Origin of the sequence: Mesorhizobium sp. B2-3-11, from assembly GCF_006442215.1 — a bacterium.
Taxonomy (GTDB): domain Bacteria; phylum Pseudomonadota; class Alphaproteobacteria; order Rhizobiales; family Rhizobiaceae; genus Mesorhizobium; species Mesorhizobium salmacidum.
On sequence record NZ_VFVS01000027.1, the window covers coordinates 1 to 57,671 of the forward strand.

General features: G+C 61.4%; 42 protein-coding genes and 1 pseudogene (1 of these 43 running past the window's edge). 19 read left to right on the forward strand and 24 right to left on the reverse strand.

All coding sequences use genetic code 11. The features are described 5' to 3' along the window. The 3 genes from FJ960_RS27020 to FJ960_RS27030 form a co-directional block, all read left to right on the forward strand. The coding region (locus tag FJ960_RS27020; RefSeq protein WP_140718130.1) for a VCBS domain-containing protein at positions 1-3,057 on the forward strand (3,057 nt) is incomplete at its 5' end. A gap of 63 nt (positions 3,058-3,120) precedes the next feature. Then, a complete protein-coding gene (locus FJ960_RS27025; RefSeq protein ID WP_140718132.1) occupies positions 3,121-4,815 on the forward strand; it encodes a type I secretion system permease/ATPase in 1,695 nt (564 codons plus the stop codon). 22 nt (positions 4,816-4,837) lie between these two features. Further along, positions 4,838-6,175, forward strand: coding sequence for an HlyD family type I secretion periplasmic adaptor subunit (locus FJ960_RS27030; protein ID WP_140510429.1), 1,338 nt, complete (start codon positions 4,838-4,840; stop codon positions 6,173-6,175). Positions 6,176-6,325: 150 nt separating this feature from the next. Here the strand turns inward: FJ960_RS27030 and FJ960_RS27035 are convergent, their stop codons facing one another. From FJ960_RS27035 to oiaX, 4 genes are all read right to left on the reverse strand, one after another. Continuing rightward, positions 6,326-6,793, reverse strand: a complete 468-nt coding sequence (locus tag FJ960_RS27035; RefSeq protein ID WP_140510427.1) for a metallophosphoesterase family protein — start codon at positions 6,791-6,793, stop codon at positions 6,326-6,328. 10 nt (positions 6,794-6,803) lie between these two features. Continuing rightward, on the reverse strand, positions 6,804-7,712 hold the full coding sequence (locus FJ960_RS27040; RefSeq protein WP_140718134.1) for an MBL fold metallo-hydrolase: 909 nt from the start codon (positions 7,710-7,712) through the stop codon (positions 6,804-6,806). Positions 7,713-9,125: 1,413 nt separating this feature from the next. Next, a complete protein-coding gene (locus FJ960_RS27045; protein WP_140718136.1) occupies positions 9,126-10,460 on the reverse strand; it encodes a four-carbon acid sugar kinase family protein in 1,335 nt (444 codons plus the stop codon). A 5-nt stretch (positions 10,461-10,465) separates the two neighbouring features. Next, positions 10,466-11,716, reverse strand: a complete 1,251-nt coding sequence (oiaX, locus tag FJ960_RS27050) for a 3-oxo-isoapionate-4-phosphate decarboxylase OiaX (protein WP_140718138.1) — start codon at positions 11,714-11,716, stop codon at positions 10,466-10,468. Between the two features lie 184 nt (positions 11,717-11,900). Here oiaX and FJ960_RS27055 point away from each other — a divergent pair, with 184 nt between their 5' ends. Continuing rightward, positions 11,901-12,614 (forward strand): transcriptional regulator NanR, encoded by a 714-nt coding sequence (locus FJ960_RS27055; RefSeq protein WP_140718140.1) that lies wholly within the window; start codon positions 11,901-11,903, stop codon positions 12,612-12,614. 4 nt (positions 12,615-12,618) lie between these two features. Here the strand turns inward: FJ960_RS27055 and FJ960_RS27060 are convergent, their stop codons facing one another. From FJ960_RS27060 to FJ960_RS27105, 10 genes are all read right to left on the reverse strand, one after another. Continuing rightward, positions 12,619-14,457 (reverse strand): hypothetical protein, encoded by a 1,839-nt coding sequence (locus FJ960_RS27060; protein ID WP_140718142.1) that lies wholly within the window; start codon positions 14,455-14,457, stop codon positions 12,619-12,621. Next, positions 14,454-15,488 carry a Gfo/Idh/MocA family oxidoreductase gene (locus tag FJ960_RS27065; protein ID WP_140718143.1) on the reverse strand — a complete coding sequence of 345 codons (1,035 nt, stop codon included), beginning with the start codon at positions 15,486-15,488 and terminating at the stop codon, positions 14,454-14,456. The genes FJ960_RS27060 and FJ960_RS27065 overlap by 4 nt, the downstream gene beginning before the upstream one ends. Positions 15,489-15,490: 2 nt before the next feature. After that, on the reverse strand, positions 15,491-16,555 hold the full coding sequence (locus tag FJ960_RS27070) for an ABC transporter permease (RefSeq protein WP_140718145.1): 1,065 nt from the start codon (positions 16,553-16,555) through the stop codon (positions 15,491-15,493). Then, entirely contained in the window at positions 16,555-18,093 is a 1,539-nt protein-coding gene (locus FJ960_RS27075; RefSeq protein WP_140718147.1) for a sugar ABC transporter ATP-binding protein, read from the reverse strand. Before FJ960_RS27075 ends, FJ960_RS27070 begins: the two co-directional genes overlap by 1 nt. Beyond that, entirely contained in the window at positions 18,090-18,752 is a 663-nt protein-coding gene (locus FJ960_RS27080) for a DUF2291 family protein (protein WP_140718149.1), read from the reverse strand. The genes FJ960_RS27075 and FJ960_RS27080 overlap by 4 nt, the downstream gene beginning before the upstream one ends. Positions 18,753-18,894: 142 nt before the next feature. Further along, on the reverse strand, positions 18,895-19,836 hold the full coding sequence (locus FJ960_RS27085; protein ID WP_140718151.1) for a D-ribose ABC transporter substrate-binding protein: 942 nt from the start codon (positions 19,834-19,836) through the stop codon (positions 18,895-18,897). 260 nt (positions 19,837-20,096) lie between these two features. Next, on the reverse strand, positions 20,097-20,924 hold the full coding sequence (locus FJ960_RS27090; protein ID WP_140718153.1) for a phosphogluconate dehydrogenase C-terminal domain-containing protein: 828 nt from the start codon (positions 20,922-20,924) through the stop codon (positions 20,097-20,099). A 104-nt stretch (positions 20,925-21,028) separates the two neighbouring features. Further along, positions 21,029-22,063 carry an ABC transporter permease gene (locus FJ960_RS27095; protein WP_140718155.1) on the reverse strand — a complete coding sequence of 345 codons (1,035 nt, stop codon included), beginning with the start codon at positions 22,061-22,063 and terminating at the stop codon, positions 21,029-21,031. Continuing rightward, positions 22,060-24,534, reverse strand: a complete 2,475-nt coding sequence (locus tag FJ960_RS27100) for an ATP-binding cassette domain-containing protein (RefSeq protein ID WP_140718157.1) — start codon at positions 24,532-24,534, stop codon at positions 22,060-22,062. Before FJ960_RS27100 ends, FJ960_RS27095 begins: the two co-directional genes overlap by 4 nt. 73 nt (positions 24,535-24,607) lie before the next feature. Then, the gene (locus tag FJ960_RS27105) at positions 24,608-25,630 is read right to left on the reverse strand and encodes an ABC transporter substrate-binding protein (RefSeq protein WP_140718159.1); all 1,023 of its coding nucleotides are present in this window, start codon (positions 25,628-25,630) and stop codon (positions 24,608-24,610) included. A gap of 472 nt (positions 25,631-26,102) precedes the next feature. On the opposite strand from FJ960_RS27105, the gene FJ960_RS27110 reads away from it, so the two are divergent. From FJ960_RS27110 to FJ960_RS27135, 6 genes are all read left to right on the forward strand, one after another. Beyond that, positions 26,103-27,029 carry a helix-turn-helix domain-containing protein gene (locus FJ960_RS27110; protein WP_140718161.1) on the forward strand — a complete coding sequence of 309 codons (927 nt, stop codon included), beginning with the start codon at positions 26,103-26,105 and terminating at the stop codon, positions 27,027-27,029. Between the two features lie 183 nt (positions 27,030-27,212). Continuing rightward, a complete protein-coding gene (locus tag FJ960_RS27115) occupies positions 27,213-28,724 on the forward strand; it encodes an alpha-N-arabinofuranosidase (RefSeq protein ID WP_140718163.1) in 1,512 nt (503 codons plus the stop codon). A 48-nt stretch (positions 28,725-28,772) separates the two neighbouring features. Further along, positions 28,773-29,864: a sn-glycerol-3-phosphate ABC transporter ATP-binding protein UgpC gene (ugpC, locus tag FJ960_RS27120; protein WP_140718165.1), complete on the forward strand. Its 1,092-nt coding sequence runs from the start codon at positions 28,773-28,775 to the stop codon at positions 29,862-29,864. A 13-nt stretch (positions 29,865-29,877) separates the two neighbouring features. Further along, positions 29,878-30,801: a sugar ABC transporter permease gene (locus FJ960_RS27125; protein ID WP_246672980.1), complete on the forward strand. Its 924-nt coding sequence runs from the start codon at positions 29,878-29,880 to the stop codon at positions 30,799-30,801. After that, the gene (locus tag FJ960_RS27130; RefSeq protein ID WP_140510395.1) at positions 30,798-31,646 is read left to right on the forward strand and encodes a carbohydrate ABC transporter permease; all 849 of its coding nucleotides are present in this window, start codon (positions 30,798-30,800) and stop codon (positions 31,644-31,646) included. Before FJ960_RS27125 ends, FJ960_RS27130 begins: the two co-directional genes overlap by 4 nt. A gap of 101 nt (positions 31,647-31,747) precedes the next feature. Next, on the forward strand, positions 31,748-33,067 hold the full coding sequence (locus FJ960_RS27135; RefSeq protein WP_140510394.1) for an extracellular solute-binding protein: 1,320 nt from the start codon (positions 31,748-31,750) through the stop codon (positions 33,065-33,067). A 188-nt stretch (positions 33,068-33,255) separates the two neighbouring features. On the opposite strand, the gene FJ960_RS27140 is transcribed toward FJ960_RS27135, so the two are convergent. From FJ960_RS27140 to FJ960_RS27155, 4 genes are all read right to left on the reverse strand, one after another. Continuing rightward, positions 33,256-34,068 carry an SDR family oxidoreductase gene (locus FJ960_RS27140; RefSeq protein WP_140718169.1) on the reverse strand — a complete coding sequence of 271 codons (813 nt, stop codon included), beginning with the start codon at positions 34,066-34,068 and terminating at the stop codon, positions 33,256-33,258. A gap of 95 nt (positions 34,069-34,163) precedes the next feature. Further along, a complete protein-coding gene (locus tag FJ960_RS27145) occupies positions 34,164-34,667 on the reverse strand; it encodes an SRPBCC domain-containing protein (RefSeq protein ID WP_140718171.1) in 504 nt (167 codons plus the stop codon). Positions 34,668-34,670: 3 nt separating this feature from the next. Beyond that, positions 34,671-35,270: an NADPH-dependent F420 reductase gene (locus FJ960_RS27150; RefSeq protein WP_140510388.1), complete on the reverse strand. Its 600-nt coding sequence runs from the start codon at positions 35,268-35,270 to the stop codon at positions 34,671-34,673. A 203-nt stretch (positions 35,271-35,473) separates the two neighbouring features. Next, the gene (locus FJ960_RS27155) at positions 35,474-36,208 is read right to left on the reverse strand and encodes an SDR family oxidoreductase (RefSeq protein WP_140510386.1); all 735 of its coding nucleotides are present in this window, start codon (positions 36,206-36,208) and stop codon (positions 35,474-35,476) included. Positions 36,209-36,477: 269 nt separating this feature from the next. Here FJ960_RS27155 and FJ960_RS27160 point away from each other — a divergent pair, with 269 nt between their 5' ends. Beyond that, a complete protein-coding gene (locus FJ960_RS27160; protein ID WP_140718173.1) occupies positions 36,478-37,374 on the forward strand; it encodes a LysR family transcriptional regulator in 897 nt (298 codons plus the stop codon). A 397-nt stretch (positions 37,375-37,771) separates the two neighbouring features. Here the strand turns inward: FJ960_RS27160 and FJ960_RS27165 are convergent, their stop codons facing one another. The 5 genes from FJ960_RS27165 to FJ960_RS27185 form a co-directional block, all read right to left on the reverse strand. Beyond that, the gene (locus tag FJ960_RS27165; protein ID WP_246672978.1) at positions 37,772-38,512 is read right to left on the reverse strand and encodes a hypothetical protein; all 741 of its coding nucleotides are present in this window, start codon (positions 38,510-38,512) and stop codon (positions 37,772-37,774) included. Between the two features lie 412 nt (positions 38,513-38,924). Next, positions 38,925-39,695, reverse strand: a complete 771-nt coding sequence (locus FJ960_RS27170) for a class I SAM-dependent methyltransferase (protein WP_140718175.1) — start codon at positions 39,693-39,695, stop codon at positions 38,925-38,927. 123 nt (positions 39,696-39,818) lie between these two features. Beyond that, a complete protein-coding gene (locus FJ960_RS27175; protein ID WP_246672979.1) occupies positions 39,819-40,607 on the reverse strand; it encodes a TylF/MycF family methyltransferase in 789 nt (262 codons plus the stop codon). Positions 40,608-40,679: 72 nt separating this feature from the next. Further along, positions 40,680-42,116 carry a hypothetical protein gene (locus FJ960_RS27180; RefSeq protein WP_140718177.1) on the reverse strand — a complete coding sequence of 479 codons (1,437 nt, stop codon included), beginning with the start codon at positions 42,114-42,116 and terminating at the stop codon, positions 40,680-40,682. Between the two features lie 196 nt (positions 42,117-42,312). Then, the gene (locus FJ960_RS27185; RefSeq protein WP_140718179.1) at positions 42,313-45,117 is read right to left on the reverse strand and encodes a glycosyltransferase family 25 protein; all 2,805 of its coding nucleotides are present in this window, start codon (positions 45,115-45,117) and stop codon (positions 42,313-42,315) included. A 1,110-nt stretch (positions 45,118-46,227) separates the two neighbouring features. Between FJ960_RS27185 and FJ960_RS27190 the strand changes: the two genes are divergently transcribed. Then, a complete protein-coding gene (locus FJ960_RS27190) occupies positions 46,228-46,569 on the forward strand; it encodes a hypothetical protein (protein ID WP_140718181.1) in 342 nt (113 codons plus the stop codon). 91 nt (positions 46,570-46,660) lie between these two features. Next, a pseudogene (locus FJ960_RS27195) lies at positions 46,661-47,158 on the forward strand (DUF4347 domain-containing protein); the annotation flags it as partial. A 341-nt stretch (positions 47,159-47,499) separates the two neighbouring features. Here FJ960_RS27195 and FJ960_RS27200 read toward each other — a convergent pair. Continuing rightward, positions 47,500-49,869: a DUF4573 domain-containing protein gene (locus FJ960_RS27200; protein ID WP_181174338.1), complete on the reverse strand. Its 2,370-nt coding sequence runs from the start codon at positions 49,867-49,869 to the stop codon at positions 47,500-47,502. 214 nt (positions 49,870-50,083) lie between these two features. Between FJ960_RS27200 and FJ960_RS29635 the strand changes: the two genes are divergently transcribed. The 6 genes from FJ960_RS29635 to FJ960_RS27225 form a co-directional block, all read left to right on the forward strand. Continuing rightward, positions 50,084-50,260 (forward strand): hypothetical protein, encoded by a 177-nt coding sequence (locus FJ960_RS29635; protein WP_181166789.1) that lies wholly within the window; start codon positions 50,084-50,086, stop codon positions 50,258-50,260. Positions 50,261-50,475: 215 nt separating this feature from the next. Then, positions 50,476-52,761: a peptidase domain-containing ABC transporter gene (locus FJ960_RS27205; RefSeq protein ID WP_140718183.1), complete on the forward strand. Its 2,286-nt coding sequence runs from the start codon at positions 50,476-50,478 to the stop codon at positions 52,759-52,761. Positions 52,762-52,925: 164 nt separating this feature from the next. After that, a complete protein-coding gene (locus tag FJ960_RS27210) occupies positions 52,926-54,332 on the forward strand; it encodes an HlyD family type I secretion periplasmic adaptor subunit (RefSeq protein WP_140718185.1) in 1,407 nt (468 codons plus the stop codon). Positions 54,333-54,380: 48 nt separating this feature from the next. After that, positions 54,381-56,114: a tetratricopeptide repeat protein gene (locus FJ960_RS27215; protein ID WP_140718186.1), complete on the forward strand. Its 1,734-nt coding sequence runs from the start codon at positions 54,381-54,383 to the stop codon at positions 56,112-56,114. Positions 56,115-56,127: 13 nt separating this feature from the next. Then, entirely contained in the window at positions 56,128-56,349 is a 222-nt protein-coding gene (locus tag FJ960_RS27220) for a DUF768 domain-containing protein (protein WP_027146702.1), read from the forward strand. 356 nt (positions 56,350-56,705) lie between these two features. Next, positions 56,706-57,671: the 5' portion of a type I secretion system permease/ATPase gene (locus tag FJ960_RS27225; protein ID WP_140718187.1), read on the forward strand. 804 nt of this gene lie beyond the right edge of the window; the window shows 966 of its 1,770 coding nt (coding positions 1-966); its start codon is at positions 56,706-56,708; its stop codon lies beyond the right edge, outside the window.

Consider the following 57,671-nt stretch of genomic DNA (forward strand, 5'->3'; position numbering starts at 1 on the left):
AGCTTCACGGTGCAGGTCGACGACCACAATGGCGGTGTCGTCACCCAGGTGGTGTCGATCGACATCGTCGGCACCAATGACGCACCGATTGGTGTAAACGACACCAGCGCCAGCCTCGGTGCTGTCGCGGCCACCGAGAAGGGCGGCACCCTCAACGGCTCCGGCGGCAACAACGGCACCGGCAACGTGCTCACCAACGACAGCGATATCGACAGCGCCGGCCTGACGGTCAGCGGCATCCGCACCGGTGGCGTCGAAGGCGCCGGCACCGCGGGTTCCGTCGGCGCCGGCCTGGTCGGCGCGCACGGCACGCTGACGCTCAACAGCGACGGCAGCTATACTTATGTCGTCAACGAGAACGACGCGACGGTGCAGGCGCTCAATACGGGCGGCTCGACCACGGACACCTTCAACTACACCGTCAGCGACGGCAGCCTGACCGACACCGCCGTGCTTACCGTCACCATCAACGGCGCCAATGACGCAGCGGCGCTCTCCTCCGCCTCGGTCAACCGGACCGAGGGCAATACGACGGCGGCGATCAGCACCAGCGGTTCGCTGACAATCTCGGACGTCGACAGCCCCGCAACTTTCGTGGCCCAGGGCGGCACCGCTGGGGCCTATGGCACCTTCGCCATTAACGCGGCCGGCGCCTGGACTTATGCGGCGTCCTCGGCACATGACGAGTTCGTCGCCGGTCAGCATTACGATGAAGACTTTGACGTTGTCAGCGCGGACGGCACTCACACTTCGGTGCACTTAGACATCCTCGGGACCAATGACGCGCCAGCACTGGATCTGAACAGTGGAACCTCAGGGACTTCCACAAGTATCAACTACACAGCCGGATCGGTCGCTACGGCGCTCGCGCCTTCGGCGACTGTGACGGATATCGACTCCACCGATTTCAATGGTGGATCCTTAAGGATTGCGGTCACGGCAAACGGCACGTCCGCCGACCAACTGACGATCCAGAACCAAGGTGCCGGCGCCGGGCAGATCGGCGTCAGCGGAAGCAATGTCACCTATGGTGGTACGACCATCGGCACTTTCGCCGGGGGCACGAACGGGACCCCTCTGGTCGTCACCTTCAACGCCAATGCCACGCAAGCGGCCACGGCCGCCCTTGTCGGCCACATCCTCTATTCGAACGCCACCAGCGCCACCATCGCCAAGACGGTGACCTACACTCTGGTCGACGGAGACGGCACGGCCAACAATGGTACGGACACAGCCACAACCACTGCGACGATTAATGTGACTGGCGGCGACACCACAGCGCCTACCGTCGTCATCTCGCACGACAACAACGGTGCCAAGCAGACGATCACCTTCACCTTCAGTGAGGCGGTCTCGGGCTTCGACATCAATGACATCGCGCTGGTAGGGGCAACTGCGACAGCCGGGACCTTCATACATGTCGGCATCGACGGCACCGGGCACGACATCTACACCTTGGATGTTACGAAGCCAGTCGGCGGTGGCGCGCATACCGTCCAAGTCCTGTCCAGTGGCACCGGTATCTCATTCTGGACTGACATAGCCGGAAACCCTGGGGTCGGCACTCCAGCTTTCAGTCTGCCCGCCGGCACGTCCGGCGAGCCCATCAACCTTGCCCTCACCGACCCCTCGCATGAGGGCGCGCTCATCACCGTCACGGTGAAGGACGTGCCTTCGGGCTGGACCATCGATGGCGCAACCCATAATGCCGACGGAAGCTGGACGACGCAGACCAACGACCTGCATGGGCTGACCGTCACCACGCCGGTGAACTTTACCGGCGCCGCCGTTCTCGATGTCCAGATGACCTGGATCAATGCCGACGGCACCTTGGGCACAGCGTCGATAGCCGACAATGTCGAGGCCTATGCACCGGGTTCGCCGATCTTTGCCTGGTCCGGCGACGACGTGCTGACCGGCTCGCACGGCAACGATCTCTTCGTCTTCTCGCAACCGATTGGCGCCGACACGGTGCACAATTTCGATACCGCGGCCGACCAGATCGACCTCATCGGCTATAACGGATTGGCGGACTTTGCCGACCTCCAGACGCATATCGCCGACGATGCCAACGGCAATGCGGTGATCGCACTCGGCGACGGACAGTCGATCACGCTGGACGGCGTGCATTCGGGCGCACTCACAGCCAGCAATTTCGTGTTCGACCAGACGCCAGTGGTCAACAATTCAGGCACCATGACGATCGGCGACGGCGCGTTGCTGCCGCTCAGCGGCATTCTCAACAACAGCGGCCTCATCTCGCTCGACTCGACCGGCAGCGATACGCTGCTGCAGGTCATCCAGCACGGCGTGACCTTGCAGGGGGGCGGGCAGATCCTGCTGTCCGACAGCGCCGCCAACATGATTTCCGGCACAGGGCCGGACGTCACTCTGGTCAACGTCGATAACACGATCTCGGGCGCCGGCCAGCTGGGCGGCGGCATGCTCAGCATCGACAACCAGGGCACCATTATCGCCACCGGCTCGCACGCGCTGGTCATCGATACCGGTGGCAGCGTCGTCGCCAACTCCGGAACGCTCGAGGCAACGGGTTCAGGCGGCTTGACGGTCTCCGGCGGCCTGGCGAATTCAGGCATGCTCTGGGCCAATGGCGGCGACATCGTGATCCACGGCCAGGTTACCGGCGACGGCGATGCCACCATCGGCAATTTGTCGAAGCTGGAATTCGGTAGCGCCTCGTCGACGGACGTCACCTTCGGACACGACGCTGCCGGCACGCTGCAACTCGACGATTCCTTCGACTACAGCGGACGGATCGGGGGCATCACCAATGATGACAGGCTGGACCTCGGCGATATCCTGTTCGGTGCGGGAACGACGGCCGTCTATCAGGCAAGCCAGGATGGCAGCGGCGGAACGCTGACCGTTTCGGACGGCACCCACGGCGCCGCGCTGCATCTGGTCGGCAATTATGATGCGAACGCCTTCAAGCTTGCCGATGACGGCCAGGGTCATACCGTCGTTTCGTACAATCCGGCGGAATTCACGCTGACCGGCATCGGCAATGGAGCGATTTCAAGCGACTTCGTGGTGTGAGCGAAAAGGGCCGCCGGCTACGGCGGCTCCCTGACCTGACGAGTATCGAGTGGGGTTCTGGAAGTGGATAGCAAGTCTCGAATTGTGAAGGATGCGCTTCGGGCATGCCGCCGCTATTTCCTGGTTGCGGCGGCATTCAGCCTCGCGATCAACCTGCTCTACCTCGCTTCCCCCCTCTACATGCTGCAGATCTACGACCGGGTTGTCACCAGCGGCAGCGAAACCACGCTGGTGATGCTGACCCTGGTGTTGCTGGCAGCCTTCCTTTCGCTGGCGGGTCTCGACCTTGTCCGCGCCTGGATCCTGACGCGTGCCAGCGCCCGGCTCGACCGGCTGCTTTCGGCAAAGATCCTGGCCGCGTCAGTCGAAAACCCATCGCCCGGCTCCTCGCCGAGCCAGCCGATCCGCGACTTCGATACGTTCAGGCAGGTCATCACCGGCAGCGGCATCCACGCTTTGTTCGATCTGCCATGGTCGCCCATCTACATCGGCATCATCTTCCTGCTGCATCCGTGGCTCGGCTTCTTCGCGCTGGGCTGCTCGTTGCTTCTGATCGGCATGGCCGTTCTCAACGAGTATCTCGTGCGCTCGCCGCTGAAGCAGGCCAACGAGCTGGCGACGAACAACTATAACTTCACCGAGATGAGCCTCAGGAACTCCGAAGTCGTTCGCGCCATGGGGATGATCGACGGTCTCATCCGCCGCTGGGGGCGCGACCGCAACCTCGCGCTGCGGCGCCAGGCGGAGGCAAGCGACCGTGCCGCCTTGATGTCGGGCCTCATCCGGTTCCTGCGGCTCACCATGCAATCGCTGATCCTCGGCCTCGGCGCCTATCTGGTCATCGAACGGCAGATTACCGGCGGCACCATGTTCGCGGCGAGCCTCCTGCTGGGCAGGGGGTTGCAGCCTGTCGAGCAGATCGTCGGCCTCTGGCGCAGCCTGATCCTGGCGCGGGCAGCGTTGGCAAGGGTCGAGAGGCTGGTCGACGGGGGTGCGCGCAACGAAAGAGCGTTCAACCTGCCGAAGCCCAGCGGCATGATTTCCGTCGAGCAGGTAAGCTTTGCAATTCAAAGCCAGCAGAAAGTGCTTCTGCGCGACGTGTCGTTTCGGTTGGAAGCAGGCGAGGCGCTCGGAATCGTTGGCCCCTCCGGCGCCGGCAAGTCGACCCTGGCGCGCCACCTTGCCGGCGTCATGCAACCCAGTCGCGGCACAGTCAGGCTGGATGGCGCCGACCTGTCGCAATGGGGGCACGACGCATTAGGTGATCACATCGGCTACCTGCCGCAAGATATCGAACTCTTCTCCGATACCGTCGCCGCCAACATTGGGCGCTTCAAGACCAATGTTGACCAGGAGGTGATCGAGGCCGCGCGGCTCGCCGGCGTACACGAGATGATTATCCGACTGCCGCAGGGCTACGAGACGCAGATCGGGGAGGGCGGCGCCGTGCTGTCGGGAGGATATCGGCAACGGATTGCTCTTGCCCGGGCGGTGTTTGGAACGCCGAAACTGATCATTCTCGACGAGCCGAGCTCCAATCTAGACGCCGATGGTGACCGCGCGCTGAGCGACTGCGCGATTGAGCTGAAACGCCGCGGCAGCACGGTGATCATCGTCTCGCACCGGCCCTCGACCTTGGCGAATGTCGACAAGATCCTGCTGTTGCGCGATGGCGCCGTCGAGGCGTTCGGCATGAGAAACGAGATCGTGGCGCTGCTCAACCAGCGCGCGGCTCCAATGGCAGTGGCGACCCAATGAGCTGTGGTGGTCGGAGAGATCGATGAGCGACAGTGCCCTCACTTACCATAGCCTGCCCGGCGAGGCCGGCATCCTGGCTCCGGATTCCATCCGGGTGCCGGCCTATATCGGCCTGCTGATCATAATGGCCTTTTTCGGCATTTTCGGCGGCTGGGCGGCCTTTGCCCCTCTGAACGGTGCCGTGCTCGCCGATGCCATTGTCAAGGTGGAAGGCAATCGCAAGAGCGTCCAGCACTTCGACGGCGGTACGGTGAAGGAGATCCGCGTTAAGGATGGCGACGTCGTCAGGAAGGGCGACATAATGCTGAAGCTGGACGACACCAGGATCCGGTCCGAGTTCAATCTCTATGCCCAGCAATATGCACTGTTGCGCGCCACCGATGCCAGGATCCGCGCCGAACTGGACGGCAGCGAGGCGGTTGCCTTTCCCAAGGACATCCTCAAGGAGCACCAGGACTACCTCAAGGACGCAATGGCAAACCAGATCGCCGACCTGGAAAGCCAACGCGCCTCGATGGCCGGCGCAAGGCAGATCCTCGAGCGGCGCATTGCCGAGCTCGAGGAGCAGATACGGGGCAAGCAGTCTCGGGTCGAATCCTACCGGGCCCAGCTCAAATCGACGATCGGCGAGAAGGCCAGCCTGTCGAAGCTGCTCAAGGCCGGTTTGACGACCCGCCCACGCATCCTGGAACTGGAAAGGTCGGCCTCGGATTTGCAGGGCTTGATCGACGATAATCTCGGCGCCATCGGCGGCAGCCAACAGAGCAAAGCCGAACTCGAGAGCCAGATCGCACAATTGACCAATGAGCGCCGGACCAAGCTGTCGGCCATGCTGATCGATACGCAATCGAACCTGTCCGACCTCATACCCAAGATGTTCGCCGCCCAGGCTGCCATGGACCGGGCCGAAGTGCGTGCGCCCTATGATGGCCAGGTGATGGATCTCAGCGTTTTCTCGATCGGTGCGATCGTGGCGCCGGGCCAGACCATCCTTGACATCGTGCCGACCGAGAATTCACTGATCGTCCAGGCACAGGTTCGCGTCGAGGATATATCGAACCTGCGTCCCGACATGGCCGCCGAAGTTCGTTTCACATCATACAAGCAGCGTTCGATCCCCATAATTCATGGACGCGTCGCCCGCATTTCGGCGGATCGCATTACCGACACCAAGACCGGCTTCCCCTATTATCTCGCGGACGTAGCGGTCGATCCGGTGGAATTGGCCGCAGCCCCACAGATCGCGCTTTATCCGGGCATGCCGGCGTCAGTCATGATCGTTACCGAGCAACGCACGGCGCTCGACTACATTCTAGGGCCGCTGGTTGTGTCGTTCCACTCAGCGTTTCGCCAGAAATGACGGATCAGTCCATCACCGCACGCGGCGAGAACTCCCGTTAACAAATCGCGAAGAATGCGTGTCTCCGCGTTGCGGCGCGCCTGCCATCTTGTGAAAAATCGAGGAGACACTCGGATATAGGTGCGGGCGTGATGTGCGCGGTGAATTGGTTCAGCCGCTTGCCAAGCTCAATATCGAAGGCTCTATGCTGTCTCGAGTGATGTCGACCGCCGCAAGGGTGACAGGCAGCTTAAACCGTCGTGGGCCAGCGCTGCCCGGATTCAAATAAAGCACGCCATCCACTGTCTCCATCCTCGGCACATGCGAGTGACCGGACACGATCAAGTCGATGCCTTGGGCAACCGGGTCGACCTGCAGCGTCTTGAGATCATGAAGCACGTAGATTGCTCGCCCGGCGAGGCGTACGAGCTCGGTTTCCGCGTATGGGAGCGCCCAGCCACCGGTGTCTACGTTTCCTCTGATCGCGGTAACCGGCGCGATACAGCGAAGCGCCGTGATGATCTCAGGGCGACCGATGTCTCCTCCATGAATGATGTGGTCGACTCCGGCCAGGCAACGCGCCGCCTCCGGCCTCAGCAAGCCGTGCGTGTCCGAGATGACGCCAATTCTGAATGTCATGGCCCTGCCACTAGACGGTGAGGGTGGTTAAATCCGTTGCGATAAGGCTGTTCGCAAACGCCTGAACGGCTTCCGCGAGAATTTCTTCGTCGCAATAGCGGCCGGAGATGTGCGTAAGAACGAGCTGCTTTACATCGCTTGTCGCTGCCAGCGATGCTGCCTCCGCGGCTGTCAGATGTCCGTAGTCGCGCGCCATCGCTGCATCTCGTTGCAGGAATGTGGCTTCGATGACAAGCAGGTCGGCGCCGCTCACCTTGTCGGCCAATCCATCAGTGGTTTCGGTGTCGCCTACTATGACCAGCTTCTTGCCAGCCCCGGGTGGCCCGAGGACTGCTTCGGGAGCAATCGTTCGGCCGTCGGGGAGAGAAATTGAGCGGCCTTCGGCCAAATCCTTCCGGATCGGACCGTCTGGCACGCCGAGAGCTACCAAGCGGTCCGAACGGAGGTGAGGACGCGCCGGCGTCTCGAAGACGAAGCCATAGCTGTCGGTGTCGCGATGGCGAACTTGAAAGCAATCGACGGTGAACTCATCCACCTCGAACACGCGTCCGGGGGCAAGCGGCGCGAGTTGCAGCGGGATCGGCGCGCGTCCCTCGCCCCAAAGGCCAGCGAGCATGCGGGCGACGACGTCAAGAGTGTCTGCGCTACCATGAATGGTCACATGGTTCTTGCTCTGCCGGAGCCGAAGCGTCGAGAACAAGCCTGGAATCCCGAGCACGTGGTCGAAATGCGCGTGCGTGAGGAGCAGGCGATCAAGTCGCCTGAATCCGGCGCCGCTGCGCAGAAGCTGACGCTGGGTGCCTTCCCCGCAATCGACCAGCACCCGTTGACTGCCGGCTTCAACGAGCAGCGCCGGGTGATTGCGCTCGGCCGAGGGCACGCTGGCCGAGGTCCCGAGGAAGATAAGCCTGAAGGTCATGCGAGCAGTCTACCTCGCGGGCAACGAGACCTCAAAGCGGGCGAAGGAGCGGTCCTAGATAGACTTTGCGTAACTTGTTGGCGAACTTGCTGGCCGAGAGCGCCGGTGGAAGGCTCCAGCCTTACTTGCTACCTATGCCTCGCAGGCTGCCTCGCTTTAAAGGATATGTGTGAATTCGGCACCGAGGGTCGCGTATCGCGCCGGATCATGGGTAGTGAGATCCGAGCCGTCTATTCCGATATGATCAAAGGTGGTGACGCGAAAACGGTCCTCGAAGAGGAGACAGTCATGGCATCAGCCAAAAAGGCCTCTACCAAGCCTGAACGAACTCGTGGCGACACAAAGCTTCGACCTCAAGGATGACGGTACTTTTCAAGACGGGAGCGAGCATGCCGCCGGGTGCCGAGAGGTTGAAATCGTCCGATTGGTCCCGATAGTCGGTGAAACCTCAAAATATTTTTGCGACGATTTTCCCTTTAAAATCAAAAGATTAACTTTTTGACGGCCCATGTTTCGGACTTTTGAGCGGAAAACAAGAAAAAAACCAGCTAGATCAATAGCCTAGCTGGGCTGGAAACAATCGAGTGGGAGTGAGGGATACGGCAATAGCAGAGATTCAGCTGCCCTCTTCCGGACCGTTCTGACACGTCGTTGCTTCGGAAGTAAATCCCGTTCAGCCCGACAGAGGGTTTTGGCGTACAACGGCGTGCAAATAGGCTTGTCTAACAGGCCCTAACCAAGGGCTGTGGTTTGCTGCGTTCGAGGTCGGCGGCAGTTTTTGCGGCTTAAGCTGCATCTCTAGTCCTACATCCCGCACAATCGCCCAAACCGGAAATGCTTCAGCTCGGCCGCATAAGTGGACCCGTCGAATTTGTTGGCTCTGGTATCCGGGAGACGCAGAAGATGCCGACCCCTCGACAGATCGCGCGAAGCCGTTTTGTCGAGCAGGTTTGTCTCGCCAAAGGTAATCGCTGGTTAGATTCACTTCCTCTCATCTAACCAGCGACAGGCTGGACAGTAGGCGCTCAAGAACGGTTTCTCCTGACGACCAATACCCGGATCGAGAGGTTTTCCTGGTGCGATCGCGGAGGCTGCGGTTTGGCGTGCGCAAAAGCGGGTCCGCAATGCGCCTCAATCAGTTGTAGAGCCCGCCGTAGCCAGTCCCCGAAAGCGGTCATTTTGAGCAGTCAGGCGGGGTGGCTCGCTTGCGCAGCATGTCTGCCATTCCTGGCGAAGCGCAGCCTTTTTCGAAAGCGGTCGTCGCTCAACCAATGCTTATTCTGAAGGCCTGTTCCGGGGGGCTCTGCCGGTCGACTTTCGAGCTGACATGTGCTCGCTTGGTGCTCAGGCGCAAACCCTAATCGACTGTGCATGTCTCCCCAGGTTTCGCAATGTCCCAGCGCAACGTCATGGTCAATTCTGAAGGCCGTCACGGATGGACGAGAAATAGCGATCGGTTCCTACCTGCCCGCCCTTCAACGCGACCTCCAGTCCGTCGATCGCATCGATGCTGGAATGGGCTACGCAAAGCGGGGAACCGGGCGAGGCGGGCAGGGGCATCCTGACGGTCAGCGCGTCTACACCCATTTGTCCCAGCGCATGGCTTGATGTGTCACCGCCTGCGATGATCACGCGCCGCAAGCTCTGCTCCTCCGTCAATTGGCGCAGCAGCGCACCAAGGCCGCGGCCAAGCTTGTGGCGGGCACCATCCTCCCGGTCGATTTCGGCGCCCCTGTCGGCGGTGGGGCCAAGTGCCGTATAGAGGATGACGCTGCGCCCGGCTTGCAGACTGGCGCGGCCCTTTGCCGCCGCACGCGCAATCGCCTGCACCGACCCCTCCGAAACCAATTCGACAGGGTCGACCTCAATGCCGTCGAAACCGTCGGACAGGGCATGCCGGATCTGTCGTTCGGTGGTCGGCGAGCAACTGCCCGACACGACGGCCACCCGGTCGACGGCACCCGGCGGCGCAAAGCGTGGCCCAGCGTTGGCGATGCCCCTCGACGCCCACTCGGTCAACAGCGCATATTCGATTCCGGACGAGCCGACGACGATGGAACCGCCCGGTTTGCGAACCCGCCATATTTCCTTGCCAGCAAGGGCTTGGGTCTCCCGGTTGTCGACGTCGATAAGAACGATGGCGGCACCGTTCTCCACGAGGCGATCGAATGCCTGCGATCGCGATGTGGACTGCAGCGTCGCCAGGTCAAGCAATCCCAAGGAGAGTCCGGTCTGTCGCGACATATGAATCAGCAGGTCGGACTCATTCATCGGCGTCGTCGGATGGCGGCTCATCACCGGATGACGGTCGATGCGGAAATACTGGTCGCGATAGGCCGCGAACAAGTGGCCAAAGGCAGTGTAGCGTCTGAGCTGCGGTGCGCCGACCAGCATAGGCACGCTGTCCTGTGCGAAGACCGAGCGGCCGATCTCGATTGCCCGGCCGATGCTGCCGATTACCGGACTTGAATCGAAGGTCGAGCAGACCTTGTAATGGCAGATATCGGCTCTCAGCGCCTTCAGCCAGGCGAACGCGTCACGCAAATGCGTGTCCATCCACTGCGGGGTCTCGCTGCGGCTGGTGCCAGCGAGGCCAACCGCACGACAGTGCGAAAACCGTGCAAGCTGCTCGGCGTCCGGCTGGCGCATGAACAACACGGTCGGAACGCCACCAAGCTCGAGTGCTTCCATCACATCGGTCGAGCCGGTGAGGTCGTCGCCATAGTAGCTGAGCAGCAGGTCTTGCATGGGTGTCAGGCCGCCCTGCCATCGCCGAATTTTTCAATCGACCGCGCTAGTTCGGCATGGCTGCGGGCATGATCGGCCAACGGAATGCCGTCCACAGCCGCCTGCCAGGCCTGACGCACGGCGCGCACGCCGGCGCCTGGTCCGTCCGGATGGCTGACGATGCCGCCGCCGCAGAGATAAAGGAGATCGACCGTTCGCCCGGTGCGTTCATAGGTCTCGGGTGCCTGTCCACCCCATTGGCCGGAACCGGCCACCGGCAGCGCGCAGTCGTCAGGCGAGAAGATCGGCGTCGTCACTGCCTTGAAGGAGCGGACGAAGGATGCATCTGGTTCCCAGTATTTCGAGGCAATGCCATTAATCTGGAACTGGTCGACGCCGAGCAGCCGCCAGAACTGCTGCCAGACTCTGAAATCCATGCCGAGGCCGGGATGGCGGGTGAGGATGTCCCAGCCATTGCGGTGGGCGTGCAGCACCAGGCCGGAGCGCTTCCTCAAGAACGCCATGCCGCCGAAGCCGATTGAGTTGATGTTGACCACGGCACAATTGCCGCCGGCCTTGATCACCAGATCGTGGTTGCGCATCATCTCGTCGGGATCGGCATGCGAGATGCCGAAGGCATACATCACCTTCTTGCCGGTCTTCTGTTCATGGTCGAGGACGAGCGGCATGATCGCCTTTATCCGCTCCGCCAGCGGCGAATAGGCAGGGCTCATCAGCTTCTCGTCGTCCTTGATGAAATCGACGCCGGCCTCGATCAGTTCGCCCATCATCGCGGCCGTCTCACGCGGCCGGAGGCCCAGCGCCGGCTTGACGATGGTGCCGATGATCGGACGGTCCTCGACGCCGGTCAGCCTGCGGCTGCCAGCGAGGCCGAATTGTGGTCCGGGATGGGCGCCCCGGTATTGTTCCGGCAGCTTCATATCGATGACGCGAATGCCGGTGAGCCCCTTGATCGAATATGTGCCGCCGATGGCAATGGTCATCAGTGCCGCAAGGTCGGTGCCGATGGCATCGAACGGAAAGGCGATGTCGACATCAGCGCGCCTGAACGGTCCGTTGCCGGATCCCGGGAGAGACGGCTGCGCGGCATCAGGCAGGTGGCGGATTGCCAGCACGCGCGCCGCCACGCGAGCCTTCAGTTCCTCCGTCTCGCCCGGCAGCGCGACGAAGGTGCCGGTCGACTGGTCGCTGGCGATCTTGGCCGCCAGGGACTCGATGCTGCCGGCCGTCTCGATGCGGTAGGTCAAAGTGATCATGGACGTCGGCCGGTCGAAAAGGGTTCGAAAAAAGTTTCGTCGCGCAGGAAATCTGGTATAATGAGTACATAAGTATTGCAAGCACTATCCCAATTGGCGGCTACAGTCCGGTCAGCGGACGGGCATTCCAGGAATCGCAACGGCAATGCTAGATAGGGCTGGGTCAAGGGAGTGATTCGCGACGATGAACCGTTCGGAGCCGATCGTCCGGCGCAAACTTTCCGACGAAGTCTTTGCAAGACTGAAGCGGCTGATCACCAGCGGCGAACTGCAGCCCGGCGATGACATGCCGTCCGAGCGCGAGTTGATGGAGCGCTTTGAGGTCGGCCGACCGGCGATCCGTGAAGCCATGCAGGCGCTGAACAATATGGGGCTCGTCGCCATCTCGCATGGCGAGCGCGCCAAGGTGCTGCAACTGACCGCCAAGTCGATCATCAAGCAGGTCGACGGCGCGGCCAAGATCATCCTGTCTTCGTCCAGGGACACGCTGGAGCACCTGAAGACCGCGCGCATCTTTTTCGAACGCGGCATGGTCAGGGAAGCCGCGGAAAAGGCCACATCGGAGGATGTGCAACTGCTGAAGGCAACCGTGGCCGAGCAGCGCGCCGCGCGCGGCGATTCGGAGGCCTTCATCTCCGCCGACATGAAGTTTCATACCCAGATCGCGTCCATTTCAGGCAATCCGATCTATATCGCCGTCAGCGAAGCCACGCTGGGCTGGCTGAAGGAATACCACACTGAAATGCTTATCTGGACCGGCAAGGAAAAATACACGCTGACCGAGCACGAGGAGATCATCGACCGCATCGAGCACCGGGATGCCGACGGTGCCGAGAAGGCGATGATCAAGCACCTCGAACGCTCGCGTGCGCTCTATGTGATGAATTCCGAGAAGTGAAGCTCTAGCCGACCCGCATAGTGGCGTAGGACGACATCACGAGATGGTCCTGGCCAAGCGCCGAAACATCGACGGACACATCATTCGCCGTCAGGTTCGCCAGCCAGACGATGGTCCTGCCCGAGACAGAGCGACCGGCCAGCGCCAGGACCCGAGTCTCGTCGCTCGTCATGGCGGAAACATGCGTCAGTCCGGCCAACTCACAAAGCCCTTCGACGGCCTGGAAGATCGGCCGCGGCGTTCCTTGCGCGACGGGTTCGCCTGATCCCGCGACCACGCCGAACGGCCCGCTGAAGCTGGACAGTGTCAGCATCTCCAGGCCCGCCGGCGCGACGCGCGCGGCATAGCCGATCGTCCATGCGGCGGCGAACTGCGCGGCATGGCGGGGATCGCGGTTCGCCATGGCGATGCGTTGCCCCTGCGGATTGTCCTTGGTCGCGCCACCATAGGGGTTCTGGCGCATGGCCATCGTCGATGGCCCGATCCGGTACGGCTTTGTCCCGAAGATCGCCCGAGTGGACCGAATGATGAAGGGCAGCGCCTCCAGCGATTGCATGACGCTGAGATCATCGGCGGCATGCACGATCGGACAGGTGCAGTGGGTGATGAAATCGAGCTGGTGGGCCGGAACGCGCTTGCGGTTGAGCTCGGTGAAATAGCTGAACATGCCGCCGCCGAGACGGATATCGGGAAAGGCGCGGCGCGCCGCCGTGTAGACGTCCTCGAGCGGCGGGCATGCCGGCCAGGCACTGCCCGGCGGCGTCGACTGGCGGTCGACCGCAGGAGACACCGCGACAGCATCGAGCCGCAGGCCTGCCCGGCGTACCATATCGGCGACATCGGAAAGTTCGGCGTCGAGATCGCCGGCGCAGGCGACCACGCATTCCAGCGTCGTCGAAACAGGATAGGCGGCGGCGAGCCGGGCATGGGCGCGCAGCGCGTTGAGGCCGTGGCCTCGCGTCGGATCAAAGTGGAAAAGCAGCTGCCGCGGACCGAGCCTTCCCAGCACCGGCAGGTCGGCAAGTGCCGCCTCGACATCCTCGGGATAGATCACCACGCCGATGTCAGGCAGCTTCGAGCCGGCCTTGCCGAGTTCGACGCGGACCGGTTCGGCCGCCACTGCCGAGGCAGGCACGTTGGCGTCGCCGGTGATTTGCAGGCTGATCGTCTGACGCAGGGGTTGTCTGGCCGGCAGCACATAGGGCCATGGCAGCGCCAGCGGCCTCACATAGGTCTTGTAGGAAGCGTCAGACCAGTTGCGCTGGTCTTCCATTTCGAATGTGTCGCCATCCATCCGGCATTGCGCGACAACGCCGGGCCGCACCTGATGCGTGATGGCGCGCAAATCCTTGAACGGCTGCCAGGGGTCGATCAGATCGGGCAGTTCCGTCTCGACTACCCCGCCGTCGGTATGCTCGACCGTCACCGGGCTGCCGGCAAGACCGGCGATCGGGTGCAGGATGCAGAAGCCGCAGCGGTTGGTTTCGAAATCGCTCTCTGGCAACGCGGTCACATCGAACACCAGCCTGCCGTCGGCGGAGCCTTCGATCGTGGCGCGGAAGCCGAGCCGGCTGCCGTTCGGGCCGAGGCAGCTTGCCGTGTAGCTGACTGAGAAACGGTCATCCTCCTGATCGATCGCCAGATCTGTCAGATCAGGCTCGTATGTGCCCCAGTCGCGGTCGCGCACGATATAGGCGATGGCGCGCAGCACTTCGATGCCGCCATGGCGGATGGTGCGCAGATTGCCGTTGACCAGCTCCGTACTCAGCGCGCCCGCGCGCAACGTGACCGGCTTGGGCTCGGCCGCGCGCGTGCCGTAGAGCTGGAAAGCCTCAGCCGTCATCTGAGCAGCGCGTCGATCCGCACCGGTTCTCGGCTGGCGGCACCGGCATAGGCCGCCTCGACCAGGGCTAAGGTCTTCAGATTGTCCGCGCCTGAAGTAGCCGGTTCCTGGCCTGATGCAAGGCAGTCGACCCAGTGCCGCTGGATGGCGGCAACGCTTTCCTGGATGTTGTGCCAAGGCCGCGAGGCCCAGGGCAGCAGTGGCGGCGAGAGGTCGCTCACCTTGGTTCCGGTTTTGCCTGTGACGGTCAGCCGGTAGCCTTGCGCCAGCCGGATCGTGCCGTCGCTGCCGTCGAGTTCGATGAGTGTTTCCGGGAACGGCTCCACGGCGAGCTTGGTCGCATAGCTGCAATCGACCACCGAAGTGGCGCCGCCGGCGTGGTCCATGAGCATCGTGGCGACATCCTCGCCGGCGATGGCCGGGTTGATGCGTGCGGTCCGCGCGGTCAGGCTCGACACATCGCCGAGCAGGAAGCGGGCGATGTCGAGAATATGAATGCCGAGATCCTCGATGATGAAGCGTTTGCCCGTCGCCAGATAGGGCTGGCCGGAAAACACGTCATAGCCGGAGCGAAAGGAGATGCGGCCGAAGAAGGGCGTCCCGATCTCGCCGCTGTCGAGTACGGCGCGCACCGCCTGGATCGGCGACTGCCAGCGAAAGTTCTCATGCACCATCAATGGCACGCCGGCTGTTTGGCAGGCCTCCACCATCGCCCTGGCATCACTGAGCGTCGGCGCGAACGGCTTCTGGCAGATGACGGGAATGCCGTGCGCGGCGGCCATCTCGACCAGCTCACGATGGCTGCCCACCGTGGTGGCGACGTCGACGAAGTCGAGTTTCTCCGCCGCAAACATCGACGCTGCGTCCGTGTAGCGCCGTGCGACATCGAACTGGTCCCCGACGAGCCTGAGCCGCTCCGGATCGCGGTCGCAGATGGCGACGATCGCGGCGCCTTCGATGTCACGCCAGGCATGCATCTGGTTGACGGCGAAGAAGCCGCAGCCGATCAGCGCTCCACTTAAGCTCGCCATGCTCAACCCACCTTTGCCATCTGCATGAGGGTGACGCGCTGCTGCAGCCGGCGCTGCGCCTGGTCGACGACGACGGCGACGATGATGACCAGCCCCTTGATCACCATCTGCCAGAAAGAACTCACGCCCATCATCACCAGCCCGTCCGACAGGATGCCGATGACGAAGGCGCCGACGATGGTGCCGCCGATCGTGCCGCGCCCGCCCGACATCGAGGTGCCGCCAAGCACCGCCGCGGCGATGGCATTCAGTTCAAAGCTCTCGCCCGTCGCCGGATGCGAGGCCATCAGCTCCGACGAGATGATCAGGCCGACGATCGCGGCGCAGAAGCCGGAGAACATGTAGACGAACATCTTGATCATGTTGACGCGCACGCCCGAGATCCGCGCCGCGCGCTCATTGCCGCCGACGGCGAAGATATGCCGGCCGAGCGGGGTGTAGCGCGCGAGATAGGCAGCCCCAAGCGCCATCACGATCAGGATCCAAATCGACACCGGCAAGCCGAGCAGCCGGCCGGCGCCGAGGAAGCCGAAGCCGGTGGTGCCGAGTTCCAGCTTGCCGACGAGGTTGGGGAAGGTGCGGCCGTCGGAGGACAGCAGCGCGAAACCGCGCGCGACATAGAGAACGCCGAGCGTGGCGATGAAGGGGGCGACGTTGAGCCTGGTGATCAGCAGCCCGTTGACGGCGCCGATCGCTATGCCGACCAGAAGCGTGATCAGGGCGATCTCGAAGACGTTGAAATAGACGGTGTAGCCGATCTGCAGGTCGATGCCGTTGAGCACGAGATAGCCGGCCACCATGCCGCACAGGCCGACGATCGAACCGACCGAAAGATCAATGCCGCCGGTGATGATGACGAAGGTCATGCCCATGGCGAGGAAGGCGTTGAGCGCCACGTGCTTGGCCATCAGGATCAAATTGGCGGCCGAGAGGAAGTTCGGCGCGGCGATCGAGAAGAATACCAGCACCGCGATCAGCGCGATGAAGGTCCTGAGCTTCATCAGCGTCAGCAGCGCGGAACCGCTGGAGGCGGAAGGAGCGGCCGCCTTGGCCGGAATGTCAGTCATCAGCGTTGCTCTCCATGTGCCGGTCCGTGGCCCAGCGCCGACGCGGCGACGATCGCCGCTTCCGTCGCCTCGGCGCGGTCAAACATGCCAGTCAGTCTGCCATTGCTCATCACCGCGATGCGGTCGGACAGCGCCATCACCTCGTCGAGATCGGAGGTGGCGAACAGGATGCCGAGCCCGTCGCGCGAAAGCTTGCGCATCGTGCGGAAGACGTCGGCCTTGGCGCCGACATCGATACCGCGGCTGGGTTCGTCCATCAAAAGCACTTTCGGTTCGGTGAGCAGTGCCTTGCCGATCACCACCTTCTGCTGGTTGCCGCCCGACAGTGACGAGACTTCCTGCGCCGGATCGGCGACCTTGATCGCCAGTTCCCGAACCATCTGGACGACGGCCTGCCGCTCGGCGCCGCCGCGGATATGGAACAGGCTGACGAAGCGCGACAAGCTCGCCAGCGTCAGGTTGCTGGCGACCGAGAGGATCGACACCAGCCCTTCGCGCTGGCGGTCCTCGGGGATCAATGCCAGCCCGCGCTGGATGCGGCGCGTCGTGTCGCGCTCCTTCACCTGCTTGCCGGCGATGAAGATCTTGCCGCTGGCATGGCCATGACGGCCCATGATGCAGTCGAACAGCTCGCTGCGCCCAGCGCCCATCAGCCCGTATATGCCGAGGATTTCGCCGGCGCGCAGCGACAGCGAGACATGGTCGACCGCCAGTCCGCCGGTAACGCGCGGCAGGCAGATCTCCTCGGCGCGGAAGATTTCCTCGCCGGGCTGATGTCCGTCGGCCTTGGCGAAATCCTTGGCATCCGAGCCGATCATCTGCCGCACGATCCACTGCGTGTCGACTCGTCTCATTTCCTCCTGGCCGGTGATACGGCCGTCGCGCAGCACGGTGACGGTGTCGCCGATGCGGATCAGTTCTTCCAGCCGGTGGGAGATGTAGACGATGGCGACGCCGCGCGCCTTGAGGTCGGCGATCACCTTGAACAGGATTTCGACTTCCGCCGCGCTCAATGCCGAGGTCGGCTCGTCCATGATCAGGATCTTGGCGTCGAGCGAAACCGCCTTGGCGATCTCGACCAGCTGTTGCTGGCCGATGCGCAGGTCCTCGACCAGCATGTCTGGCCGGATGCCGGCTTCGAGCCGGTCGAGGAATTCGCCCGCCCGCTTTTCCTGCTCCTTGCGGTCGATCTTGCCCAGCCGGTTGGTGATTTCGCGTGTGGCGAAGATGTTCTCGGCGACGGTCATGTTGCCGAACAGGTTCAGCTCCTGGAACACCATGCCGATGCCGCGCGCCACCGCATCTCCCGATGAGGAGAAGGAAACCTCTTCGCCTTCGAGCAGGATGCGGCCGGCGGTCGGCTGCTCGACGCCGGCGATGATCTTCATCAGCGTCGACTTGCCGGCGCCGTTTTCACCGACCAGCACGTTGACGGCACCCTTGCGCACCTCGAAGTTCGCCTGCTTGACTGCCACCGTGCCGGCATAGACCTTCGAGACGTCCTCCAGCTTGAGGATGACCTCGCGACCAGGGCTCATGGCTTCGGCCCGATCTCGGCCTCCGCCGGAGTCACCAGCGGCAGGTCCTGGCCACCTTCGATCGTATAAGCGCCGATCACCTTGGCGGCGCGGCCTTCAAGTGCCTCGCGCGGCAGTTTGGACAGCACGGCCTTGTCCGCATAGGCGTTGAAAGCCTTGCCGAACTGGGCGAAGTCGATCTGGTTGGTGAAGTCGTTGAACTGGACGAAATCGAGGCTGTCGCGCAGTGCCGTGCCGCGCATCGCTGGCCCGATCTGGACGCGCGCATCGGCCTTGCCGTCGCCATCCACGTCAATGTCCATCGTTGCCGCGCGCGACTGCGTGTTGGCGGCGATGATCTTGCCCTCGACACGCACCGCGAAGGTCCATGGCGAATTCGCCTGCTTCCTGGGGTTGCCGTATTTGGCGCCGGCCGCCGCCGGATCGGTCTTCGCCAACGCATGGACCTCGGCGAACGGCCCGGCCTTCTGCTTGAGGTAGGGTGTGACCTTCGAGGCCCAGATGTCCTCAACCATCTTGTCCGGTTTGAAGGCAGGCGCATTGTTTTCGCCTTGCGCCACGGGCGTCGGCAGGATCTTGCAGGCGCTGAGGCCAAGGCCCACGAGCGCCGCAAGCATCATCCCGGTGAAACGGGTCAGCCAAGTCAATCTGTTCGGCATGGCGGTCAAAAAATCACCCGGAATGTCAAACTGGAGCAATTCCAGAAAAAGTGTGAAACGGTTTTTCGTCCGAAATTGCGTCAAAACAAAACTGGGCGAGGGGCGAACACAGGTCCGCCCCTCGCCGTTGCGTTGAGCCGGCTCAGTTCTTCAGCGCGAAAGTTTCCAGCTTGGCGGCATTTTCGCCATTGACGAGCACGCAGTCCATCAGCTGCTTTTCCTTCTCGGGTGACTTCTTGTTCTTGATGAAGTCGTTGGCCTGTTCGACCGCCATCTGCGCCTGGGCAAAGGCAGGCTGCAGCACTGTCGCCTTGATGCCGCCGGAGGTGATGGAATCGCGCACGTCGTTCGAGCCGTCGAAGCCGACGACGATGACATCCTTGCGGTTCGCGGCGGCGAGCGCGGCATAGGCGCCCATCGCCATCGTGTCGTTGCCGGAGATGACGCCCTTAATGTCGGGATTGGCCTGCAGGATCGACTCCATCTTGGAATAGGCCTCGGTCTGGCTCCAGTTGGCCGACTGCTGCGCGACCATCTTCAGGTCCGGATAGTCATCGATGACGTCATGATAGCCCTTGGAGCGGATACCGGCATTGGTGTCGGATTCCTTGCCGACCAGCTCGACGAAGTTGCCCTTTTCACCCATCAGCTTGACGAACTCCTGCGCGCCGAGCTGGGCGCCCTGGTAGTTGTTGGAGACGATCTGCGCCACGGCGACGCCGGTGGCGTTGATCTCGCGGTCGATCAGGAACGAGGGAATGCCCGCGTCCTTGGCCTTCTGCACGGCGGCGACGGTGGCGTCGGCGCCGGCATTGTCGAGGATGATCGCCTTGGCGCCGCGGCCGATCGCGGTGTCGATCAGTTCGGACTGCTTGTTGGCATCGTCGTCATGCACCAGCACCAGCGCCTCGTAGCCGAGTTCCTTGGCCTTGGTCTCGGCGCCGACCGCTTCCGCCTTGAAGAACGGATTGTCATGCGATGGCGTGATGATGGCGATGAGGTCCGCCGCGTAAGCAGGCATCGCCGTGCCGAGCGCCAGCACGCCGGCGAACGCCGCAAGCGTTATTCTGCGAGTCAGTTTCATGAAGTCCTCCCGTTTGAAAAACCTGTGTCTCGACCGATCGAGGCCACTGTCTGCGTTTGAATCCATCAGCCTGTGAAGGTTGCGGAACGCCTGGCCCAAGCCGTCAATCGGCCTCCCAAGCAAGTTCCTGTTCCCCGCCATCCTCCACCCGTCTCAGCTTCGAACTCCCGGCGAAGCGTGGTTGATCCGAGCGGAGATTAGCTTAGTCAACTGGTATGATGAGTCAACCACAAATTCAGGTACTCTGTACCCAAGTCGACTCAGGTGATCCGCTGAATGCTGGCTGCGATCTCTTCCGGCTCGAAGACCCGCTTCCAGTCGTCGCGCATCAGCACCGGCTTGCCGAATTCGATCGCCTTGTTGCAGGCGTCAGAGAACACGCCCTTGGTTTCGCCGAAGATGACGGCGCCGAGCACGTTCATGTGGCCAAGCAGGAAATCGAGCGCCGCTTGCCGGTCGACGCCACGCGCCACGACCTCGTCGACCGCCTCCTTCATGACGACCAGCAGCGAAGCGCAGACGGTTTCCGAAAGACCTGGCTCGAGCAGCGCCATCTGTTTGACGGAAACGCGGTGCGAGCGCATCACCGGCGCCCAGATGATCTTGGCGATGGCCTCGCCCTTGGCATAGTCGGCTTCCGGTCCCTGCATCAGGGCGCTGACCATGTGCTGCTTGGCCTTCACACCGCCGAAATAGTCCTTCTTCGCCGCCATGTCGGTCTCGTCGTTGAAGATCGGCGGATGGCAGGGATGGGTGACGAAGTAGGTCAGGTCGGGACGATCGGGCAAATGGCCGGCGAACGGCGCGGCTGCGTCGAGTACGATGACCATCGTGCCCGGCGCAAGCTTGCTCTCGATGCTTGTCGCGACCTTGCCGATATGGGTGTCCGGCACGGCCAGGATCACCACGTCGGCGCCTTCCAGCGCCTCGTCGGCGCTGACCGTGTCGAAGCCCAGTCCGGTCTTCAGCCGCTCACGCCCGGCCTCGCTGACCTCGACATGGCGGATCCTATAGGGCGAGCCGCGGAAATTGGTCGAAAGGCGGTAGCCCATTTTGCCGCCGGCACCGAACAGCGCAATCGTCGTCATCTAGCCCTTGCTCCCTGGTCTTGGACGATGGCGTTACCGATCGTCATCTTATCTACTGGTATGATCACTCTACCACATTGGCAAGAGAAATCATCATCCGCTTGTCATTCCCGGCGGACAGCCGCCGCATTTGGCTCGGATTCCAGTGTGCCGTCGTCGTCGGTGCGGTCGACGGCGGCTCGGCGCGACAGCACTTGCCGGCCGGCCAGCGCCAGAACGAAGATGACGACGATGCCTTGCACGATGTCCTGCGCACCTGGCGGCAGGCCGACGATCTGCATGGTGGTGACGATGAGGATCAGCAGGATACTGGCGAACAGCGTGCCGACGGCGCTCGCCGAGCCGCCAAAGATCAGCGTGCCGCCCAGCACCACCGCGGCGATCGACTGCAAGAGATAGGGCTGGCCCATTTCGAGGAAGGCGCCACCTATATAGGCGCCGAGCAGCAGCCCATTGAGCGAAGCCAGCACCGACGAGATGATGAAAGCCGAAGCGATGACCCGGTTGTTGCGGATTGCGGCCAGCCGCGCGGCGGTGCGGTTCTGGCCGACCGCCGACAGCAATTGTCCGAAAACCGTGTAGCGCAGTACGAAGGAGGTCGCGGCCACGCCAACGATGGCGATGGCGGCCATGATCGGCACGCCGGCAATGCGGCCCGTCGCCAGCGTCTTCAAGAGCGGGCTCACGGCGAAGCCCGCTATGGCGCGGTTCGATAGCAGTGTCGCGGTTGCCAGTACATAACCTGTCGCCAGCGTGGCAATGATGGCCGGTATGTTCAGCCCGACGACGAGCAGCGAATTCAACCCGCCGATCGCAAGGCCGAGCAGGATCGCGGCGCCGACGCCGATGGCAAGGTTGGCGTCCTGGCCCTTGATCGTGAGCAGCGCCACGAAGGCGCTGAGCGTGATCACCGAGGCCACCGAAAGGTCGATATTACCGCGCCCGGTGGTGACGACGAACATCTGGCCGATGCCGACGACGGTCAGGAACGAGGCCGACAGCATGATGCCCGACAGGCTGGAGAGGCTGAAGCGGTTGGTGACTACGGAGAGCACCAGCCAAAGCAAAAGCACGCCGATCGCCGACCAGACCCAGCGGTTCTTCTGTGCCCAGAGGCTGAAGGCGACGAGGCCGTTCATTGTTCGCTCCTGCGGTCTGCGATCAGGCTGCGCAGCGTCAAAAGGGCGATGAGGATCAGCCCTTGCGTTGCCGCGTTGAAGTCGCTGCTCACGTTTAGCGTGCCGAGCAGGGCGCCGATCAAGGCCAGTGTGACCGCGCCGGCGACAGTGCCGACCGGCGAGATGACACCGCCCAGCAGCGAGCAGCCGCCCATCACTACGGCGGCGACGCTGAGCAGCGTGAACGAATTGCCGGAATTGATGTCGCTTGCCGTGTTGATCGCCGTCAGCGACAGGCCGGCGGCAGCGGCGAACAATCCGGCGACGAGGTAGCGCACCAGGGCATAGCGCGTCGGCGACCAGCCGGAGCGGATCATGGCGGTTGGATTGTTGCCGAAGCCGCGCAGCACCACGCCGAGCGGCAGCCGGTCGATCACCAGCACCACCAGCGCGACGGCGGCGATGAGGATGATGGAGGTGGGCAGGAAACCCACCGACCAGCTGAACATCGCCGACAACCATTCGGGGCTGGTGCCGCCCGGTGTCGGCTGCAGCGCGTAGCCCAGTCCCATCCAGATGAAGGAGGCGCCGAGCGTGACGACGATGGCCGGGATCTTGCGCGCCTGGATCAGGCCGCCAAGCCCAGCATAGGCGGTGACCGCCGCCGCCAGCGCCAGCGCACCGAGCCATGGCTGATCGTAGAGCAGCGTGGCGGAGAGCACACTGACCAGACCAGCAAAGGCGCCGACGCCGAGATCGATCTCGCTGCCGCCGACGATGAACATCTGCGCCGCCGTCACCAGCACCAGGGACAGCGCCGGCATCAACAACAGGTCGAGCCCGAAGATCGAGGCCACCGCCGGGTTGGCCGAGATCATCACTGCCAGCACGGCGGCGACGCCGATGAAGGGGGCCGCGTTGACCAGCCGGCGGGCAAGGCCCGCGCCGGCGGCGCTGCGCCCCGGGCCGGCACAGGTGTCCGCCTGCTGGGCAAAGGATGCGCCGACGACGGCCGATTCCGTGATCGCTTCGCCGCTCAATTCCTTGACGATGCGCCCGCCTGAAAACACCAGCACGCGGTCGCAGGCCAAAAGCTCGGCGTCTTCGGTCGTGTGCCAGACCAGCGTGCGACCACTGTGCGCGATCTCGTTGCAGAGCCTGTAGAAGTCTTGTTTCGTGGCAATGTCGACGCCGCGCGTCGGATCGTCGAGCAGCAGGATCGGCGTGTCGGCGACGAGCGCGCGGGCAACCAGCGCCTTCTGCTGGTTGCCGCCGCTGAGTTCGAGGATGTTGGAGCCGAAGCGTTTGTCGTCGAGCCGCAACCGGCCGGCTGCAACGCCCGCCGCCTCGCGGCAGGCGCGTTCCGAAACAAGGCCCAGTGCCGGACGGCGGGCAAGGCTGCCGATGCTGATGTTTCCAAGCACGCTCCACAGCGGGAACACGCCTTCCTTCTGGCGGTCGCCGGCAATGAAACCGGCATCGCCGCTCCTGGTGATCGCGGTTCCTCCGGTAGAATCCGGCTCGAAGATAGCGTGCAGCAACTCCTTCTGGCCGCTGCCCTCGAGCCCCGCCAGTCCGATGATCTCGCCGCGGCCGATCTCGATATCGCGGCCGAGTCCGGCGGTCAGGGAACCGGACAATTTGACCAGCGCCTCGCCGCTGCTGGCGGCGACGGCGCTGTGCTGGTGGATTGAATTGGCGTCGCCGCCCATGAGCTGCACCAGTTGGCCGATCGAGGTGTCGGCGACATCGCCGCGCCAGGCGGTGCGTCCGTTGCGCAGCACCATCACCTGCGTGGCGATGTCGATGATTTCCTGCAGCTTGTGGCTGATGAAGATGAAGGCGAAGCCGGATTTGGCACGCTCACGGATAAAGGCCCGCAACTGTCTGGAGCGGTCGAGGTCGAGCGAGGAGGTCGGCTCGTCGAGCACGATCAGCTTGACGCCGGGCGTGGCGGCGGCGCGCGCGATCTCGACCATCTGCCGCTCGGCGATGGAGAGATGGCCGACTTCGGCGTTCACATCGATGCCGTTGGCGTGAAAGACGGCGTCCAGCGCTGCGCGGGCGCGGTCCCTGTAGAGTGCGCGCCAGCCCGGCCGGTTGGCCGCGTCGCCGGGTGTCTCCAGGAAGAAGTTCTCGGCGACTGAAAGGTTGGCGCACAGCGACAGTTCCTGGTGAACCATGCGGATGCCGCGCCTTTGCGCCTCCGCCGTGTCATAGGCGCCGAAGCTCACGCCCTGTCCGGCGAACGAAATCGAGCCGAGGGTCGGCGACGTCGCCCCGCACAGGATGCGCATCAGTGTCGACTTGCCGGCGCCGTTGCCGCCGACCAGGCCGATGATTTCGCCGGCCGAGACGGAGAGGTCGATCCGCGCATTCGCCAGCGTCGGCCCGAAGCTCTTGGTGATCCGCGACAGCGAGACGACGTTTGGCCTGGTGTCGGGCACCGTAGCGGCCGCGCCCTCCGGATCGGTTACGGCAAGATGGGACATTCGTCCTCCGATTCTTACGGGCAGGGACCGGGCGCGGCCGTTTGGCGGTGCCCGGTCCCTGGCAATGGCAGCCTTACTTGCTGAGCAGGTTCTGCTTGACCCAGTCGAGCGAATAGGTAGGGCTGATGATTTGGCCGCCCGGCAGCTTCGCATACTCCTTGAGGTTGCTGGCATCGACGGTCGCCACCGGCATGATCATCAGCTTCGGTGCCTTGCCGCCCTTGAGCAGCGACAGGCCGAGCCAGAACGCGGCGCCGCCAATGCCCGGCGTGGTGTTCATCGAGACCGTCTGGTAGCCGTTCTTGGCATTCTCGTCGGCCCACCATTTGACGAAGTCGGTGCCGCCGCCGCCTTCGATGATCGGCATCTTGCCGGCATAATCGCCGCCATACTGGACGAAGGCCTGGGCGATGCCGACGTCGTCGCTGCCGCCCTGGCCGAGTACGGCGTCGACATGTGGCAGCGAGGGCAGGACATTGGCGATCGCCGCCTGCGCGACCGAGGCGGTCGCCTGGCCGTAGACGGTGGCGACAACCTTGATGTCGGGATATTTCGCCAGCACCGACTGCTGCGCGTTGAACATGTCGTTGTCGGGCGCCGAGCCCTTCACGCCGCGCACTTGGATGACGTTGCCCTTGCCGCCGATCATCTTGAAGACGGCTTCGGCCTGGGCCGCCTTGTAGCCCTTGAAGTCGAAGTTGAGCTGGTAGTTGCAGGGCGCCGAAGCAACCGAATCGAAGGAAACCACGATGATGCCGGCCTTGCAGGCCTTTTCGATGATGCCGTTGACCGCGGTTTCCGAGGCGGCGTCGACGGCGAGCACGTCGACCTTCTTGAGGATCAGTTCGGCGATCTGGCTGTTCTGTTGCGCCACCGAGCCATCACCGTTCATGACGACGTAGTCGGCGATCCGACCGGCCGCCTTGGCTTCCTTGGCCGAGGCCTCGAAAGCCTCCACCATCTGATGCCGCCAGGTGTTGCCGTAATAGGCATTGGCGAGTGCGATCACCGGTGCGTTCGGCGACGCCATCACCGGCAAAACCGAAACACTGGCCAGCGCGGCGCCGGCAAGCGCCGCCACAATTGAAAACTTCATGATATCTCCTCCCAAAAACACCGGCCGACCTGATCGGCTCGTCTGTTCATTCCGTGACGGTGGCTCTTTCCGAAAGACACCATACCATCTACATATTATACCAGCATACCAAGTAGGCAAGCTTTTTGCTGCTCTTGTCGGACCGCTGCTGGGCGTAGGCCCGCCAATGCGTTGAATTGGCATGTCGTCCGGTAAGGGACCCCCGAGTCCGAGGGCCAGGTCGAGACTTCCAGCGTTCCATGCCGCTATCGCCATCCCGATGCTGTTGCGCTGTCATTCCGCTTTCGTGAAGAGTTTCGGGCGTGAAGAATTTCGGGCGCCGGCAGGCGTACGAAAGTCCCCGAGGAAGGAACCCGCTGCACGGTTGCGATCAATAAAAGTGACTTGGAGGCGGTCAGCGCATTGCTTAAATCAGATTCCAAGATATACAGGCGCAATTTCGGATATGGAATTCGTATAGACTGGCCAATCGATGAGTCGCAATTTTTTGGTGATCGAACCTGAGGAAGGCATGGCCGTCCTCAAGGGGCTGGCCTCTTCGGCGCGCATCTCGATGCTGAAACTGCTGCATGAGAAAGGGCCGATGAATGTCAATGACATCGCCGCCCTGCTGTCGCTGCCGCAGTCGACGGTCTCGACCAATATACAGGTGCTCGAGGATGCTGGCCTGATCCGCACCGAGAACCAGAAGGCTAGGAAGGGCAGTCAAAAGATCTGCTATCCGACTGCTGAGGAAGTGCTCGTGGTCTTCAAGAGCGAATATCGTTCGCTCAAGAACGACGCGATCGAAGTGTCGATGCCGATTGGGCTCTACACTGGATTCGAGGTCACCGCGCCCTGCGGTCTCTGCTCGCCGGACGGGATCATCGGTCTCCTCGATGTGCCCAACACCTTCCTCGATCCGGACCGCATGAAGGCTGGTCTGTTGTGGTTCACCCGCGGCTTTGTCGAATACCAGTTCCCCAACAATGCCAAGCTCGCCAATGCCGAGATTACCGAACTCGAACTGGTGACGGAGCTGTCCTCGGAAGTGCCTGGCACCAGCGCCGATTGGCCCTCCGACATCACGCTGACGATCAATGGCGTCGATGTCGGAACGTGGACGTCACCCGGCGATTTCGGCGACAAGCGCGGCGTCTTCACGCCTTCCTGGTGGAAGCTCAAGGGCTCGCAATATGGCAAGCTGAAGAACTGGCGAATCTCCACCGACGGCACCTATGTCGACGGTGTCAGGATTTCAGAAACCAGCCTCGCCGCCCTCGACCTCAAGGGCCATCATTCAATCCGGGTCCGTATTGGCGTCAAGGACGATGCCAAGCGTCCCGGCGGCATCAATATTTTCGGCAAGGGATTTGGAAATTACGATCAGGACATCCTGCTCAGGATCAAAACCCATTGATATCATCAAATCGGGTCCCAAAAATAACGCAGCGATTTCAATACATTGATTCCATTTACGACCGAGACTGTCGGTGAATTGTCAGACTTTTGGTGGTTTTTCGCTTGACGAATGGATCCTGCTTCCCTTTGATATCAAGTAAGATGATTTAAATCATCATTTGTGATATTTAGGGAGGAATGCATGAGGGCAGCCATAACGGCGCATCCGCACTATGTCGTCTCGGAAATCGATCCGAGGCTCTACGGATCCTTTATCGAGCATCTGGGGCGAGCGGTCTACACCGGCATCTATGAGCCCGGCCATCCGACGGCAGATGCCAACGGCATGCGTCAAGACGTCATCGATCTCGTCAGGGAACTCAACGTTCCGATCGTCCGCTATCCCGGTGGCAATTTCGTGTCCGCTTACAATTGGGAGGACGGTGTCGGCCCCAAGGAAGAACGCCCGGTGCGCCTCGACCTCGCCTGGCACACGTCGGAAAGCAACGAAGTCGGCCTGCATGAATTTGCCAACTGGTGCGCGTCCGCCAACACCGAGATGATGCTTGCCGTCAATCTCGGCTCGCGTGGCCTCGATGAAGCCCGCAACTTTCTGGAATATACCAATCATCCAGGCGGAAGTGAGTGGAGCGACAAGCGTATCGCCAACGGCCGCAAGGAGCCCTTCGACGTCAAGCTGTGGTGCCTCGGCAACGAAATGGACGGCCCCTGGCAGATCGGCCACAAGACCGCCGACGAGTATGGCCGCCTGGCCCATGAGACCGCCAAGGCCATGCGCGCTTTTTCCAAGTCGCTCGAACTGGTCGTATGCGGCTCTTCGAATGCCAGGATGCCAACCTATCCTGAATGGGAGGCGACCGTTCTCGACCATACCTATAACGAGGTCGACTATATTTCGCTGCACATGTATTTCGACAATGAAGCCAATGATGCGCCGAATTATCTCGCGATGAACGAGAAGCTCGACGGCTACATCGTCTCAGTCGCCGGCGTGATCGACTATATCAAGGCCAAGAAGCGCTCCAGCAAGCAGGTCTACATCTCGTTCGACGAATGGAACGTCTGGTATCATTCCAAAGAGCAGGACAAGAAGATCCTTGGCGGCAATGACGGCTGGCCCTTCGCCCCACCATTGCTCGAAGACATCTACAATTTCGAGGACGTGCTGCAGGTTGGCCTGATCCTCAACACCTTCATCCGTCGATCCGATGTGGTCAAGATCGCCTGCCTGGCGCAGCTGGTGAACGTCATTGCGCCGATCATGACCGTTCCGGATGGCCCGGCATGGCGCCAGACGATATTCTATCCCTATCTCTATGCCTCGATCTACGGTCGTGGCAATGCGCTGGATCTCAAGCTGGACAGCCCGACCTACAAGTCCACCGTCGCGGGTGAGGTTTCCTGCATCGACGTGGCCGGCGTGCATGACACCAAAACCGGCCATGTCACCTTCTTCGCCGTCAACCGCCATTCGAGCGAGGCGATCGAAACCGTGATCGACATCAGCGGTTTCGGTGCGGCTGACCTCGCTGATCACCAAGTGATAACGCACGCGGATTTGAAAGCCGTCAATTCGGCCGGGAACCCCGGCAATGTCGGGCCCAAGAGGGGGGAGGGCGCCTCGGTGGCTGGCGGCAGACTGAGCCTATCGCTGCCGACCTATTCCTATCAGATGATCCGCCTGAAACTCTGATCTCGGGCGGACCATCGAAAAGTGCATGCGCTGAGGAGGAGCGTCGACGTGACGGCCGATATCGAAATCAGGAATGTGAGCAAGCATTTCGGTGCCATGGCGGTGCTGGAGGATCTGTCGCTGTCCATCAAGGCACGCGAATTCATCGTGTTTCTCGGGCCGTCCGGATGCGGGAAATCGACGCTTCTGCGAATGATCGCAGGCCTCGAAACTGTTGATAGCGGCGAGATCGCCATCAACAACGAGCGTATCGATCATCTGCCGCCGGGTAAGCGCGGCATTGCCATGGTGTTTCAGTCCTATGCGCTTTATCCGCATATGAGCGTGCGCGACAACATGGCCTTCGGGCTCGAGAATATCGGCATGTCGCGCGAAGTCATTGACGCGCGGATCAACGAAGCCGCCCGCATTCTCGAGATGGCTCACTTGCTCGAGCGCAAGCCGGGCCAGCTCTCGGGCGGCCAGCGCCAGCGCGTCGCCATCGGCCGTGCGATCGTAAAGGAGCCGAAGGCGTTCCTGTTCGACGAGCCGCTCTCCAATCTCGATGCGGCTTTGCGGACCCGCACACGCATCGAACTTGCCCAGCTTCACCAGCGCTTGCAATCGACAATGATTTTCGTCACCCACGACCAGGTCGAGGCGATGACGCTCGCCGACCGTATCGTCGTCATGAACAATCGCAGGATCGAGCAAATCGGCTCTCCCATGGAGATCTACGAACGCCCCGCGACCAAATTCGTCGCAGGCTTCGTCGGCGCACCGGCGATGAATTTTGTCGAGGCGACAGTCGACAGATCGGCTGTGAACGCCACGGTCAGGTTTGCGGACGGAATGTCGGTTCGGACCGAGATCGCCTCCAGCCAGTTGACCGGTGGCAAGCACAGCTTCGGCATCCGTTCGGAAGATGTCCGCATCGTTGCTGCAGGGCAGGGCAATACCGACGGCGTGGTCGATGTGCTCGAGCGGCTCGGCGAACGCACCTTGATCTACGCACGGCTGGGCGATGGCCAGCAGATCGTCGGCTCCGATGTCGGCAACAGCCGCGTCGCCGTCGGCCACAAGGTCGGGCTAGCCTTCGATGGCCAGAAATCGCATCTGTTCAACGAGACAGGCCGCGCCTGGCACGCGAGGGAGGCCTGACGTGGCCGACGGTTTGACGATCCCGCGGACCTCGACGCCGGCCGCCAGCGTTAGGGCCCCAAGCGTCGATATCTACGCGCCGCAATGGCGAAATTTCATTTTCGTCGCACCATTCCTGTTCTTCTTCACGACGCTGCTCATCTTCCCGCTCCTTTGGGGGATGTGGCTGAGCTTCCACAAGGCCGACACTTTCTCATCCGGAAATTTTGTCGGTCTCGGCAACTATATCAGGCTGTTTAACGACAAGGTGTTCCTGCAATCGGTCTGGAACACCTTTTACTTCGTGCTCCTGACGGTGCCGACGCTGGCTCTGATCGGCCTTTTCCTCGCGCTTTGCCTCAACCGCCGCACGCGCACTGCCGCTGTGCTGCGGACCCTGTTCTTTTCCTCCTCGGTGCTGTCGGTTACCATCGTCACACTGATCTGGCGCATCGTGTTCATTCCGAATGTCGGCCTGCTGTCGACGATCTACGGATGGTTTGGTGCCACCGCCCCAGCCTTCATTTCCGATCCAAGCCTTGCCATGATCGGTATCGCCATTGCCACTGTCTGGTGGTGCATCGGCCTGCCGATGATGCTCTTTCTCTCGGCCCTGCAGCAGATCCCGCAGGATATCTACGAAGCGGCGGCCCTCGACAATGCCAATCGCTGGCAGACCTTGCGCTCGATCACGCTGCCGTCGATCAAACGCACTTTCGTCCTGGTGATCATCATCCAGATCGTGCTGCAATTCCAGCTGTTCGGCCAGGCCTGGCTGATGACGCGCGGCGGTCCCAACAACCTGACCAAGCCGATCGTGCTCTATATCTATGACACCGCATTCCGCCGCTGGGATCTCGGCATGGGTGCCGCGGCATCGGAAATCCTGTTCATCCTCATCCTGATCGCGGCCATGGCCCAGTACCTCGTCGCTCGCAACAAGGCAGACCGGGCATGAGTGCTCCAGCCACTTCCATCAAGGGGCGGGCATTTGGCGACCGCGTGTTGTTGGCCCTCGTCATCCTGCTTTCGATCGTCATGATCGCCCCGGTTCTGTGGGTCATCGGCCTGTCGCTCAAGGAAAATGCCGAGCTGATGGCCGATCCGAATTCGGTGTTTCACGCGCCCTACACCCTCAAGAACTACCTCAACACCATCGGCACCTCGTCGGTATTCCTCTGGGTGGGCAACAGCATCGTCGTCTCGGGCGGATTGACACTCGGCACGCTGGTTTTGTCATCGCTCGCCGGCTACGGTTTTGCACGACTGAACTTTCCCGGCCGAAACGTCCTGTTCGTGATCGTGCTCTTCGGTCTGGCGGTTCCGGAACAAGCCGTGCTTGTCGCCCGCCACCAGATCTTCAGCATACTGAAGTTCCACAACACCTATCACGGGCTCATTCTCCCCGGCCTGTCGGCTTCGTTCGGCGTCTTCCTGATGACCCAATATTTCAAGGCCATCCCGAAGGAGCTGGACGAAGCCGCCATGCTGGACAATGCCAGCCGCTTCAGGATTTTCTGGAAGGTGCTTTTGCCACTCACGGTGCCTGCACAGGCAACCCTCGGCATCTTCACCTTCCTTGGCGCGTGGAACGACTATTTGTGGCCGCTGATCTCGGCAACCAAGAAGGACATGTACACGCTGACCGTCGGTATGGCTTCGACACAGACCAATTTCGCCCAGTCTGAAGGCATCGGCTTTCTGATGGCGCAGGCGGTGTTCGCCGGCGCGCCGATCCTCATCGTCTACCTCTTTTTCCAGAAATACATCGTCACGGCCGTCTCTGGCGCCGCGGTCCGATAACGAAATTGCCCGACTGCAGGCGGCGGGGAGTGCGCCGCGGCGATGGAAAGCATGAAGCCAATCCAGGGTGGAGAGGCGGAAACTCAGTAGGAGGAACTGATATGAAAATGCAGAAAATACTGTTTGCCGCGGTCTCCGCGGGGGTAATGATGCTCGCCAGCCCGAGCCTTGCAGCGACGGAACTGACCGTGCAGCGCTTCTTCGGTGCCTGCGATGCCAATTTCGGCACCAACACCGATGTAGGCAAGGCCGTCGGCGAATGCGGCATCATCACCTCGCTGATCAACAAGTTCAACGCCGACAATCCCGACGTGCACGTCAATGTCACCACCGTGGAATGGCCGGGCTATGACCAACTGACTGCGCAGTTCGCTTCGGGCGATGCTCCAGACATCGTCACGATCCACGAATCCGCGCTGTCGGACTATCAGTCCAAGGGCCTGTTGATGCCACTAGATGACCTCTTGAAGTCCGTCGGCGTCGCACCTGAAGCCTTCACGGACGCAGCGCGCAACGGCGCCACCAAAGACGGCAAGATCTATGGCTTGCCGATCGACAGCTGGACGATGCTCTATCACATCAATATGGATCTCTTCAAACAGGCCGGTCTTGTCAATGCCGACGGCACTCCGATGCTTCCGAAATCGCCTGAGGAACTGCTCGCCCAGGCCGAACAGTTCAAACAGAAGACCGGCAAGCCCTACTTCGTTCAAAACCTGGCCAATGAGACGGCACTCTACACGCGCAACCTCTACACCTATCTCTTCCAGCAGGATTCCGACTTTTTTGCTGATCCCAAGCATGTGAAGCTGAATACGCCGGAAGCCAAGAAGGTCGTCGAGATGTACAAGGCGATCTTCGACAAGGGCTACACCACCAAGGACCTCGACTACGGCGGCGCTATCAACGCCTTCCTTGCCGGTGAGGGTGGCGTTCAGCTCAACGGCACGTGGGTTGTCGGCGACAACAATGCCCAGTCCGAAACCAAGGGCACGGCGCTCAACAAGGGCGGCTACGCGGTCTACCCGTATCCGCAGCTGTTTGGCGGCGCCCATGCGCAATATGCCGATGGCCACACCTGGGCAGTCTCGCATAAGGACCGCACGCCGGAACAGACCGCGGCTATCGGCAAGTTCCTGAAGTTCTTCGCCGACAACGATTTCGAATGGTCGCGCACCGGTCACCTGCCGGCATACAAGGCCATCATCACCTCGGACGCCTTCAAGGCGCTGCCGCATCGCAACACGATTGCCGCCATCTCCGATCTCGGCAGGCCGCTACCGTCAGCGGTGCAGCGTCAGTTTGCGATCCAGGACATTGTCGGCGAAGAGATGAGCGCCGCAATCACTGGCCAGAAAGACGTCGATGCCGCGCTTGCGGACATGGAAAGCCGAGTCAACGAATTGCTCGCCAACATCTGACCACGGGTTTCCGGGAAGTTATCCCGACGCCCCCGCGGCTGGAAACAGTCGTGGGGGCCCATCTAGATCAATGACATAGCTGGTCTCAAAACAATCGAGCGGGAGTGAGGGGAGGGTGTTGTTAGAAAAATTCCTATCGATTCAGCGGTTTACACGCGATCTCGTACTGACGCCCTATAGCTAGACGCTTAGGCGACGAAGCGGACCACGCCACCATCCACGCGCAGAGCCGCGCCAGTGGTTGCGGAGGCCTGCTCTGAGCACACGTAGATGATCATGTTGGCGACCTCGTCGGTGGTCGCGAACCGCTGGATGAGGGTGGTCGGACGCATCGCCTTCAGGAAGCCCTGCTCGGCTTCTTCTTGCGTGATTCCGGTTGCCTCAGCCTGCTTGGCCATGAAGTCACCCAGGATCTCGGACCGGGTAGGTCCCGGCAGGACGGCGTTGACGGTGACACCCGTGCCCGCGACCGCCTCGGCAAGACCGCGCGAGACCGCCAGCTGCGCGGTCTTGGTCATGCCATAGTCGAGCATCTCCTTGGGAATGTTGACTGCGGACTCGCTGCTCACGAACACGACGCGGCCCCAGCCCTTCGCCACCATGCGCGGCACGTAGTGGCGCGTCATGCGCACGCCGCTCATTACGTTCAGCTGGAACAGGCCAAGCCAGTCCTCGTCGGGGATCTTGGCGATGTCCTCGACGCTGTTATAGTCCCGGATGTGAGCCGTACCGACGTTGTTCACGAGTATATCGGCGTCGGGCGCTTGCGCGAAGAATGTGTCGGCGCCCTCCGCGGTCGACAGATCGGCGGCGACGCCGGAGATCTCGCTGTCCGGGAAAGACTGGCGCATCTGCCGCACCGCCTCGTTGACCCGGGCATTTCCACGGCCATTAATGACGACCGACGCCCCGGCACGAGCTAAACCCTCTGCGGTGGCGCGCCCGATGCCTGCCGTCGACCCGGTGACGATCGCCGTGCGGCCCTTGAGTTCGATATTCATGTCATTCATCTCCAACCTTGGCCGGCACAGCCATCGCTGCGCTCAATGAGTTAATGCCTAGGCGGCAGGGCCGCCCAAGCATCAGGATAAACGGGCTAACCTGCCTTTTTCGCGACTTCCGCCTCCGCCGCGCGTGCGAGGCTTTCGACCCATTCCTGGTGATAGCGGTAGAGCGCACCGGGATGCTTGCGTCCGAGTTCCTCGAGGAACCAGGGGCCTTGCTGTGTCTCCTCGGTCAGCACATGGCAACCATCGCTCGTGGGAGTGATGACCCAGCCGTGGTACGCGCTCGAGCCGGTCGCGTCGCCATCGACGGTCGTCGCCCACGCAAGCCTGCGGAAGGGCTCGCATTCCGTCACGACCAAACTCATCGGGAATCCAACCGTCACCCGGCTATACTTGGTTCCGAGCGCAAGTTCCGGATCGTCGGTCAGAACCTTGACCTGATCCTCGGCCGGAAAGTAGCTCGACCAATTTTCGGCGTCGACAAGCAGCTTCCAAACCACTTCAGGGGGCGCCTTCACGTCGATGTCGTTGAGCGCGTAGAGAGTCGACGTTCCCGGATCATACCGCTCGGGCCAAATTACATGGTCGTACACCGGTCATTGCTCCTTCTTGAACAAATCCTGGAAGATGAGCTGGCCCCAAACGCGGCCGCGTGCGTGCACCAGCGCGCCACCCTCGCTGAGCTTTCCCAGCTTGACGGGTGCGAACCCGAGTTGTTTGGCCAGGGCCCCCACGGGACCAATCGCGTCCTCATCGTCGCTCGACAGAAAGACGACCCGGTGTCCGCCCTCGACGGTCGGATCGGCAGCCAGGGTGGCCGCAATCAGGTGATTGAAACCTTTCACGAACTTGGCGCCGGTGAACGCCTTCGCGACGAAGGCGGAGGACGGGAGACCGTCCAACTCCTCAGGGGGAACTAACGCGTTCATCGCGTCGATGACCGTCTTGCCTTTCCAGCTCGGCAGGGCCTTCGCAACCTCGCGATGCTCCCCGAACGGGACCGCCAAGATGATTGTGTCGGCCTCGAGTGCATCCCGCAGCGACTTGGCGACGACCGTGGGTCCAATCGCCCGAGCCTGCGGCGCCAGCGCCTCGGGCGGCCGGCGGCTCGCGACGGCCACTTCGATGTTTTTACGGGCGAAGGCGTGGGCGAGGGCCTGGCCTATCTTACCGAATCCTACAATCGCATAGCTCATAATACTTCTCCGATCTGTGTTGATATTGGCTCCCGGCCCTCAACGGCGCCGGGTTATCCGTTCTGCTTTATGGCGACCTTTGCGTAGACGTCCCGTCGTGAACGACTCCGGCGCGGCCGGACCGACCGTTCAGCGCGGAAGTCGTTCGACCATGGACACGCTGGTTCCCGCCGATCAGCCGCTTCCCGCGATCCGGCGCGATTTCAGATGGCCGAGAAGCCTCCGTCGACAGACAATTCCAGCCCATTCACGAAGCTCGAATCGTCTGAAGCAAGAAACAGCGCGGCCGCCGCAATTTCCTCAGGACGCCCCATCTTTCCCCGCGGGATCAGGGATTCGAACATCTGCTTCGCCTCCTCGGTGAGAACTTGGTCCTGCATCGGTGTGGCGATCGGCCCCGGGTGCAGCACGTTCACCCGGATATTCCTGCCCTTCAGTTCGTTGAGCCACCCGCGTGCGAATGCGTGCAACGCCGCCTTGCTCGCCGCATACACGCTGTAGCCGGGAAAACCTTTCAGCGAAGCAACTGATCCGGTCATGAAGATCGATCCGCCATCGTTGAACAGCGGCAACGCCTTCTGAACCGTGAACAGCGTGCCGCGCGTATTCAGGCCGAAGGTCGCATCGAAATGCTGCTCGGTAATCTCGCCCAGTGGGACGGCTTCGCCCGTGCCGGCGCTCGCATACAGGACGTCGATCTTGCCCTTTTCCCGCTTGACTGTATCGAACAGGCGGTCGAGGTCGTCGAGATTGGCCGCATCGCCGCGCACGCCGGTCACGTTCCGGCCAATCAGCATGATGGCCTCGTCCAGCGCCTCCTGCCTCCGGCCCGTGATGAAAACGTAGGCGCCTTCTTCGACGAACCGCTTGGCGCTCGCCAGCGCCATGCCGCTCGATCCACCCGTGATGACTGCAACCTTACCTTCAAGCTTTCCCATGACTTCTCCTTTCGTGGTGTCGAGACAGCATCTGCCTCCGAGGACCTCGAAATGGGTCCGCTGGCGTCAGTTGGTGAGTGCGGAAACGCGCACATCGGTGGTGCAAAATCGATCCGGCTGGACGACTGACGCCAGCCGCGCGACAATCAGTTTCCGCCATTCGGAACTGGGCGGCGCTCGTTGACATAAGCTATGATGACCGCCGTACTGCTGTACGATGCGTTGGATACGGGCTTTGGAAGGCGCACCGCGCGGTGCGGGATTGCACCATGATCGACTGGGATGACATTCGCCACTTTCTTGCCGTGGCACGCGGTGGCTCGGTGCGGGCTGCCGCCGAGGGCCTCGGGGTGTATCACTCGACCGTGCTGCGACGCATCGCTCAGCTCGAGGAACGCCTCGGGGCTCGGATGTTCGAAAAGCTGCCTTCGGGCTATCGCCTGACGACTGCGGGCGAGGAGGTCCTTGAGCTCGCGAACCAGATGGAAGCGTCGTCGCACCAGCTGGAGACCCGCGTTTTCGGGCGCGACCAGAGCGTGCGCGGGCTTCTGCGGGTGACGTTGGCTCCGACCCTCGCGACACACCTGCTCATGCCGGACTTCGCCGAGTTCGCGCGTCTGCATCCGGACATCGAGATGGAAATCTCATCGTCCGGCGAGCTGGCAAATCTGACCAACCGAGAGGCCGACGTGGCGATCCGCGTCGTCTACGACCGCAAGACCCTGCCGCTCAATCTTCACGGCCTGAAAGGGCCGGAGCTGTTCGGCCACGTCTACATGTCCCGCGATCGACTGGCCGCATGGCGTGCGGGCGCGCCTGATCCCATCCGGTGGATCGTCATAAGCATTCATGGAATTCCGGATTGGGCCAGCGAGGGTGAGGTTCGCACGACGGGGGTTCCGTTCAGGACCACGGATGCCGAGGCGCAGATCGTTGCTGTACGGCAAGGGCTCGGGATCACGACACTGCCGTGCTTCGTCGGAGATGCCGACCCTCTGCTGGTGAGGGTGCCGGGCACCGACTTGCACATGTACGGAACGCTCTGGCTTCTCACGCAGGGGGAGACACGCAAGACGAAGCGCGTGCAGCTCTTCACTGAGTTCGTATCCCGCAGGCTCGCCGCATACGCTCCGCTTCTCGCGGGGCTGTCCATATCGCGCGACTGACGCCCGGCAGCTCGCCGGCGACGCTTGCCGTAATGCGGAGAACTCCCAGGAAATAGACCGACCGTCTTTGAAACCGAGCAGATCGAGGATCGCCGAAATTCTCCTCTGAATTCAAGAGCAAGAATTTCCGACGGTTCCGGATACGGTTCTCCGTCGTCAGCGGAAAGATTTTCCTCGATGGATCAACCGCGTTAACATGCCTTACCGCATGTCGCGGCGAATAGGATTCGCTCAACCTGCTGTAAGCTTCTGGTTTCCTGCATGTACCGAGGACACTTCCGGGCGACATGCTTTAGAACAATCGAGTGGGAGTAGGGGAAAGACTGCGGTACAGTCCTTTCAGCGTTACATGACACACCCGGTCTGAGGCCGGACCGATGGAGCTCGGCGCTCACTTTCACTTGAACCGTTGCGTACGCAATAAGACCTGCAAGCGGCGCGGCAGTTGCGGCGAGGCGTGCAATTGCTTGCAGCTGTTCTCCCATTGCCGGAGATATTCGGCGATCGGAATACTGGCTCGGCCGGGCCAGCGGTTGAGTGCGCCCAGCGCCTCGACGCAGTCCGGCGCGCGGTCGTATTCGGCGAGGATGGTCAAGGACATCGCCTGGGCGAATGGATTGAGGGCGGGCATTTCGATTTCGCCGCGATGGTCGGCGAACCACGCAGCGGCGTCGCGCGTGAGCCCCTGGCTTTCAGCGAGGGCCGCATAGCGGTCGATAATGTCCTGGCGATACCGGGCGATGGCATCGCCGAAGGCGTTGTCGCCGACGAAGGGCGGGTTCTCTTTCCAACTCTTCGCCAGGCGCCCCAGGCCGCGCAGAGAGAATGCCTCGACTGTCGCTTCCTCGAGCCACTGGCAGGGCGGCGCCGGCTTGGCGTTGGCCTGCCAGCTGTTGGCCATGACGTGGCCGAGCTCGTGCCCGAACTGGTAGGCAAGCTTCGACCAGTCGCGCTCACCGATGTCGACGATGATCCACGCCATGCTACTGCCGTCCGGATGCAGCCAGACGGCCGGCGTACCTGAAGTGTGCTCGTCGACACGCAGCCGCGTCGGCTGGCGGTCGGACAGCAGGCGGACCCCATCGAGGCACGAATGCCGCATGCGCTCGACGACCTGATCAGCCGCGCCCTCAAGCATCCGGCCCCAGTCGCCGGCAAGCTCGATGGGAGCGGTGAGGAGGGTTGGCTGCGGGCCGGCCGGGGATTGTGGGGGAGACATAGCCGCGTAACCTTTCCGCGAGCGACTCCACAGTGTAGCTGGTGCCAAGCTAGTAGCCAATGAGAGGGCAGCTAGTATGCCAAACTGTCGCCTGTTCGTCAGCTGATGCTCCTTGGTCCGAACATACATCAAGGTGTAGAAGCAGCGCGATCGGGAACGTCCCTAGATTGTTGCTTCTCAAACTTTCCGTGGCACAACAATTGCTGCTTGACGCCCATCGCAGGGCGTGCCGCAACTCCACAACCGAACAACGCTTACGGCGTGTGTAAGTTGCTATGTTGCCTTCGCAGCCGCGACGAGCATTTGAATCGGTAATGGCACTGGGTTTTTCTCATGCACCGATTTGCGTCATGTCCCACAGACACATCGCCTTCGATGCGTAGTGTTCTTCCGGCATGAACAGGAGTGGCAGCGGCAATGAGAATGGCGGTTGCTGTAAGTTGAGAAATCCGAATCCACCCGTTTCCCGTGCAATGTCCTGTGCCGACGTTGAATGGCTTGAGGTGAACAGCCAGCGCGCGCCGCATTTCTTGAAGTTGCGTAGCACGCGCCAGATATCGGGCTCGGTCAGATGCTGCAGACAGTCGCGTGAAAAAATGAGGTCGACGTTCGGCAGTGGGTCGGCAGCCAGATCGAGGACGTGGAATTCGCGGTTCGCGTATCGCATGCGATTGGTTTCGATGACTTCCGGAACGATATCGCAACCGATATAGTGCGTTTTGCCCATGTCGACGAAGCGCATCCAATTGAAGTCGCCGCAAGGCGCATCGAGCATGGACTTCACATCCAGTGCGCGGAAAAGCATCGGCAATACAGTTCGTACGCGATGCGTCGTCGCGTGCGCAGAACCGAGTCCGGAGCGCGATTCCGCGGAGCCCCACTCATTGCTTTGGTAAATGCGCGCGAAGGCTTCGCGGGAATCCTCGGGAGTGCTTTGCGTCATCGAATGCACCTCATCGACGCCGGCGACGTGCTCACTTACAATTCCAACTGCATTGTAAACGGAAATGTCGTCTGGCACTGGCTGGAAAGGCAATATGGCACTGTGCGACAAATTACAACGAATTCGACGTCGGCGCGCGTTGATGCGGGCCAGCGCCATCGGCGTGGAACTCGTTTCCCAACCGCCTTACCTGGGTCAATCCCACCGGCGTCAAATATCAGGCGGATGAACTGGCGAGACAATGGGCTATTGGCATAAGGGAGCGACGGTAAAGCCGTCTCGTCAATCGTGATTTGCAACCTCGGAAACCCTCCACCACACCGCACAGCCATCGATTGGAATTAATGGCGAGGTAATACCCTCTCTAGCCCGGAATTCATCTACAGCTTGAGCGCATGGAGCGAGAAAGTAGTCGTCAACAACTACAAATCCACCATACGATAGCTTGCGATAAAGCGCGTCGAGAGCTTGAATTGTTGATTCATACATGTCTCCGTCCAGCCTGAGAATCGCCAATTTTTGTATTGGAGCATTAGGGAGCGTGTCCTTGAACCAGCCTTCAAGGAAGACAACTTGCTCGTCAAGCAAGTCATATCTGCGGAAGTTTTCTTCTACGTCCTTCCGGGAAATCGCCAGGTGGGTATGCGTGTGGTGGGTGTCCCCAGCGTCCGCCGCATAGATTTCCGGGCTGGGGGGAGGAAGGCCCGCGAAACTATCAGCGACAAAGACCCGGCGGCGAGTATCGGCGTATGAGGCAAGAATGCCTCTCATAAAAATACATGCCCCGCCGCGCCAAACTCCGGTCTCGATGAAGTCGCCAGGAACATCATTTAAGATCACAGTTTCGCATAAATGCCGCAGATTCCGCATCCTTGCTGAGCCAATCATGGTTTGGGCCAGTCCTGGCCAATCCCGACCAAGAGCCCGCCTGTTCGGATCGTATTTCCCACCCGTCCACGGATCAATGGGCGCGTCGCCATATAAGGTTCCGGTCAGCGATGCTTCCAAAACATTAAGATATCTATTTCGCATTTTCATTGCGGCGGTCAAGAAATCATGACTGTTATTCAACGCTCGTGTCCTCCTTAGGAAAGGGTCATCACAGCAAGCCAAGCTCGAGAAGCAAGCAGCTTGCGTCGAATTTCACGCACGCCCATCGCCTCTCATTTGGCGCCCATGGGCACGCTCAGCCTCGGTTAGTTGCCGCTTGCGCAGCACCACGTGCATCTCGTCTACCGCCCGCGGGCCGCGCAAAATCTCGTCATGTGAAACACCCCGTTCTGCCAGTTCGCGGCCAAAGGAACTGTAGTGAAAGGTCAGCTCAATCAATTCGAATCGAGCTTGGGTCCATCCCAGATACCAGTACCAGTCACAATAGTAGAGCCAACTCCGTTCATTAAAGGCGTGTACATGGGCAGGGTCTTGCCAAGCGCCGTATGATAGATCGTATGGCACGGTTATTTTAAGTACACCGCCGTCAGTCAATAAATTCAAACAGTTTTCCATAGCTAAAACAAGATTAGGAATATTCTGCAGGACATTTGAAGCTGTTATACTCGAAAACAGCTCAGGCTTGAGGCGAACCGCGCCAAAACGCGATGATCTAAATTCTCGGGTCAATAGGTCCGGATCTGATACATCAGCGACAATATCAGGATTCCATTGGCCGCTAATATCGACATTGAGCAAGTGTGGATCATACATCTTGCCACTGCCGATCGCCACATCCCCCGGAAGGCGTGGCAAACTGCTCCAGGCCAGTGCTTCAAGGAGTATTTTTTTGGCGCTGCGTTGGCTAAATGCCTCGAAGCCTGCTGCTGCTACTTTATGACGTCGAACTGGGTCGTTAACTAGCGCCTCAGTTACATCGACGAGGTTCTCGTAAGTGGCTGCAACAAAGGCGCCGTCCAAATCGGCATCCACCTGTTCACCTGCGTTTACTTCGCTTACTACAACGCGCTTGTTCGCCAGAAGATCGAAAATACGAATAATCTCAAGCTGCCCACTATCATAGAAGTGCAAATTAAGTACCACTCTTGATCGCGCGATTAGGCCGTCAAGCCGGTCGCCGAATACGTTGTACACTGCTTCAACGTGTAGCCCGCGCGAGCGCATTTCATCAAGTATTTTAGATCGCCTTTCGTTGAAAGAACCATAGAATAGAACGTCTATATCTTCGTTCGTATCGATGATTCGTGAAAGACTGCGAACATAAAACGGCCGTAAATAATATACGTCTCGACTTATTATCGCAGACAAAAATAGTGAATTGCTACTGCTATAATCCCACACGGGAAATCGACGAAGTATATTAGTGTATTCGTTCGACATCCAGTTCGATGTGTGATTTTCAACATTAAATATGATGGTATTAATTGGCAAATTGGCTAGGCCAGCCTCCCCGTACAGGTTAGCACCAAGTACGATCGCCTGGCCGCCGAATCCCTGCGGCAATTCATGGGCGATATGAGTTTCGATGGAAATCTCACGCAGCCCATCGGCGAGCATCTGAATCAGGCTTGCGAGCACCTTCACCATTCCTGGGTGAACGAGAAGAGTGATGTGACCTGCGATATTCACGCCGTTCTCCCCGAGGGATTGGTATCTTACCTGCTACCGATGCTTGCCTGCGAAGGTTCTGGTTTTCGCCGGCCTTAGCACCTGATCGAATATGACTCGTCGCGTCGACATTGGCGTGCGACAGCATCGAGAGGCGGGCTTTGTCAGGAACTTGCGCGTCGGGCTATGGCGGTCCGTTGTGCTTCCAAATGACTAGCTAGCTCAGCTCTCGGTGATCTGCGTCTGTCCGGTCTGACGCCTGCTTGTCATCATGGATAACGAGTGGTGGCATGCAGACGAAAGCCTTCATCGAGTCATATGCGGCGGACATTGCGCAATCGATGCCATGATCCTCTATGACTACTCCAGTTCCAGGAAATGGAATAAATCTCTTTCGCAAGGGTAGACATTCTTCAAGAAGCACTTGAGCTCCCCTTGGAGTTATTGAATAGGCCATCGAACCAAAGGAATGGATCAGCCCGATAAGAGATCGTGGATAGCTTGCAGATTGAAATCGAGCAGGATTTTGTTTGTGTTGTAGGTCGTAGAACTCCAGCTTGGCTTTGGAAAAATCGAAGTTCAACCATAGGAATAGAGGGTCATAATTGAATCCCCACTTTACCACATCCCAGTTCGCTGGGACCATGGATAGGATTCGGTTCGACTCCTCAAAAAAATTAAACGATGAGTAGACGTCGTCCTCGAAAATGGTAATTGGCCGCTTCTCGGCTACCGCTAACTTCCACAAGTTGATGTGGGATAGAGCACATCCCAATGCGCCCGGCAGATACCCGCAATCCTCAGCAATCACTCCATCGTCCACCAAGGCTTGCAAGGCCGACCGATCGAGGGATGCTCCATCGACGGCCGACACGCGAATTGTTTTGTTCGCCAGGTGAGGATTCCTGCCTTGATATTTGCGCCAGCGCTCAACGCTGCTGTCCAAGTTTATGACATGAATTTGCGGCGGCTCGACAGGTCGAGCTGGCATCGTCCCGGAGCCCGAGAGGGTGATGCCAGTGAATGCGGGGGTATCGCCCGCGCCGTGCAAAAGCGCTCGGGCGCGCTCGATGCCATCACTCACATGGTATTGGCCATCGCCGAAGGTGATGTAGCCATAGACTTGTCGGTTATCCATATACTGGACGACGCCGGCCTTCCTGGCGCTGTCGGCAAAGATGACGTACTCGTACCGGGATGTGGCGTCCTCATATGTCAGTTCGATCAGCACGTCGGCGCGGATAAGATAGGTGCAATGCACGAGCGGCATCTCGATAATGCCGCGCACATGGCGGTTGAGCACCCAGCCATATTGATCGCACTGCATATAATAGCCGTTCGCATCGATCTCGGCGTGATAGTTCGAATAGTATTGGCCGGGCGAGATGGAGCGAAGCAAGGGAGCGACGATTGGCAAGTCGAGCGCGACAAGTTCCCGCAGCGTGGCCGGTCGCACGAAATTGTCGACGTCGACAACGAAATAGAAATCGCAGCCGTGCTGGAGAGTTTTCCGCAAGCTTATGTTGCGGATTCGACCGAGCACTCTGAAGCGCGTCTCGTTCCATTCGTGCTCGCCAAACTGCTCCACACGATCGGATACGTCTGAGGCATCGAACTCAACCGCCGCATAGAGGTGGCCCACACGCTCTACCCATTCGCGCAATATGTGCTCGGTCCTGTCGGTGTTGTTGTTCGTCCTGATGTAGAGGGCGATCGACTCCTTCGGGTAGTCGAGCGCCTCGATGCACTCAAGGTAAAGCGGCAGTGCCGGCTCCTTCTGCTTTGCCAAGATTGCTATGAGGACGCGTGGGGTGCCCTTGATGCGCGATCGCAACGAACGCTGCGGGATGAGCTTGTGCTGTTCAACCAAGCTCTCGGCGCCGAACCTGCCCAAAGCCGCTGGCTCGCCGACCTGAAGCTTGTCGGCGGCAAAGCGCGCGTTGGCCACCACGCGCTTCAGCATGTCTGCTGGCAACTTGTCGCTGGCGAGCAATTTCAGACAGGCGTCGAGCGATTCCCGGTAAGCGCCTGTCCAGTAGGCATTGACAGCAAACTCGTCGAGCAGTCCGTGGTCGTAGACCCAGGGCTGTACGAAAAGTCCAGCGGGTTGGGTAAGGCCGAGCCCTCGACGCGCAAATTCCATTCCTTCCGCATTCCGACCCTGGTGGCGGCAATAGAGGCTCGCGGCGTGAAGAGCCTCCGCGCGGGTGGGAACGATCTGCGTCGCACGCTCAAATACGGCAACGACCTCGTCGAATGGCCGTGCCAGCGCTGCCATGAGATCGCCCGCCTCGAGCAGGCTGACATAGACCTCCTCGTCCCAAAAACCCAGCTCGGCACGCTTCAGATAGTTCGCCAGCGATTTTTCACGTTCACCGCAATCCCTGTAGCTCTGCGCCAAATAGAAAGTGTATCGCGAAACAAGGAAGGGATCGGTCTCCGTTGCAAGCGCATTTTCAAGAACAGCCGCGTCGTCTTGGTACTTTCGGGGGTTTTGGCTGCGTGCTCCGCCACGCCCCGTCGCCACGCGAAATCCCTTGGCGGTCTCGCGTGTGAGATTGCCAGGAGGGGCCTCGAGATATTCGTGCAGCACGCCCTTGAACGAGAACGGCAGCCGGTTGCGGCAGATCTGCGGGCGATAAAACGAAATGCCACCATGGGACACCTCGAGGTCGTATAGATCGTGTTCCATCCGCGACTTGAACTCGATCGGATCGAAGCCGGGGTCCTGGACCACAGTGTCGTCCGCGTCGATGATCATGGCGTAGTCGACCGTCTCGACTTCACGCAGCCGGTCAAGGGCGAAGGTCCGGTTGTAGGCGAAGTTCCGCCAGGGCTCGTCGATGACTGCGCCGTTGACATCGTGCGTGCTCAGGAAAGTACGGATGAGATCCTGCGTGCCGTCCCCGGAGCCTGTGTCGACGACGAGCACATAGTCAACGAGAGGAAGCGCGCTGGCGAGGCATTGCAGGATGACCTTTGCCTCGTTCTTGACGATCATGCATAGGCCGATGGTGCTCATGCTAATCCCTCGGCGGAGCGGCGTTGGTTACACGCTGCTCGAAATTTGTTGAAGGGGGACGGTTCGCAAGACACATTCCGCGCGGCCTCGGCCATTTGCATGGCGTTTGTTGCAGAGATCGATCGCCCCTTCCTGTTCAGCATCTCAACCCTATCCATTGTTAGCCAGCGGTTTCCGTCACGGCAAGGGGGCTCGTGTTCACCCTTGCACCCGGGGGGTGCGAACAGACGTTCCCGTCGGCTCAACCGCTGACGCACAAATTCTTCCGCGACATCGAGGGTTCGACGCGAGCCCAGGGACGTCTTTAAGCCTCGGTTTTTTCAAGGCGTTTGGGCCATGCGCGCCATTTCGATCTCGGCCGAAAAGTAGTTGCTTGTCCTCAACAATTAATAAATCGTTAACTTCGTTATTTACAAGTTGCTAAATTTAGATTTTACTAATGTCTTGTGCATGGGAAGGTAGCCGCGGACCGGGCAGAGGGCCTGTCGGCTACGCAGTCTACAAGACCAGGAGAGTATCTGGAGCAAGTTACTTTGTGCGTTGAGGGCGCGCAGGGCCAAATCACTTCGTGCGTTAGGGCGCATGGGGCGTTTGTTGACGTGCTGGAGAGACGTCGTATCGCCTTGAACTCAAGGCCAGCGTTTTCCCAACCTGATATTCCCTCGCGAGTAGTCAGTTCCCTCGCAAGTCGTCGTCGAGAAATCGGCACGTGCGTTACGGGAGTTGGCTGTGGTTGGCGTGATACCAAGTACGAAACGATGCGCTCGCGACGCCGGTTCGGCTTCGATCAGTCCCCCAATTATCCGCACCGGGCCACTAGCCGGGATTGTCCCGAGATTGACGGGTTTTCCTATGCGCCCCGTGGATCGCAGCATGCCTGCGAACTTCACACCCACCTCATTGAAGACGTTCGATCGAGCGGCGCGAAGACGCCGTCAAGTCTTGCGCTCCGGTCTCGTCACCCTGCGCGTCGCCGGTTGGCTTGCGGAGCTGCAGCCACCGTGGGTCCAGACTTTGTCGATCCGCCAATGCGCGCGAGTTATCTGGGCTCGGCGGCGATTGAAATCAGCAGTTGAAATCTAAGGATACGAAACAAGAGGAAGCTGCGGCATGGCCGCAGCCGACGAGGAGGACATGATGAGCTACACGGCAGGATTTGCGGTCATGGAAGTCACTGTTCGGGGCGTTTTGCCGATCGGCGACACGACCGAAAATGCAACGTATTTCATTCTGGACACGGCCAAGAGCGCGATCGTCGGTCAGGTCATTCTGCCCAAAGCCGTCAAGCGAAGCCTCGCCGTCGCTCTCACCGTCAAGGTCCCGAGCACCGCCGGCTCACTTGGCATTGGAACGTTTGATGATGGCGGGAATTTCCAGGCCGCCAGCTTTCTTCGCGTCGAGACCCCAGCCGTAGGACGGCCCGACGGCGCCGTCGGACCGGCCGGAAGGTGACGCGTCTCAAGCCCCTTGTCCCCAGCGCTCGCCGGCCAGGCCGGTGGGCTGTGTTCCCGTGAATTGAATTCGAAGCCAACAGGAGCCAGTCATGGCCCGTGCCTCTGAAATTCTTTTTGTCGATCCTTCAGTCTCCGACCTCCAGACGGTTCTTGGCAATCTGCGGCCCGAAGTTCGGGCAATTGTGCTCGATGGCCGCCGGCCGGCGGAGCAGCAAATTGCTGCGACACTCGCAAGCCGCGAGGGCCTCGATGCGATCCACATTATGGCGCATGGCGCGCCTGGCCGCGTCAGCTTCTCCGCGGGAGAGTGGTCAGCCCGAATGCTGGAAGGAGCGGCTGACGATTTCGCCACAATTGGCAGAGCGCTTGCCGCGCACGGCGAACTCCGGCTGTGGAGCTGCGAGACGGCGTTGGGGTATGCGGGCGATGCGTTCATAGCGGCGCTGGAAGAGGCCCTCGGCGCGGACGTCTGCGCATCGAGATCGCTGGTTGGCGCAGCCGCCCTGGGCGGCGCCTGGGAGCTGTCCGCACGCGTGAACGCGTCCACATCCCTGCCGCCACTGACCCCGGATGGGGTGGCAAATTATACCGGGGTGCTTGTGGCGGGTGATCTGACACTCACGGGGACGATAACTGGCCCTGGCAACAGCAGTAACGTCAACACCTATTATCTGGTGGACACCACACTCGATCCCGATACAGTTGTTGGGAGCTTTCAGCTTCCATCAGCAACTAACGGTTTAGTTTTTGCGTTTAGTGTAACTATAGTAATTCCTATAGTCGGTGATAACTACACGATATACAATGCTAATTTTGGCGTGATGGGCACGCTTACTCAAACTGGCCCTAATACTTATCTTTTCACGTCCGGTGCTGCCAATCCCACTAACAACAATAACTTTAGTGGGGGTAGTTTGACTATCACGAGTCAAGTGGGCGCCACCGGTGCCACCGGTGCTGGCGGAGCCACAGGCGCGACGGGTGCGACGGGCGCCACCGGAGCGGGCGCCACAGGAGCCACAGGTGCGACCGGTGATACCGGAGCGACAGGCTCAACCGGATCGACTGGAGCAACTGGCTCGACCGGCTCTACGGGAGCCACAGGTGATACCGGAGCGACAGGCTCTACGGGTTCTACCGGATCGACTGGAGCCACAGGAGCAACCGGTGATACCGGTTCGACCGGCTCGACTGGAGCAACCGGCGCGACCGGCTCTACGGGAGCCACAGGTGCAACTGGTGATACCGGAGCGACAGGCTCGACCGGTTCGACCGGATCGACTGGAGCAACCGGCTCGACCGGTTCTACGGGAGCCACAGGTGCAACCGGTGATACCGGAGCGACTGGCTCTACCGGCTCGACCGGATCGACTGGAGCAACCGGTTCGACCGGCTCGACTGGAGCAACCGGCTCGACCGGTTCTACGGGAGCCACAGGTGCAACCGGTGATACCGGAGCGACAGGCTCTACCGGAGCGACTGGCTCTACCGGTTCGACCGGCTCGACCGGCTCGACTGGGGCAACCGGTTCGACCGGTTCTACCGGAGCCACAGGTGCAACCGGTGATACCGGAGCGACTGGCTCGACTGGGGCGACAGGCTCTACCGGCTCGACCGGATCGACTGGAGCAACCGGTTCGACCGGTTCTACCGGAGCCACAGGCGCAACCGGTGATACCGGAGCGACAGGCTCGACAGGCTCGACCGGCGCTACTGGCTCGACTGGTGCGACCGGATCGACAGGCTCGACCGGTGCGACAGGCTCGACCGGATCGACAGGCTCGACCGGTGCGACAGGCTCGACCGGATCGACTGGCTCGACCGGTGCGACAGGCTCCACTGGTTCGACCGGATCGACCGGCTCGACCGGCTCGACCGGTGCGACTGGTTCGACCGGCTCGACCGGCTCGACCGGCTCGACCGGTGCGACTGGTTCGACCGGATCGACCGGCTCGACCGGTGCGACAGGCTCGACCGGCGCGACAGGCTCGACCGGCTCGACCGGCTCGACCGGTGCGACAGGCTCGACCGGATCGACTGGTTCGACCGGTTCGACAGGCTCGACCGGAGCGACCGGCTCGACTGGGGCGACTGGCTCTACCGGAGCAACTGGCTCTACCGGAGCGACCGGCTCTACTGGTGCCACCGGGCATACCGGAGCGACCGGAGCTACCGGCTCGACTGGAGCGACAGGTGCGACTGGTGCAACCGGCTCGACCGGAGCTACAGGTTCGACTGGGGCGACTGGCTCTACCGGAGCAACTGGCTCTACTGGTGCCACCGGGCATACCGGTTCGACCGGAGCAACTGGCTCTACCGGTGCCACCGGGCATACCGGTTCGACCGGAGCGACAGGCTCGACCGGAGCGACAGGCTCTACCGGCTCTACTGGTGCCACCGGGCATACCGGGTCGACCGGAGCTACCGGCTCGACTGGAGCGACAGGTGCGACTGGTGCAACCGGGTCGACCGGAGCGACCGGCTCGACTGGGGCAACTGGCTCTACCGGAGCAACTGGCTCTACTGGTGCCACCGGGCATACCGGGTCGACCGGAGCTACCGGCTCGACTGGAGCGACAGGTTCGACCGGGGCAACCGGCTCGACCGGAGCTACAGGTTCGACTGGTTCGACAGGCTCTACCGGAGCAACTGGCTCTACTGGTGCCACCGGGCATACCGGTTCGACCGGAGCAACTGGCTCGACCGGAGCAACTGGTGCCACCGGGCATACCGGGTCGACCGGAGCGACCGGCTCGACTGGAGCGACCGGAGCGACAGGTTCGACTGGAGCAACCGGCTCGACCGGAGCGACAGGTTCGACTGGTGCCACCGGCTCGACTGGAGCGACAGGTTCGACCGGAGCGACAGGTACGACTGGTGCCACTGGAGCGACAGGTTCGACCGGAGCGACAGGTTCGACTGGTGCCACCGGCTCGACCGGAGCGACCGGCTCGACCGGAGCAACCGGCTCGACCGGAGCGACAGGTTCGACTGGAGCGACCGGCTCGACTGGAGCGACCGGTTCGACCGGAGCGACTGGCTCGACCGGGGCAACCGGCTCGACTGGAGCGACAGGTTCGACTGGTGCCACCGGCTCGACCGGAGCGACAGGCTCGACCGGCTCGACTGGAGCGACCGGCTCGACTGGAGCGACAGGTTCGACTGGTGCAACCGGTGCGACCGGCTCGACCGGAGCAACTGGCTCTACCGGAGCGCCCGGTCCGACAGGTCCGACCGGAGCGACGGGGCCTGGCGGTGAGACCGGTGACCACCACCATGGCAACAACGGTGGCGGCAACGATCCTGACCACAACGACAGCAGCAATCCGGGGAAAGGCCATCCCAATGATGGCACTGACGCCGATGGCCCCCCTGACGGTCACACCGCCACGGTCACGGCCAGCACCCTCGGGCTCAAGGACTCGACGCAGTTCCTGCAATCCGGCTCGACCGACAGTGATGCCGTAAGCCCTGCGTCGTTCCGCCAGCTCATCGGACTAGCGGCCGGCTCGGTGACGACCGACCTCCTGAACGTGCTCAACACGATCAGGGGATTTGGCCAGAACCAGAACAAGCCGCTGGGTGCGAGCACCGACCTGACCTCGGATCCCAAGCATGGTGCGGGCAGCGCCAACAGCGACGACACGGTGAAGAAGGCTCTGAAGGATATTCTGAAGCCGCATGAGTGAGCAGGAATGGTAAGTGGACAGACCACGACAGGAACCAGTCCAAGGCTGAGAAACGGGCGCGCGCGCTCTGCGGAAAGCAGGGTGCGCTCGCCCGTCATTTCTGACCGGGGACGGGTCCGTCCGACCGGCCGGCTCGGCGTGGATCAGTCCCCGCTTGAGGTATCGGTGGGACGGTTCGCCTGGGGTATCGGCGCTTGCGTGTCGGAGGGAAGCCCATGGTGAATATCCCTCTGAGCGCCGAAATCCAGCCGGTGGCGGTCCGCGCCGGCATCGAAGCCGATACGACCGAACCGGGGCGGCTTCCCGGTGGTCCCGCCGAGTTTGAAGAGGTCGGGCAGCGCCTCAAGGCGATGTTGCGGGTCGCCCGCTATCACGGGGTCGAGCTCGACCCGAACGAATTCAGGGCGGCGAGCGCAAGCCTGTTTCCAACCTCCGCTGACCTGTCCGAGTGGGCGCGCAACGGCGGTATGTGGTCTCGCGCCGTCCGCGTTCGCTGGTCCCACCTCTTGCGCTTCCAGGATACCGGGCCGGTCGTCCTGCTGTTCAGTGATGGCGGCGCGGGGATCCTCACCGGGGCCAGTGCCGAGCGCAACCTGGTCTTCCTCAAAGGCGTGGACGCGCCTGATGACGGTGAATCCACCGCTATCGACGAGTTGCGCCTGTCGCAGGTGTGGACGGGGGAGGCGGTGCTGCTGCGAAATGCGCGATCCTCTGTTGCGGCGGACGCGCCTTTCACTCTCGGCTGGCTCGCCGAACTGGTACGGCTCGAAAGCCGGCCTCTGCGTGACGTCGCCATCGCCTCGTTCACGCTCAGCGTCCTTACCATCCTGCCGCCGCTCATCGTCATGACGGTGGTCAACAAGGTCCTGCAGTTCAACAGTGTCTCGACGCTGTTGCTCTTGTCGGCCATAATCGCCGTCGTCTTCGCCTACGAAACGCTCTTGGGCCACGCACGGCGGCTGATCATCAACGTCGTTGGCGCCCGCCTGGACACCAAGCTGCAACTGCACATTTTCAGTAGGCTCCTGCGCCTGCCGCTTGACTATTTTGAGCGTCATCCGGCCGGCGAGACGCTGTACCATCTCGCCCAGGTCTATCGCATCCGCGAGTTCCTGACCGGCAAACTCCTCAGCACGTTCCTTGATCTGATAACGCTCTGCGTGCTGGTACCGGTGATGTTCTACATCAACGCCAAGCTCGCCTGGATCGTGATTGCCTGCGCAGGCGCGATCGTACTGATCATTATTGCCTTCCTCAAGCCGCTGCGCCGGAGGTACCAGCGGGTGATTGAAGCTGAGACATGGAAGTCGGCGGCACTCGGCGAAACTGTCGTCGGGATAAAGACCGTGAAGGCACTAGGTCTCGAGCCGCAACGCAAGGCGCTTTGGGACGAGCAGGTGGCGGAGGCGGGAAGGGCGCGTCTGGCTTTCGGGCAGTTCGCCAGCTGGCCGCAGACCCTGGTAACGCCGATCGAACGTGCCATGGTGCTCGGCACAATGCTGATTGGGGCCTATCTCGCGATGAACGACAGTTCCGGCTATATGGTAGGCGGCCTGTTCGCCTTCATGATGATCTCCCAGCGCGTCGCCCAACCGCTTGTCGGGCTGGCGCGGCTGATCGAAGACTACGAGGAGGTCGGCGCGGCGATCGGCGAGGCGTCGTCGGTCCTCAACCGGCCACTGGAGAGCAGTTCGAATTCCCAGGGCTTAAGGCCGAGGCTCGTCGGCGAGGTCACGTTCAACGATCTGACCTTCAGCTATATCGGTACCAGGACGCCGGCGCTCGACCGGGTCAGCTTCAACATTCCGGCAGGCACCATGTTCGGTATTGTCGGGCGCAGCGGGTCGGGAAAGTCGACGATCGCGCGCCTTCTGCAGGGGATCAACCGCGACTATAGCGGTTTCCTCAAGCTGGACGGTGTCGACCTCAAGGAATTCAACCTGCGCCACCTTCGCCAGGGGCTCGGCGTGGTGCTCCAGGACAATTTCCTGTTCCGCGGGTCGATCCGCGAGAACATCATCGCCGGGCGCGCGGGCCTGACGCTTTCCGACGCGATGCGAGCCGCGCATCTGGCAGGCGCCGAAGAATTTATCGAACGAATGCCGAATGGCTACGACACATACATCGAGGAAGGGTCGCCCAATCTGTCGGGCGGTCAAAAGCAGCGGCTGGCGATCGCGCGCGCCCTCATCCACAATCCGACCGTCCTTATCCTTGACGAAGCGACCAGCGCCCTCGATCCCGAGAGTGAAGCGGTCGTCAGCGCCAATCTCATGCGCATCGCTAGCGGGCGCACGATGATCATCGTTTCGCACCGGCTTTCTTCGCTCACCGAGTGCGACCAGATCCTTGTCATGGAGCAGGGCAAGGTCCTCGACGTCGCCCCGCACGCGATCCTGCTCGAACGATGCGCGCTTTACCGCCAGCTGTGGGCGCAGCAGAACCGGCACCTCGATGGCCGCCACGGCCGTCCGGTCGCCGTGCCGCCGCGGTCGGGTTGACCGATGTCGCGCGGCGGTCGATTCGAGCTTTCAACAATGATCGCCCGCAAGACGGCGAACCGTTCCTTTGGCCATCGCGCTTCGACTGAAGATGGAATGGATGGGATCGGTTTCATTCGAGACAGTTTGTACTTCGAGTGCTTACACTCCAGGTCCAGCAAGCCATGACCACCACCTCTCTCACCATCCACCCCGCCCGCTTGCGTCGGATAAAACCGAGCGATCCGACGACACCAGCCATTCTCGAATTCCAATGGCCGTCGACAGCGGTCGCCAATGCGCCAATTCCTCGGTCGGCGCGCGGTGTCGTCTGGATTATTTCGAGCATGGTGGTTGCCTTGATTGCCGTGGCGGGACTGATACCGGTCGACCAGGTGGTGACGGCCAGAGGGCTGGTGGTTTCAAAATCGCCCAACATCATTGTGCAGCCTTTGGAGACGGCGATCGTCCGCTCGATCGACGTGCGCGAAGGTCAGCACGTAAAAGCCGGGCAATTGCTTGCCCGCCTCGATGCTACCTTTGCCTCGGCGGACCTCCAGTCGCTGGCGATGCAGGTCGCGACGCTTGAGGCAGAGGTGGCGCGGTTGAAGGCGGAGGCCGACGGCCAAGCTTTCAACTATGACGGTCTCGACCCGAGCTGGACCCTGCAGGCGTCTATCTTTGAGCGCCGCAAGGCAGTCTATGAGGCCAAGCTGGAGAATTTCGACCGGCAACGCGATGAACTCAGTTCGGTGATCTCGCGTTCTCAATCGGATGCCTTCGGCTACCGGCAGCGGCTCTCGGTCGCGGCATCGATACAACAGATGCGCAAACAGCTGGAAGAAAGACAGGTGGGAAGCCGCCTCAATACCCTTATCGCGGAAGACAATTCGGCAGAGATGTCGCGGGCGCTCGGCAATGCCGAGCAAACAGCAGAGGCTGCCAAGCGCCAGCAGGCTGCGGTGGCCGCCGAGCGCGACGGCTACATTCAAGGCTGGCGAGCGGAAGTCTCACAGGGTCTGTCCGACGCGACCTCCCGGATGTCCGACGCTCGCGAACTCCTCAACAAGGCAAGGCTCCGTAAGCAGTTGGTAGAGTTGAAAAGCGAAGCAGACGCCATCGTCCAGTCGGTGGCGAAAGTCTCGGTCGGCTCGGTCCTCCAGTCGGGTGAGCGCTTGATCACGCTGGTGCCGGCCGACGCGCCGCTTGAGATTGAGACAAACGTGGTCGGCCGCAGCAGCGGCTTCGTGCACGTCGGCGACCCCGTGGTTATCAAGTTCGACACCTTCCCCTATTCGCAATACGGCCTCGCCCACGGCACTGTGCGATCGCTCAGCCCGGACTCCTTTTCTGCGCAGGAGCAAGCACGCGACCCCAACAGTTCCCTGGCCATGCTGCCCTCGGATGCCGAGCCATTCTATCGGACTCGCATTTCCATCGACCAGGTCGCGCTGCACGGGGTACCCGCCGGTTTCATCGTCAGCCCCGGCATGCCCGTGACCGCTGACGTCAAGGTCGGCCAACGCACGGTGCTCAAATATATTCTCGGCGCGATGCTACCGATCGGCCAGGAAGCCATGCGTGAGCCATAAGCTGCGGCGCGCCAGCGGCCAGATGGAGGACATCAGGGACTCGGATCGATGACAATTCTGGATCGGCTGACTGGTTTCGCCAACCCTGCGGCAGCATTGCGGCGGGCGGTGCAGCTTTTTGACAGCGGCAGGCCTTCGGAAGCTTTTCCGCTCATGGCGATGGCCGCGCGCGCGGGCATCGCCGACGCCGAACATCGGGTTGGGCGTTGTTATCTTGAAGGCTCGGGTGTGCCGCCGAGCCGCGTGGAGGGGACGCGGTGGCTCGGGCGGGCGGCAAAACGCGGGAGCGCCGATGCACAGGCGCTCCTCGCCGCACTCTATGTGAGCGGACTGGCGACATCTGAAGCTGATGTCAAGCGCCCTGCATCGCAACGCCTGTTCGAACAAGACACCTTGGGTGAGCCGGACTTCGTGGCGGCACGCGAGCTTGCCACGAAGGCGGCCGAGGCAGGCTCGGCAACCGGTCAAGCAGTCCTCGGCTATATCCTCACCAGGGGTCCCGGACCGATGCGCGATGCGGATGCAGCGCACCGCTGGTATGAGCGCTCGGCCGCGGCCGGCTGCGCCGAAGGACGCCTCGGCCTTGCCCTTTCCCTGGCCCGGCAAGGTGGTCTCGCGGAACGGGACAGAATTGCTGACGAGGTACGTCGTGCCGCCGACGCTGGCCTGCCGACCGCAATCTACCTCTTTGCGATCTTCACCGAGCACGGGCTGGGCGTCGCGGGCGATCTTGCTGCCGCAGCTCGGCTGTATCAGGCGGCTGCGGAGCAAGGCCTGCCCTCGGCCCAATTCCGATTGGGATTGGCGATGATCGAGGGGAGCCTCGGTGACCTCGATCCTGTGGCCGGGGAGGCGTGGATGCGACGTGCCGCATTGGCCGGCAACGTCGAGGCGGCGTACCTCCTGGGGGAGCGTAACGTGAAGTACCGACCGCCGGATTATGCAGAAGCCGCAACATGGTATCGACGGGCGGCCGAGGCGGGTCATCAGGCCGCCGCTCGCGCCCTAGGCTCCCTTTACCTAACGGGAAACGGTGTTGCCAGGGATGAGCAGGAGGGGACACGCTGGCTGCGCACGGCCGCAACCAGCGGGAATCAGGCAGCACAAGTCGATATGGCCAACCTCGCTCTGCAAGGGATTGGCGAGGCGGACGACACCACAAATGTAGCAGGATGGTTCGAAGCCGCCGCATCTTCAGGCGATCTGATCGCCGCATTCAATCTCGGCCTCTGTTTCGTCAAAGGCGTCGGCGTGCCCCAGGACGAAGGTCAGGCGGCGCAATGGCTAAGGCGCGCTGCTGAGGGCGTGGCCGAGGCCCAATATATGTATGCGCGCATCCTCAGGGATGGGCGCGGGGTGGCGGCCGATGCGCAGCAGGCCCGCGCCTGGTTTGCCCAGGCTGCCGACGGCGGCATACTCGACGCGCAAGTGGCACTCGCGGAGATGCTGCTCAATGGCCGTGGCGGCGATCGTTCGCCAGAGGCCGCGGTGCAGTTGTTCGAACGAGCCGCCGCCGCCGGTCATGTCGGGGCAATGTTTGCGCTCGGAGCGCTGCACAGCTCCGGCCAGGGTTTGCCGATCGACCAAGTGGCGGCGCAGAAGTGGTTCTCGGCCGCCGCCGAATGTGGGCATGGCCAGGCCCAACTCATGCTGGGCCGGTATCTCGCCAAAGGACTCGCCGGAGAGCGCGACCCGTTGGCCAGCCGCCTCTGGCTCGAGCGAGCGGCTGCACATGGCATCGTGGAGGCGGACGAGGAATTCGCTGAGGCCACCTCGGGTTGAGGTGTAATGGAATATGAGCAGGCGCGCCGCTGATTTCCTACGCAAATGGATTTGCGACCATCTACCGCCGCGAATTGACGACGCAGCCCTCGTCGTGACCACCATGGCGGCCGACGCCGTGCGGGCGGCAGAGGCTCAAGGCATCGCACGCCAAGAGATCGACCGAGAAATCGGAAGCGTCTACGAAGCGACCATGCGCACGCTCCAGGATCGCACGTCCGGTTTGCCGGATTAGGCACAACGCCACGACCTCGGGTGCAAGAGTTACCTTAAGCCATGGGTAGCCGATCGGGCTTGGGATTTCCAAAGAGGCGGAAGCACCCTCATAAGCCTGGACGTGTTGCCATAGTTGGCGGAATCCCGTTCAGTCGCACTGAGGGGCAGGGTGTATTTGCGGCGCAAATAGGTCGGTCATAGCAGGAGGCGCGGCTTCTCGCCTCGACGCTCCTTGGACAATCGCAATTGTCGCATCGCCTAGCCCGTTTGCGTTCATCATCATGGCCATCAAAAGAATCTCAACTGGTGGCATCGCAACACCGTATGATATATACAGATTGTCTAATGTGATCGTTTGCCCCGGGTGCGATTTAGATGCCCAGCTTTAGGAACAGAAGGGTGCTGTCGAGGAGTGTGGTCGAAATGGGCCTCTTCTCCGCGGCAATGAACACCCTGGTGTTGATTCTGCCTCTCTACATGCTGCAGGTATATGACCGGGTTTTGCCTGCGGCCAACCTCGACACGCTCGCCTATTTGACCTTGCTTGCTCTATCGTCGCTCTTGCTGTTCGGCGTACTCGAAGTCGTGCGCAGCGTATATGCGAGCCAGCTCGCCGCTCGGCTGGATGTCTCTTTGGGTGCATCATCATTTCTAGCAGCAATGAGCGGTCCGCGTGCCGGTCTCGGCGACGTCCAGGCCCTGCGCGACTTGGCGACCCTGCGGGGATTCATCGCTTCGCGAACCATCTTTTTTCTATTCGACCTCCCTTTTGGGCCGATCTTCGTGGGCCTGCTTTACTTCGTCCATCCGTTGCTCTTCCTGGTAACGGTTATCGGGGCGGTTCTCATGGTTGCCATCGCTGTGCTGAACCAGATCGCGAGTTCGCGACCCAGCAAGGAGGCGGCGGACAATCTTAGCGCCTCAATGAATTCGGCGCAGGCCTTCGCGCGAAACTTCGAAACGGTCCGCGCACTCGGGATGGTGTCCAACGCGATAGAGTTCTGGGGGATCCGTTTTTCCGACTCACTGCACGCCTCCGACGGACTGGCTCGCATCAACGCGTTCTATGGTGGTGTGTCCCGCACGACGCGGTCGGTGCTGCAAATCGCGATATTGGGCGTCGGTGCATATCTGGTTCTGCACAATGAAATGACCGCAGGCATGATCTTTGCCTCATCGATGATATCGGCGCGGGCCTTGCAACCTCTTGATCAGATCGTTGGAAGCTGGCGGCAGATCACCGACGCCAATCTTGCATGGAAGCGGCTTTCGGTATCCCAATCCGGGCCGGACAAGCAGGAAAACCCGGCATTGCCGAGTCCCGATGGAGTGTTGAGCGCA

Excerpts from the sequence above, each read along its gene's own strand:
- FJ960_RS27030 (WP_140510429.1), top strand. The coding sequence starts at position 4,838 with ATGAGCGACAGTGCCCTCACTTACCATAGCCTGCCCGGCGAGGCCGGC.
- FJ960_RS27035 (WP_140510427.1), bottom strand. The coding sequence starts at position 6,793 with ATGACATTCAGAATTGGCGTCATCTCGGACACGCACGGCTTGCTGAGG.
- FJ960_RS27040 (WP_140718134.1), bottom strand. The coding sequence starts at position 7,712 with ATGACCTTCAGGCTTATCTTCCTCGGGACCTCGGCCAGCGTGCCCTCG.
- FJ960_RS27045 (WP_140718136.1), bottom strand. The coding sequence starts at position 10,460 with ATGCAAGACCTGCTGCTCAGCTACTATGGCGACGACCTCACCGGCTCG.
- oiaX (WP_140718138.1), bottom strand. The coding sequence starts at position 11,716 with ATGATCACTTTGACCTACCGCATCGAGACGGCCGGCAGCATCGAGTCC.
- FJ960_RS27055 (WP_140718140.1), top strand. The coding sequence starts at position 11,901 with ATGAACCGTTCGGAGCCGATCGTCCGGCGCAAACTTTCCGACGAAGTC.
- FJ960_RS27060 (WP_140718142.1), bottom strand. The coding sequence starts at position 14,457 with ATGACGGCTGAGGCTTTCCAGCTCTACGGCACGCGCGCGGCCGAGCCC.
- FJ960_RS27065 (WP_140718143.1), bottom strand. The coding sequence starts at position 15,488 with ATGGCGAGCTTAAGTGGAGCGCTGATCGGCTGCGGCTTCTTCGCCGTC.
- FJ960_RS27070 (WP_140718145.1), bottom strand. The coding sequence starts at position 16,555 with ATGACTGACATTCCGGCCAAGGCGGCCGCTCCTTCCGCCTCCAGCGGT.
- FJ960_RS27075 (WP_140718147.1), bottom strand. The coding sequence starts at position 18,093 with ATGAGCCCTGGTCGCGAGGTCATCCTCAAGCTGGAGGACGTCTCGAAG.
- FJ960_RS27080 (WP_140718149.1), bottom strand. The coding sequence starts at position 18,752 with ATGCCGAACAGATTGACTTGGCTGACCCGTTTCACCGGGATGATGCTT.
- FJ960_RS27085 (WP_140718151.1), bottom strand. The coding sequence starts at position 19,836 with ATGAAACTGACTCGCAGAATAACGCTTGCGGCGTTCGCCGGCGTGCTG.
- FJ960_RS27090 (WP_140718153.1), bottom strand. The coding sequence starts at position 20,924 with ATGACGACGATTGCGCTGTTCGGTGCCGGCGGCAAAATGGGCTACCGC.
- FJ960_RS27095 (WP_140718155.1), bottom strand. The coding sequence starts at position 22,063 with ATGAACGGCCTCGTCGCCTTCAGCCTCTGGGCACAGAAGAACCGCTGG.
- FJ960_RS27100 (WP_140718157.1), bottom strand. The coding sequence starts at position 24,534 with ATGTCCCATCTTGCCGTAACCGATCCGGAGGGCGCGGCCGCTACGGTG.
- FJ960_RS27105 (WP_140718159.1), bottom strand. The coding sequence starts at position 25,630 with ATGAAGTTTTCAATTGTGGCGGCGCTTGCCGGCGCCGCGCTGGCCAGT.
- FJ960_RS27110 (WP_140718161.1), top strand. The coding sequence starts at position 26,103 with ATGAGTCGCAATTTTTTGGTGATCGAACCTGAGGAAGGCATGGCCGTC.
- FJ960_RS27115 (WP_140718163.1), top strand. The coding sequence starts at position 27,213 with ATGAGGGCAGCCATAACGGCGCATCCGCACTATGTCGTCTCGGAAATC.
- FJ960_RS27130 (WP_140510395.1), top strand. The coding sequence starts at position 30,798 with ATGAGTGCTCCAGCCACTTCCATCAAGGGGCGGGCATTTGGCGACCGC.
- FJ960_RS27135 (WP_140510394.1), top strand. The coding sequence starts at position 31,748 with ATGAAAATGCAGAAAATACTGTTTGCCGCGGTCTCCGCGGGGGTAATG.
- FJ960_RS27140 (WP_140718169.1), bottom strand. The coding sequence starts at position 34,068 with ATGAATATCGAACTCAAGGGCCGCACGGCGATCGTCACCGGGTCGACG.
- FJ960_RS27150 (WP_140510388.1), bottom strand. The coding sequence starts at position 35,270 with ATGAGCTATGCGATTGTAGGATTCGGTAAGATAGGCCAGGCCCTCGCC.
- FJ960_RS27155 (WP_140510386.1), bottom strand. The coding sequence starts at position 36,208 with ATGGGAAAGCTTGAAGGTAAGGTTGCAGTCATCACGGGTGGATCGAGC.
- FJ960_RS27160 (WP_140718173.1), top strand. The coding sequence starts at position 36,478 with ATGATCGACTGGGATGACATTCGCCACTTTCTTGCCGTGGCACGCGGT.
- FJ960_RS27165 (WP_246672978.1), bottom strand. The coding sequence starts at position 38,512 with ATGCTTGAGGGCGCGGCTGATCAGGTCGTCGAGCGCATGCGGCATTCG.
- FJ960_RS27170 (WP_140718175.1), bottom strand. The coding sequence starts at position 39,695 with ATGGCGCTGGCCCGCATCAACGCGCGCCGACGTCGAATTCGTTGTAAT.
- FJ960_RS27185 (WP_140718179.1), bottom strand. The coding sequence starts at position 45,117 with ATGAGCACCATCGGCCTATGCATGATCGTCAAGAACGAGGCAAAGGTC.
- FJ960_RS27190 (WP_140718181.1), top strand. The coding sequence starts at position 46,228 with ATGGCCGCAGCCGACGAGGAGGACATGATGAGCTACACGGCAGGATTT.
- FJ960_RS27205 (WP_140718183.1), top strand. The coding sequence starts at position 50,476 with ATGGTGAATATCCCTCTGAGCGCCGAAATCCAGCCGGTGGCGGTCCGC.
- FJ960_RS27210 (WP_140718185.1), top strand. The coding sequence starts at position 52,926 with ATGACCACCACCTCTCTCACCATCCACCCCGCCCGCTTGCGTCGGATA.
- FJ960_RS27215 (WP_140718186.1), top strand. The coding sequence starts at position 54,381 with ATGACAATTCTGGATCGGCTGACTGGTTTCGCCAACCCTGCGGCAGCA.
- FJ960_RS27220 (WP_027146702.1), top strand. The coding sequence starts at position 56,128 with ATGAGCAGGCGCGCCGCTGATTTCCTACGCAAATGGATTTGCGACCAT.